This window comes from Novosphingobium sp. BL-S-32 (genome assembly GCF_056857055.1).
On the sequence record NZ_CM166476.1, the window covers coordinates 1980445 to 2036512 of the forward strand.

The 56068-nt window shown below is 65.2% G+C and carries 54 protein-coding genes (2 of these 54 running past the window's edge); 25 read left to right on the plus strand and 29 right to left on the minus strand.

Annotated features, from left to right (window positions below; genetic code table 11):
• Nucleotides 1-114, minus strand: the start of a protein-coding gene (locus AC1VVK_RS09090; protein WP_482902744.1) for an acetylornithine transaminase. Its footprint begins 1077 nt before the window's first position; only the first 114 of its 1191 coding nucleotides appear in the window; it begins with the start codon at nucleotides 112-114; its stop codon lies off the left edge, out of view.
• A gap of 146 nt (nucleotides 115-260) precedes the next feature.
• Nucleotides 261-1013 carry a cold-shock protein gene (locus AC1VVK_RS09095; RefSeq protein WP_132390546.1) on the minus strand — a complete coding sequence of 251 codons (753 nt, stop codon included), beginning with the start codon at nucleotides 1011-1013 and terminating at the stop codon, nucleotides 261-263.
• 296 nt (nucleotides 1014-1309) lie between these two features.
• Between AC1VVK_RS09095 and AC1VVK_RS09100 the strand changes: the two genes are divergently transcribed.
• Nucleotides 1310-1738, plus strand: a complete 429-nt coding sequence (locus AC1VVK_RS09100; protein WP_132390544.1) for a protein tyrosine phosphatase family protein — start codon at nucleotides 1310-1312, stop codon at nucleotides 1736-1738.
• A 21-nt stretch (nucleotides 1739-1759) separates the two neighbouring features.
• Here AC1VVK_RS09100 and AC1VVK_RS09105 read toward each other — a convergent pair whose 3' ends face one another.
• From AC1VVK_RS09105 to AC1VVK_RS09150, 10 genes are all read right to left on the minus strand, one after another.
• Nucleotides 1760-2098, minus strand: coding sequence for a P-II family nitrogen regulator (locus AC1VVK_RS09105; RefSeq protein WP_482902745.1), 339 nt, complete (start codon nucleotides 2096-2098; stop codon nucleotides 1760-1762).
• A 182-nt stretch (nucleotides 2099-2280) separates the two neighbouring features.
• Nucleotides 2281-3609 (minus strand): ammonium transporter, encoded by a 1329-nt coding sequence (locus AC1VVK_RS09110; protein WP_132389738.1) that lies wholly within the window; start codon nucleotides 3607-3609, stop codon nucleotides 2281-2283.
• Nucleotides 3610-3638: 29 nt separating this feature from the next.
• Nucleotides 3639-3977 carry a P-II family nitrogen regulator gene (locus AC1VVK_RS09115; RefSeq protein ID WP_132389736.1) on the minus strand — a complete coding sequence of 113 codons (339 nt, stop codon included), beginning with the start codon at nucleotides 3975-3977 and terminating at the stop codon, nucleotides 3639-3641.
• Between the two features lie 151 nt (nucleotides 3978-4128).
• Entirely contained in the window at nucleotides 4129-4833 is a 705-nt protein-coding gene (locus AC1VVK_RS09120) for an endonuclease/exonuclease/phosphatase family protein (RefSeq protein WP_132389734.1), read from the minus strand.
• 121 nt (nucleotides 4834-4954) lie between these two features.
• Nucleotides 4955-6505: a peptide chain release factor 3 gene (locus tag AC1VVK_RS09125; protein WP_132389732.1), complete on the minus strand. Its 1551-nt coding sequence runs from the start codon at nucleotides 6503-6505 to the stop codon at nucleotides 4955-4957.
• Nucleotides 6506-6567: 62 nt separating this feature from the next.
• Nucleotides 6568-7284 (minus strand): tRNA (guanine(46)-N(7))-methyltransferase TrmB, encoded by a 717-nt coding sequence (gene trmB / locus AC1VVK_RS09130; protein WP_132389730.1) that lies wholly within the window; start codon nucleotides 7282-7284, stop codon nucleotides 6568-6570.
• A 33-nt stretch (nucleotides 7285-7317) separates the two neighbouring features.
• Nucleotides 7318-8541 carry a PepSY-associated TM helix domain-containing protein gene (locus tag AC1VVK_RS09135; RefSeq protein ID WP_482902746.1) on the minus strand — a complete coding sequence of 408 codons (1224 nt, stop codon included), beginning with the start codon at nucleotides 8539-8541 and terminating at the stop codon, nucleotides 7318-7320.
• 205 nt (nucleotides 8542-8746) lie between these two features.
• Nucleotides 8747-9442, minus strand: coding sequence for a response regulator transcription factor CtrA (gene ctrA / locus AC1VVK_RS09140; protein WP_132389726.1), 696 nt, complete (start codon nucleotides 9440-9442; stop codon nucleotides 8747-8749).
• Between the two features lie 139 nt (nucleotides 9443-9581).
• On the minus strand, nucleotides 9582-10997 hold the full coding sequence (locus tag AC1VVK_RS09145; RefSeq protein WP_482902747.1) for a putative O-glycosylation ligase, exosortase A system-associated: 1416 nt from the start codon (nucleotides 10995-10997) through the stop codon (nucleotides 9582-9584).
• On the minus strand, nucleotides 10990-11196 hold the full coding sequence (locus AC1VVK_RS09150) for a hypothetical protein (RefSeq protein ID WP_482902748.1): 207 nt from the start codon (nucleotides 11194-11196) through the stop codon (nucleotides 10990-10992). The genes AC1VVK_RS09145 and AC1VVK_RS09150 overlap by 8 nt, the downstream gene beginning before the upstream one ends.
• A gap of 66 nt (nucleotides 11197-11262) precedes the next feature.
• On the opposite strand from AC1VVK_RS09150, the gene AC1VVK_RS09155 reads away from it, so the two are divergent.
• From AC1VVK_RS09155 to AC1VVK_RS09175, 5 genes are all read left to right on the plus strand, one after another.
• Nucleotides 11263-12504 carry a TIGR04063 family PEP-CTERM/XrtA system glycosyltransferase gene (locus AC1VVK_RS09155; protein ID WP_482902749.1) on the plus strand — a complete coding sequence of 414 codons (1242 nt, stop codon included), beginning with the start codon at nucleotides 11263-11265 and terminating at the stop codon, nucleotides 12502-12504.
• A 42-nt stretch (nucleotides 12505-12546) separates the two neighbouring features.
• A complete protein-coding gene (locus AC1VVK_RS09160) occupies nucleotides 12547-14607 on the plus strand; it encodes a hypothetical protein (RefSeq protein ID WP_482902750.1) in 2061 nt (686 codons plus the stop codon).
• Between the two features lie 471 nt (nucleotides 14608-15078).
• The gene (gene gltB, locus AC1VVK_RS09165; protein ID WP_482902751.1) at nucleotides 15079-19716 is read left to right on the plus strand and encodes a glutamate synthase large subunit; all 4638 of its coding nucleotides are present in this window, start codon (nucleotides 15079-15081) and stop codon (nucleotides 19714-19716) included.
• A 16-nt stretch (nucleotides 19717-19732) separates the two neighbouring features.
• Nucleotides 19733-21166: a glutamate synthase subunit beta gene (locus AC1VVK_RS09170; RefSeq protein ID WP_482902752.1), complete on the plus strand. Its 1434-nt coding sequence runs from the start codon at nucleotides 19733-19735 to the stop codon at nucleotides 21164-21166.
• A gap of 201 nt (nucleotides 21167-21367) precedes the next feature.
• Nucleotides 21368-21676: a putative quinol monooxygenase gene (locus tag AC1VVK_RS09175; protein WP_132389713.1), complete on the plus strand. Its 309-nt coding sequence runs from the start codon at nucleotides 21368-21370 to the stop codon at nucleotides 21674-21676.
• Between the two features lie 18 nt (nucleotides 21677-21694).
• On the opposite strand, the gene ung is transcribed toward AC1VVK_RS09175, so the two are convergent.
• The gene (ung, locus tag AC1VVK_RS09180) at nucleotides 21695-22384 is read right to left on the minus strand and encodes a uracil-DNA glycosylase (RefSeq protein ID WP_132389711.1); all 690 of its coding nucleotides are present in this window, start codon (nucleotides 22382-22384) and stop codon (nucleotides 21695-21697) included.
• A 93-nt stretch (nucleotides 22385-22477) separates the two neighbouring features.
• Between ung and AC1VVK_RS09185 the strand changes: the two genes are divergently transcribed.
• The 3 genes from AC1VVK_RS09185 to AC1VVK_RS09195 are packed head-to-tail and all read left to right on the plus strand — an operon-like array spanning nucleotide 22478 to nucleotide 24286.
• Complete coding sequence (locus AC1VVK_RS09185) at nucleotides 22478-23101, plus strand: ribonuclease D (RefSeq protein WP_132389709.1); 624 nt, start codon at nucleotides 22478-22480, stop codon at nucleotides 23099-23101.
• Between the two features lie 25 nt (nucleotides 23102-23126).
• Entirely contained in the window at nucleotides 23127-23774 is a 648-nt protein-coding gene (lptC, locus tag AC1VVK_RS09190; RefSeq protein ID WP_132389707.1) for an LPS export ABC transporter periplasmic protein LptC, read from the plus strand.
• Nucleotides 23771-24286 carry an LptA/OstA family protein gene (locus AC1VVK_RS09195; protein ID WP_132389705.1) on the plus strand — a complete coding sequence of 172 codons (516 nt, stop codon included), beginning with the start codon at nucleotides 23771-23773 and terminating at the stop codon, nucleotides 24284-24286. Before lptC ends, AC1VVK_RS09195 begins: the two co-directional genes overlap by 4 nt.
• A 106-nt stretch (nucleotides 24287-24392) precedes the next feature.
• Here AC1VVK_RS09195 and AC1VVK_RS09200 read toward each other — a convergent pair whose 3' ends face one another.
• The 5 genes from AC1VVK_RS09200 to AC1VVK_RS09220 all read right to left on the minus strand — a co-directional run bounded on the left by AC1VVK_RS09200 (nucleotide 24393) and on the right by AC1VVK_RS09220 (nucleotide 30613).
• Nucleotides 24393-25793 (minus strand): sugar transferase, encoded by a 1401-nt coding sequence (locus AC1VVK_RS09200; RefSeq protein ID WP_132389703.1) that lies wholly within the window; start codon nucleotides 25791-25793, stop codon nucleotides 24393-24395.
• Between the two features lie 138 nt (nucleotides 25794-25931).
• On the minus strand, nucleotides 25932-26996 hold the full coding sequence (holA, locus tag AC1VVK_RS09205) for a DNA polymerase III subunit delta (protein WP_132389701.1): 1065 nt from the start codon (nucleotides 26994-26996) through the stop codon (nucleotides 25932-25934).
• A gap of 37 nt (nucleotides 26997-27033) precedes the next feature.
• On the minus strand, nucleotides 27034-27531 hold the full coding sequence (gene lptE, locus AC1VVK_RS09210) for an LPS assembly lipoprotein LptE (RefSeq protein WP_132389699.1): 498 nt from the start codon (nucleotides 27529-27531) through the stop codon (nucleotides 27034-27036).
• Nucleotides 27528-30059, minus strand: coding sequence for a leucine--tRNA ligase (leuS, locus tag AC1VVK_RS09215; RefSeq protein WP_482902753.1), 2532 nt, complete (start codon nucleotides 30057-30059; stop codon nucleotides 27528-27530). The genes lptE and leuS overlap by 4 nt, the downstream gene beginning before the upstream one ends.
• A gap of 77 nt (nucleotides 30060-30136) precedes the next feature.
• Nucleotides 30137-30613 (minus strand): DUF3576 domain-containing protein, encoded by a 477-nt coding sequence (locus AC1VVK_RS09220; RefSeq protein ID WP_132390542.1) that lies wholly within the window; start codon nucleotides 30611-30613, stop codon nucleotides 30137-30139.
• A 326-nt stretch (nucleotides 30614-30939) separates the two neighbouring features.
• Here AC1VVK_RS09220 and AC1VVK_RS09225 point away from each other — a divergent pair, with 326 nt between their 5' ends.
• Together AC1VVK_RS09225 and phbB are read left to right on the plus strand one after the other, a co-directional pair.
• The gene (locus AC1VVK_RS09225; protein WP_132389695.1) at nucleotides 30940-31710 is read left to right on the plus strand and encodes a hypothetical protein; all 771 of its coding nucleotides are present in this window, start codon (nucleotides 30940-30942) and stop codon (nucleotides 31708-31710) included.
• A gap of 169 nt (nucleotides 31711-31879) precedes the next feature.
• Nucleotides 31880-32602: an acetoacetyl-CoA reductase gene (gene phbB / locus AC1VVK_RS09230; protein ID WP_132389693.1), complete on the plus strand. Its 723-nt coding sequence runs from the start codon at nucleotides 31880-31882 to the stop codon at nucleotides 32600-32602.
• A 55-nt stretch (nucleotides 32603-32657) separates the two neighbouring features.
• Here the strand turns inward: phbB and AC1VVK_RS09235 are convergent, their stop codons facing one another.
• From AC1VVK_RS09235 to AC1VVK_RS09245, 3 genes are read right to left on the minus strand one after another with little or no spacing between them, the layout of a single operon-like run.
• Entirely contained in the window at nucleotides 32658-32984 is a 327-nt protein-coding gene (locus AC1VVK_RS09235; RefSeq protein ID WP_482902754.1) for a YnfA family protein, read from the minus strand.
• Nucleotides 32981-33418 carry an HIT domain-containing protein gene (locus tag AC1VVK_RS09240; protein ID WP_482902755.1) on the minus strand — a complete coding sequence of 146 codons (438 nt, stop codon included), beginning with the start codon at nucleotides 33416-33418 and terminating at the stop codon, nucleotides 32981-32983. Before AC1VVK_RS09240 ends, AC1VVK_RS09235 begins: the two co-directional genes overlap by 4 nt.
• Before the next feature lie 25 nt (nucleotides 33419-33443).
• Entirely contained in the window at nucleotides 33444-34508 is a 1065-nt protein-coding gene (locus tag AC1VVK_RS09245) for a CDP-alcohol phosphatidyltransferase family protein (RefSeq protein WP_482902756.1), read from the minus strand.
• 298 nt (nucleotides 34509-34806) lie between these two features.
• Between AC1VVK_RS09245 and AC1VVK_RS09250 the strand changes: the two genes are divergently transcribed.
• From AC1VVK_RS09250 to AC1VVK_RS09260, 3 genes are all read left to right on the plus strand, one after another.
• Nucleotides 34807-35853 carry a diacylglycerol/lipid kinase family protein gene (locus AC1VVK_RS09250; RefSeq protein ID WP_132389685.1) on the plus strand — a complete coding sequence of 349 codons (1047 nt, stop codon included), beginning with the start codon at nucleotides 34807-34809 and terminating at the stop codon, nucleotides 35851-35853.
• 80 nt (nucleotides 35854-35933) lie between these two features.
• Entirely contained in the window at nucleotides 35934-36860 is a 927-nt protein-coding gene (locus tag AC1VVK_RS09255; RefSeq protein WP_482902757.1) for a hypothetical protein, read from the plus strand.
• Nucleotides 36857-37636, plus strand: coding sequence for a nucleotidyltransferase family protein (locus AC1VVK_RS09260; protein WP_482902758.1), 780 nt, complete (start codon nucleotides 36857-36859; stop codon nucleotides 37634-37636). Before AC1VVK_RS09255 ends, AC1VVK_RS09260 begins: the two co-directional genes overlap by 4 nt.
• A 41-nt stretch (nucleotides 37637-37677) precedes the next feature.
• Here the strand turns inward: AC1VVK_RS09260 and AC1VVK_RS09265 are convergent, their stop codons facing one another.
• Nucleotides 37678-38199 (minus strand): DUF2141 domain-containing protein, encoded by a 522-nt coding sequence (locus AC1VVK_RS09265; protein WP_482902759.1) that lies wholly within the window; start codon nucleotides 38197-38199, stop codon nucleotides 37678-37680.
• 259 nt (nucleotides 38200-38458) lie between these two features.
• Here AC1VVK_RS09265 and rpe point away from each other — a divergent pair, with 259 nt between their 5' ends.
• From rpe to AC1VVK_RS09295, 6 genes are all read left to right on the plus strand, one after another.
• Entirely contained in the window at nucleotides 38459-39121 is a 663-nt protein-coding gene (gene rpe / locus AC1VVK_RS09270) for a ribulose-phosphate 3-epimerase (RefSeq protein ID WP_132389677.1), read from the plus strand.
• A 4-nt stretch (nucleotides 39122-39125) separates the two neighbouring features.
• On the plus strand, nucleotides 39126-41078 hold the full coding sequence (locus AC1VVK_RS09275; protein ID WP_482902760.1) for a heparinase II/III family protein: 1953 nt from the start codon (nucleotides 39126-39128) through the stop codon (nucleotides 41076-41078).
• 136 nt (nucleotides 41079-41214) lie between these two features.
• A complete protein-coding gene (purH, locus tag AC1VVK_RS09280; protein ID WP_482902761.1) occupies nucleotides 41215-42807 on the plus strand; it encodes a bifunctional phosphoribosylaminoimidazolecarboxamide formyltransferase/IMP cyclohydrolase in 1593 nt (530 codons plus the stop codon).
• Nucleotides 42808-42829: 22 nt separating this feature from the next.
• Nucleotides 42830-43039, plus strand: coding sequence for a hypothetical protein (locus AC1VVK_RS09285; protein WP_482902762.1), 210 nt, complete (start codon nucleotides 42830-42832; stop codon nucleotides 43037-43039).
• Nucleotides 43040-43222: 183 nt separating this feature from the next.
• Complete coding sequence (locus AC1VVK_RS09290) at nucleotides 43223-43372, plus strand: hypothetical protein (protein ID WP_482902763.1); 150 nt, start codon at nucleotides 43223-43225, stop codon at nucleotides 43370-43372.
• A 63-nt stretch (nucleotides 43373-43435) separates the two neighbouring features.
• Nucleotides 43436-43906: a Fur family transcriptional regulator gene (locus tag AC1VVK_RS09295; protein ID WP_482902764.1), complete on the plus strand. Its 471-nt coding sequence runs from the start codon at nucleotides 43436-43438 to the stop codon at nucleotides 43904-43906.
• A 1-nt stretch (nucleotide 43907) separates the two neighbouring features.
• On the opposite strand, the gene AC1VVK_RS09300 is transcribed toward AC1VVK_RS09295, so the two are convergent.
• Together AC1VVK_RS09300 and AC1VVK_RS09305 are read right to left on the minus strand one after the other, a co-directional pair.
• Complete coding sequence (locus AC1VVK_RS09300) at nucleotides 43908-44471, minus strand: GNAT family N-acetyltransferase (RefSeq protein WP_482902765.1); 564 nt, start codon at nucleotides 44469-44471, stop codon at nucleotides 43908-43910.
• A gap of 38 nt (nucleotides 44472-44509) precedes the next feature.
• Entirely contained in the window at nucleotides 44510-44905 is a 396-nt protein-coding gene (locus AC1VVK_RS09305; RefSeq protein ID WP_482902766.1) for a VOC family protein, read from the minus strand.
• A 97-nt stretch (nucleotides 44906-45002) separates the two neighbouring features.
• On the opposite strand from AC1VVK_RS09305, the gene dxs reads away from it, so the two are divergent.
• The 3 genes from dxs to AC1VVK_RS09320 are packed head-to-tail and all read left to right on the plus strand — an operon-like array spanning nucleotide 45003 to nucleotide 49035.
• Nucleotides 45003-46925, plus strand: coding sequence for a 1-deoxy-D-xylulose-5-phosphate synthase (gene dxs / locus AC1VVK_RS09310; RefSeq protein WP_482902767.1), 1923 nt, complete (start codon nucleotides 45003-45005; stop codon nucleotides 46923-46925).
• Complete coding sequence (locus AC1VVK_RS09315) at nucleotides 46922-48244, plus strand: MFS transporter (protein ID WP_482905144.1); 1323 nt, start codon at nucleotides 46922-46924, stop codon at nucleotides 48242-48244. The genes dxs and AC1VVK_RS09315 overlap by 4 nt, the downstream gene beginning before the upstream one ends.
• A complete protein-coding gene (locus AC1VVK_RS09320) occupies nucleotides 48241-49035 on the plus strand; it encodes an alpha/beta hydrolase (RefSeq protein WP_482902768.1) in 795 nt (264 codons plus the stop codon). Before AC1VVK_RS09315 ends, AC1VVK_RS09320 begins: the two co-directional genes overlap by 4 nt.
• Here AC1VVK_RS09320 and AC1VVK_RS09325 read toward each other — a convergent pair.
• The 4 genes from AC1VVK_RS09325 to AC1VVK_RS09340 all read right to left on the minus strand — a co-directional run bounded on the left by AC1VVK_RS09325 (nucleotide 49032) and on the right by AC1VVK_RS09340 (nucleotide 53381).
• Nucleotides 49032-49730 (minus strand): phosphotransferase-like protein, encoded by a 699-nt coding sequence (locus tag AC1VVK_RS09325; RefSeq protein ID WP_482902769.1) that lies wholly within the window; start codon nucleotides 49728-49730, stop codon nucleotides 49032-49034. The two genes, AC1VVK_RS09320 and AC1VVK_RS09325, sit on opposite strands and share 4 nt — an antisense overlap.
• Complete coding sequence (locus tag AC1VVK_RS09330) at nucleotides 49727-50683, minus strand: hypothetical protein (RefSeq protein ID WP_482902770.1); 957 nt, start codon at nucleotides 50681-50683, stop codon at nucleotides 49727-49729. Before AC1VVK_RS09330 ends, AC1VVK_RS09325 begins: the two co-directional genes overlap by 4 nt.
• An 84-nt stretch (nucleotides 50684-50767) precedes the next feature.
• Nucleotides 50768-51985: a M20 metallopeptidase family protein gene (locus AC1VVK_RS09335; protein ID WP_482902771.1), complete on the minus strand. Its 1218-nt coding sequence runs from the start codon at nucleotides 51983-51985 to the stop codon at nucleotides 50768-50770.
• A 19-nt stretch (nucleotides 51986-52004) separates the two neighbouring features.
• Nucleotides 52005-53381, minus strand: coding sequence for a lipopolysaccharide biosynthesis protein (locus tag AC1VVK_RS09340; protein WP_482902772.1), 1377 nt, complete (start codon nucleotides 53379-53381; stop codon nucleotides 52005-52007).
• 185 nt (nucleotides 53382-53566) lie between these two features.
• Here AC1VVK_RS09340 and AC1VVK_RS09345 point away from each other — a divergent pair, with 185 nt between their 5' ends.
• Together AC1VVK_RS09345 and AC1VVK_RS09350 are read left to right on the plus strand one after the other, a co-directional pair.
• Nucleotides 53567-54325: a phosphocholine cytidylyltransferase family protein gene (locus AC1VVK_RS09345; protein WP_482902773.1), complete on the plus strand. Its 759-nt coding sequence runs from the start codon at nucleotides 53567-53569 to the stop codon at nucleotides 54323-54325.
• Nucleotides 54326-54539: 214 nt separating this feature from the next.
• Nucleotides 54540-54812 (plus strand): histidine kinase, encoded by a 273-nt coding sequence (locus AC1VVK_RS09350; protein WP_482902774.1) that lies wholly within the window; start codon nucleotides 54540-54542, stop codon nucleotides 54810-54812.
• A 6-nt stretch (nucleotides 54813-54818) separates the two neighbouring features.
• Here the strand turns inward: AC1VVK_RS09350 and hemN are convergent, their stop codons facing one another.
• Nucleotides 54819-56068, minus strand: partial view of an oxygen-independent coproporphyrinogen III oxidase gene (gene hemN / locus AC1VVK_RS09355; RefSeq protein ID WP_482905145.1) — the 3' portion only. 64 nt of this gene lie beyond the right edge of the window; 1250 of the gene's 1314 nt are visible here — the last part of the coding sequence; the start codon falls outside the window, past its right edge; it ends in the stop codon at nucleotides 54819-54821.

Below are 56068 nucleotides of genomic sequence, written 5' to 3' on the forward strand. Positions count from 1 at the left end.
GCTTGCGAAATCGAGGAATCGGCGACCGTCTTCACTGATGAGATGGCAGTGTTCGCCGCGAACGGGCCGAACGCCGCACCGGGGGTACACAGGCATCAGCGGAGTGATCGACATGACGTTATTCCTCGAAATAAATCAGTGAAGCGAAAAATATCTGGAATCGGCAAACGACAAATGGCGGCCCTATGCGGACCGCCATTTGAGCGCTGCGATACTTGTGCAGTCCTCCGATTAACCCACCGGAGGATTTGCAGGCTTGATCAGCCCTGGAGCGCCGCCAGGTTGACCGCCGAGTACTTGCCTCGTCGATCGACCTCGATGTCGAACTCCACGCGATCACCTTCGTTGAGGCCCGACAGGCCCGAACGCTCGACCGCGCTGATGTGCACAAAGGCATCAGGCTGGCCATCGTCGCGAGTGATGAAGCCGAAGCCCTTCATGGAGTTGAAGAACTTGACAGTGCCGCTGGCCTTCTCGCCGGTCAGCTGACGCTGCGGCGCGGGCTCGCGCTTCTCAACCGCAATCACGTCGCCAATGACCACGAGATCGCTTGCCGAGATCTTGCCACCACGGTCCACAAGCTGGAATTCCAGCTGCTGACCTTCAGCAAGACCTTCAAGGCCCGCGCGTTCGACTGCGCTGATGTGCACGAACACATCGTCGCCGCCTTCGTCACGCTGGATGAAGCCGAAGCCCTTGGCTCCGTTGAAGAACTTGACGACGCCCTTGCCCTGGCCAACGACCTGAGCCGGCATACCGCCGCCGCCGCGGGGACCACCGAAGCCACCACCGCCGCCGCCACGCGGGCCGCCGAAGCCGCCACCACGGGGACCACCACCAGCGTTATCACCGCCACCGAAACGGTCACCACCGCCGAAGCGATCGCCGCCGCCGCCGAAACGGTCACCGCCACCGAAACGATCTTGTCCGGCAAAGAACGGGTCGAACTCGTCCTCTCCAAACCGATCCCGCTTGTCGCGTCCCCTTCCGCGACGACCTCTGTCAAAACCCATGTCTACGAACGTACCTTCGCTGCGCCACAAAAAGCATTCAGCCGGGCACGTGGACGAACCGTACCGGCTGCCAGACGAGTGGAAGAGACGCAACTCTCCCTACACCCTGCAATGTCGGGTCATACACGAGTCGTATGCCCATGGCGAACACAATTACGCGCGAATTTGCCGACGTGTAACCGAAAGGCCGCATTTCGATTGTCGGCGCTTCGTATCTTGCCCGAAAGTATGTTCTTGACGCCGGGGAATTTCGGGCTCAGGCGCCTCCCGATCGCCTTCGCGAGGGAGAGTTCATGATGTTCCGCCAGGTCTCCGAAACCGTCTTTGCCAGCCCGCAAATCGGGATCGAAGCCATTGCCGAGGCCAAGGCCCTCGGAATCGTGCGAATCATCAACAATCGCCCCGAAGGCGAAAGCGACGATCAGGTTCCGGGGCCCGATATCGAAGCCGCTGCGCGGGACGCCGGCATCGACTACGTGGCGATCCCGGTTACACATGCCGGCTTCAGCCAGGCGCAAGTCGATGCCATGATCGAAGCGCTGGATGGCGTGGACGGTCCGGTGCTGGCTTATTGTCGTTCGGGCACCCGCTCGACCCTGCTGTGGGCTCTGGCCCGGGCAAAGGCGGGCGACAATCCTGCCGTAATCGCGTCGAAAGCCGCAGCCGCCGGCTACGATGTCACGCCCGTTCGCCAATTGATCGAAATGTTCGCCGCCGGCAGCTGACCCGCTTCCTGCCGGACGTGTCTACAGGGCGATATCGCCCTGCTCTCCTGTGCGCACGCGCAGGACCTCGGCCAGATCGAATACGAAGATCTTGCCATCGCCGATCTCGTCGGTGCTCGCGCATTTGCCGATGATTTCCACGACCGTATCGGCGAAAGCATCCGACACCGCGATCTCCAGCTTGATCTTGGGCACCAGGCTGGAGGAATACTCCGCGCCGCGATAGATCTCGGTCTGGCCCTTCTGCCGGCCGAAACCGCTCACCTCCGATACTGTTAGCCCAGAGACTCCGGCACTGGCCAGAGCGTCCTTCACTTCGGTGAACTTGAACGGCTTGATGATCGCGATGATGTATTTCACGTCCATCTCCCTGGCCGGGTGCATGCTGTGCGCACCATCACACAAAGCCATCCCGACGACAAAGAAAAATGGGCCGGAGCGGCTGGCTCCGGCCCTTGAGTTTGTGTTCGCAGGAGGAACACCGGGAGGCGGCAACGGGGAGGAGGAGAGAGGAAAGTTCCCGCTGCCGCCAAACTCTGAACTTAGTTGTAGGCGCGCTCGCCATGCTCGCCGATGTCGAGACCTTCCTGTTCGACTTCGGGGCTGACGCGCAGGCCGGTGACTGCCTTGGCGATGGTGATCGCGATCGCGGTGCCGATGGCGGCGACAACGATCGTGGTGCCGACGGTTTCAAGCTGGACGATGACCTGGTGAACCATGTCGAAGTCCGGCTTGCCGGGGCCGCCAAGAGCGGGCGAGTAGACGATGCCGGTGCCAATCGCACCGATCATGCCGCCAATGCCGTGCACACCGAAAGCGTCGAGCGCGTCGTCATAGCCAAGCGCGGGCTTGAGCTTGCTCACGGCGAAGAAGCAGACGACCGAAGCGACGGCGCCGAGCACGATCGCGCCGAACGGGCCCGAGTTGCCGGCTGCCGGAGTGACCGCGACGAGACCGGCGACGATGCCCGAGCAGAAGCCGAGGGCCGAACCCTTGTGGCCGCTGAGACGCTCGGCAAGCATCCAGAACAGGGCGGCAGAAGCGGTGGCGACGAAGGTGTTGATCATGGCCAGTGCGGCCGAACCGTTGGCTTCAAGCGCCGAACCGGCGTTGAACCCGAACCAGCCCACCCACAGCAGACCGGTACCGATCATGGTGAGGGTCAGCGAGTGCGGCGGCATCGGCTCGGTGGGATAGCCCTTGCGCTTGCCCAGGATCAGGGCCGCAACGAGAGCCGAAACACCGGCGTTGATGTGAACGACGGTACCGCCCGCAAAGTCGAGAGCGCCCTTGGCGAAGAAGTAGCCATTGCTGCCCCAGACCATGTGCGCAATCGGGAAGTAGACGATCGTCAGCCAGATGGCGCCGAACACCATCACGGCCGAGAACTTGATGCGCTCCACGGTCGAACCGAGCACGAGCGCGACCGTGATCGCCGCGAAGGTCATCTGGAAGCAGATGAACACGTATTCGGGGATCGCGACGCCGGCGGTGAAGGTTGCCGACACGCTGTCAGGCGTGACACCGGCAAGGAAAAGCTTGCCGAAGCCCGCGATGAAGGCGTTGCCGCCATCGCCGAAGGCCATCGTGTAGCCCCAGATCACCCAGATCAGCATGGCAAGGCTGGCCACGGCGCCGATCTGCGTCATGGTCGAAAGCATGTTCTTCGAGCGGGTCAGACCGCCGTAGAACAAGGCAAGGCCCGGCACGATCATCATCAGAACGAGCAGGGTCGAGGTCATCATCCAGGCGGTGTCGCCCTTGTTGACGGTCGGTGCCGCGGCGGCGGCAGCAGCCTGGGCCCAGGCAGGCATGGCGGCGAACAGCGACGCTCCCAGAGCGCCGGCGCCGCACAGAATCTTGCGGTTCATCGTGGAATCCCTCCTGTCGGAAGCGCCGGTCAAAGCGCGGTATCGCCGGATTCGCCGGTACGGATGCGCACCGCCGAAGCGAGATCGAGGACGAAAATCTTGCCGTCGCCAATGGCTTCGGTGCTGGCGACTTGCTGGATCGTTTCCACGATCTTCGGCGCCAGATCGTCCGGCGCGGCGACCTCGATCTTCACCTTCGGGAGCATGTTGGTCGAATACTCGGCCCCACGATAGATTTCCGTCTGGCCCTTCTGACGGCCGAAGCCCTTGACCTCGGTAACGGTCATGCCCGCGACGCCGATCGCGCCAAGCGCTTCCCGAACTTCGTCGAGCTTGAAGGGCTTGATGATGGCTATGACGAACTTCATGCCTATCCCCTGCTTGCCACCGGCCCCAGCACCGGCTGCCAATTAGCAAAGCAAGGGGTGTGCCAATTTACTCAAGGGCGGGAATCGGTGCGATTTTTAGCTACCGCTCGCAACTGCAGCATTGTGCACCGCCCGATTCCCGAGCAGCTGCCTATTTTTTAGGCAATCTCAGCGTGGCAAAAACCGGCAGATGGTCAGATCCTGTCGCCGAGAGCGGGCTGTGATGGACGTTTGTTCCCAGAACTGCCCATTCGCTGGACACGATGATGCGGTCCAGCTGCGCCAGCGGCCGCCGCGAAGGGAAGCTCCGGCCCGGCGAGAGAACGTGCCAGGGCCGCGCGAATTCGCGGAAACAGCCGCCGTGCATCGACCATTCGTTGAAATCGCCCATGAGCACGGTGGGGACATGCCCGTCGCACCCGCCGACATGCGCCAGCACGCTGCGCACCTGAAGCCGGCGCCGTAGCCCGGACAAGTCGAGGTGCATGCCGACCACGCGGAAGCGATGCCCCTCAAGCTCCAGATCGGCCCGTATTGCGCCGCGCGGTTCCAATACCGGCAGCGGTACCGGCGCAGCCTCACGCAGTTCGATTCCCTTGCGCACGAGAATCGCATTGCCATGCCAGCCGAGGCTGTCGGGCTTCATCGACAGCGGAACGGGCACATAGTCGGTGGCGGCATGGATGGCTTCGAGCGGCAGCGCCGCCATGCGCCGGCCAAAGCGGCGGTCCACTTCCTGCAACGCCACGACATCGGCATCGATTTCGCGCAGGACCGTCAGGATGCGCTCGGGATCGCGCCGTCGGTCCAGACCGACAGCCTTGTGAATGTTGTAGCTGGCGAATGTGATCTGCAAGGAACGGGCCCCACGGGTCTTCGAACGACTAGCTTACGCCGCCCACCTCGCCAAAGCCAAGGTGGCCAAAGACGAGGCTGGCGGAATAACCAATCCGCAGGACCCGGGAGTTGTTCCCCCCTCAGCGCTCCTTGGTGGCGCTGAAGGTCAGTTCCGGATTGCGTTCCTGCTGGTAACCCACGTCCCAGGCCGAACGCGCCATGAACACCGGATCGCCGTCACGGTCCTTCGCAAGGTTCATCATGTTGAAATCGGCGAACTCGCGCAGCGCCTGATCGCTGCCCTTGATCCAGCGGGCGGTATCGAAGGGCGAAGGTTCCAGCATCGCCTCGACCTTGTATTCGGCCTCAAGCCGGCTGATCAGCACGTCGAGCTGGAGCTGGCCGACCACGCCGACGATCCACTGCGAGCCGATCTCCGGATAGAAGACCTGGATCACACCTTCTTCCGAAAGGTCGTCCAGCGCCTTACGCAGCTGCTTGGTCTTGGTCGGATCCTTGAGCGCGACGCGGCGCAGGATTTCCGGCGCGAAGTTGGGCAGGCCGGTAAAGCGCACCACGTTCTTCTCGGACAGCGTATCGCCCACGCGCAAGGTGCCGTGATTCGGAATGCCGATGATGTCGCCGGGCTCGGCGCTGTCGGCAATCTCGCGGTCCTGCGCGAAGAACAGGATCGGCGAGTGCACCGCAATCGGCTTGCCGAGGCCCGAGGGCGTCAGCTTCATGCCGCGTTTGAAAGTGCCCGATACCAGCCGCATGAAGGCGATGCGGTCGCGGTGCATCGGGTCCATGTTGGCCTGCACCTTGAAGATGAAGCCGGTGACTTCCTTGTTCTCCGGCTCGATCGTGCCGGCTTCCGAAGGCTGCGGGCGCGGCGGGGGCGCGAACTTCGCAATCGCATCGATCAGCTCGGCAACGCCGAAGTTCTTGAGCGCCGAGCCAAAGTAGACCGGCGTCAGGTCGCCGCCACGATAGGCGTCGATATCGAATTCGGGATAGCCGGCCTGCGCCAGTTCCAGTTCTTCGGCCACCGCCTCGGGCAGGGTCGCGCCTTCGTCGACATGGCCGAGGAATTCCTTGCTCGGCCCCTGCGGGCGGCTGATCCGGCCGCTGGCAATGTCGAGAATACCCTCGAACAGACCGCCCATGCCGACCGGCCAGGACATCGGGCAGACGTCCAGCGCCAGCATGTCGGCCACTTCGTCGAGCAGGTCGAAACAGGGACGGCCCTCGCGGTCGACCTTGTTGATGAAGGTGATGATCGGCACCGACCGCAGGCGGCAGACTTCGAACAGCTTGCGCGTCTGCGGCTCGATACCCTTCGCCGCGTCGATGACCATGATCGCCGAATCGACCGCCGTCAGCGTGCGGTAGGTGTCTTCGGAGAAGTCTTCGTGGCCCGGCGTGTCGAGCAGGTTGAAGGTAATGACACTGCCGTCAGGGCTCGTCTTCTCGAACGTCATGACCGAGCTGGTGACCGAGATGCCGCGCTGTTGCTCGATTTTCATCCAGTCCGACCGCGCACGGCGCGCCTGGCCGCGCGCTTTCACTTCGCCGGCAAGGTGAATGGCGCCGCCCTGCAACAGCAGCTTTTCGGTCAGCGTGGTCTTACCGGCGTCCGGGTGCGAGATGATCGCGAAAGTACGCCGGGAGGAACTGGGAGAATTGGTCATCGGCGCGCTTTAGTGGCGCACGCGGCTGCCCGCAACTCCCGTGGGACCGAACCCGCGTTCCCTCACTTGCGTCGATAGCGGAAATACCAGACTTCATGGCCGTAAACCGCACGCGCCTTGGCTTCGTAGCGGGTCTCCGGCCAGCCGCTCGGGCGGTTCTGAAAGTCTGCGGGCTTGTCGCAGAGCCATTCGAACTGGTCGGTGTGGCGCTCCATCACCATCAGCGCATGGCGCAGATAGACCGCGTGGTCGGTGCCGAAGCGGAACTCTCCGCCCGGCTTGAGCTTGGCCGCGAACATGTCCACCGGGCCGTCGTTCATCATGCGCCGCTTGGCGTGGCGCGCCTTGGGCCAGGGGTCCGGGTGCAGCAGATAGAGGAACGAGAGCGAGCCGTCCGGAATGCGCGCCAGCACTTCCAACGCGTCGCCGTGATGGATGCGAACATTGCCGATCGGCGGATGCGCGCCATTGTCACCGGCCACATGCGTAAGTGCCTGGGCGACGCCGTTGACGAAGGGTTCGCAGCCGATGAAGCCGTGATCGGGCAGCATGTCGGCGCGCTGCGCCATGTGCTCGCCACCGCCGAAGCCGATCTCGAAATGCAGCGCGCAATCGCGCCCGAACAGGCCCTCGGCCGTGACCGGACCTTCGAGCGGGACCGCGATCCGCGGCAGCAGGTTGTCGACCAGCGCCTGCTGACCCGCGCGCAGGGGTTTGCCCTTGGCGCGGCCATAGAGGCGGTTGAGCGTGGTCGGATCGCCGGATTTGTGAGCCGTCATGGCGCGGCGCAGTGGCACCAACGCCGCGGAAGGTCAACGCTCGGCTTGGATGACCCGGCCGGTTCCCACCATCGCCGCAGCCCGTTTCGCCTGCGCCTTGCGGGCCGCCACGCGCGACTGGCGCTTCTTCCACCAGACATAGACGCCGGTCACGCAGAGCCCCGCCGTGGCCAGTCCCGAAAGGAAGACCAGCAGGATCGTCAGATTGCCGCCGACGCGGCCGCTGTGCAGCGGGTAGAGCAGGCGGTAACCGGCCAGTTCGCTATCGCCGTGATAGGGATCGAGCGTCTTGACGAGCACGCCGCTCTTCCGGTCGAAGTAGTAATAGATCGGGCCGAGCCCGTGGTAATTGAGCCGGCCATCGTCGGTCATGGTCACGCCGACCGTGCCCTCCTTCGGATCGGTCAGCACGGTTGCCGGCTGCCAGCTTACATGGGTTCGTAGCGCCTCGGCTCGGGCGGAGGCAACGGCATCGGCGAATGTCATGGGCGCCGTGCCCGTCCCCTGCGGCAGCGTCTTGGCCGCATCGGGCTTGTCTTTCGCGAAGAGCGCCTCCACCGCCGGAGCATAGGCTTCCGAGAAGAAGTTGAAGCCAATCGATGTCAGCGCCAGCACGGTAAGCGGCACGAAAAGCCAGAGCGCGCTCGCCTGATGCCAATCATGCATGAACTTGGGCAGCAGCGACCGGAAGCTGACTTTCCAGCTTTTCTTCCAGCCCTTCCAGAACGGCTTCCTGAGCGGAAACGACAGATAGAAGCCGATCAGATGGCCCACGAGCCAGGCAATCGCCACGAGCCCCATCAGCCAGCGCCCCCCTGTTCCCAGCACCAGCTTCGAATGGAAAGCGACCAGCCATTCGGCCATGCCGCGCCGATTGAAGGCTGCCTCGGTCGAGCGGCCACCGGCAATCGCCCCTGTCGCGCGATCGAGGAAGATCTGGTCCACCGCAGGCCCTTCCCCGCCCACCGCGCGGTCCACTTTCACCGGAATCCGCAAATCGCCCGGCACCGCAATCGGAAATCCGCGCACGATCCATTCCGGATGCGCCTGCGCGAAACGGTCCATCATCCCCACCACCTCAGGCGGGTGCGCAACCGCAACCGGCTGGCGAAACAGGTCCGCATTGAGCCAGGCGTCGATCGGACGGACGAAGCACAGCACCGAACCCGTAATGGCCGCGATGAACAGGAACGGGATCGCCGCCAATCCCAGATAGCGGTGCAGGACGATCCAGGGCGAACGCGGAACGGACTTCATGACGGACCTATAACCTTCCTGTCGGCACGGTCACCGATTTCCGACGGGAATTGGTCCTTTGAAAACGTCCAGAATTTCTCGAATCATGGGTCCAATTTCGCGAGGCGCCAAGACGACGAAAAACGGCCTGCCCCAAGAGGCAGGCCGTTTTCACTCATGCGAGGGGAACTCGCGTCTCAGCCCGACAGGATCGGGCCGGATAGGATCAGGCGACTTCGGCCAGTTCGTCCGGATCGCGCAGCACGTAGCCGCGGCCCCAGACGGTTTCGATATAGTTGGCGCCGCCGCAGGCATGGGCAAGCTTCTTGCGGAGCTTGCAGATGAAGACGTCGATGATCTTCAGCTCGGGCTCGTCCATGCCGCCGTAAAGGTGGTTGAGGAACATTTCCTTGGTCAGCGTGGTGCCCTTGCGCAGCGAGAGCAGCTCCAGCATCGCATATTCCTTGCCGGTCAGGTGCACGCGGGCGCCATCGACCTCAACGGTCTTGGCGTCGAGGTTCACGACCAGCTTGCCGGTACGGATGACCGACTGTGAATGGCCCTTCGAGCGGCGAACCACGGCGTGGATACGCGCAATCAGTTCTTCGCGGTGGAACGGCTTGGTCACATAGTCGTCGGCGCCGAAGCCGAACGAGCGAACCTTGGAATCCATCTCAGAAATGCCCGAGAGGATCAGAACCGGCGTCTGCACCTTGGCGACGCGCAGCTTCTTGAGCACATCGTACCCGTGCATGTCGGGCAGGTTCAGGTCGAGCAGGATGATGTCGTAATCGTAGAGCTTGCCGAGATCCAGGCCTTCTTCGCCCAGGTCGGTAGAGTAAACGTTGAACCCTTCGGCCGTGAGCATAAGCTCGATCGCCCGCGCCGTAGTTGGTTCATCCTCGATCAACAGCACTCGCATTGGGTTGCCCCCCTTTTGCCCCATATCCGCCGACGCTAACCCCGTCTAAACGGACATTGCCGTGTATTAACCATATGAGCAATGAAGGTTAAAGGTTAATTTGCCGTAAAAGACGAACCATGCTTCGATCCGCAATGGATCATAGGGATTTCGCCATATCGGAGGGGTGCGTAACCGGATTCGCAAGCCCGGTCCGGCCCGACTTTGCAGCCCGGATCGTTACTTTGCCTTGCCGTATCGTCGGGGCGCTTCGTTCGATCCGGCGCAAGTAGCTCCACAGCCCGCATTGCAGGCCCACCAGCATGAGGATGAAGGGCTGGAAAGCGATGCCCACGAACAGCGATCCGATCAGATAGACGATCTGGGAGAGTTGCAGCGCCACGGCCAGCGGCGCGGCCCATGCCTCTTCGGGTTCCTTACGATGCTTCCAGCGGCGGCGAATCAGTTCCATCTGCACGAGGCCAGTCAGTTGCAGCAGGATCCACAGCGCGAAGCCGGGGAAGCCCTGCTCGCCCAGCATCTCGAAGTAGCTGGAATGGAATGCGCGGCCTTCCTCCACCACGCGCGTCCGCGTGATCGTGGTATTGCCACCGTCCGTGTTGGTCGCGACGGTGTCGTAGGCCACCTTGCTGGCGATGTTGACCACGAAGCCGCCACCCATCGGATGCTGCTTCACATAGTCCCACGTCCATTTCCACACGCCGATTCGCGTGCTGGCGGACTGGTCGGCCTGATGGTTCTCGATCGTCCCCATCCGCGCGAGGAACGAGGACGGCAGGAACGGCACCGCCAGCGTGACGGCCAGTGCCATGCCGCCGGCAATCAACACTTTGTGTTTCGCCGTCCGCAGATAGAACAGGCACAGCACGCCGAGGCAGACAAGGCCGGTACGCGCCTGCGTGCCCACCGGAATCAGCGCGCAGGCAAAGATCAGCGCGGCGGCGAACAGCTTCACGCGCCAGTCGGACGGGAAGATCGTGCCGTGCTTCGCCAGCCACAGAATCAGCGGGATGATCGCGATGGCGACGCTCGACAGGATCGAGCCTTCGAACAGGCCGGTGTTGCTCTCCACGAAGATGCGCAGGGAGCCATAGCCACCGCCGCCCATCGCCGTCTTGATGCCGCCGTCGATAATCAACGCACTCGCCGAAAGCACCATGACCAGCGCCACTGCCTCGATCCGGAGCCGCGTGCGTAGGGTAAACGGCAGGAAGATCGCGAAGACTAAAGCCTTCCACACCCAGGCCCACTTCTCCTGTGCCGCCTCGGGATAGACCGCCGTCAACGTGCTGACCGCGCAGTAGATCAGCAGCGCCGTCAGCAGGCCTTGCCGGAAGGTAAAACGCGTGTCGCGCTTGTCGTCGAACAGCAGCCAGCCGCCGAACGCCGCCGCGAAAGCCATGAGCGAGATCGGAATGTGCGAAAGGATACCCCAGGAAATGAGCTGGGGCGCGACGATGTCGACATAGAGATAGCACAGCACCCAGAGGAACGGCCGCCGGAAGCCGAGCGCCAGAAAGCAGGCGAGGAAAGCCGTGAGGCCGAGATCAAGCATCGCCGTCCGCCTCTTCGGAACCGCGATGCCAGACCACCCTGCGCCGCACCGGACGGGTACCATCCTGCTTGCCGCTGTCGCGCTTAGCCGGCCGTTCTGCCTGCCCCGCCTCGACATCGAGGTCCGGACGCAGCAGCAGGCGCCAGGCGACCAGCGCCAGCAAGCCATGGCTCAGGGCAAGGGCGAAGATGTCGACCATGAACCGAAAGCGCTAGCAGCGCCGGGTTGACGGGGCGTTAAGCGTTCTTCGTTAGGCATTCCGGTCATGACCCGGGTTCTCCACGTCCTCGACCACTCGCTGCCGCTGCACAGTGGCTACACCTTCCGCACCCGCGCGATCCTGAAAGCGCAGGACGCAATGGGATGGGAAGTGCGCGGGGTGACCGGCCCGCGCTACCACGCCGGCGCAGAGGCCCGCGAGCGGTTCGACGACCTCACCTTCCACCGCAGCCCCGGCACGGCGAGTGGCCCACCGCTCTGGCGCGAATGGCGCGAAATCGCGCTGTTCGAGCGCGGGATCGAGGCTGCCGTGCGCGAATGGCGGCCCGACGTCATTCATGCCCATTCGCCCGCGCTCTGCGGCACTGCCGCGCTGCGCGTGGCGCGCCGCCATGGCATCCGCTGCGTCTACGAGATCCGCGCCTTCTGGGAAGATGCCGCCGTGGGCAACGGCACCGGCACCGAGGGCTCGCCCAAGTACCGCCTGATTCGCGCGCTGGAGAGCCGCGTCGTCGCCAAGGCCGACGCCGTAGTGACGATCTGCGAGGGACTGCGCGCCGATCTTGTCGCGCGCGGGACGCCGCCCGGAAAAATCACCGTGGTACCCAACGGAGTCGATCTCACGCTGTTCGGCGAACCGGCAGTGCGCGACGGATCGCTGGCCCGCGAACTGGGCTTCGAGGTGGATGGCCGCCCCTGCCCGGTGATCGGCTTCATCGGCAGCTTTTACGATTACGAAGGTCTCGACGACCTGATCGCCGCCATGCCGCTGCTGCTCGAACGTCAACCCGATGCGCGGCTACTGCTGGTCGGCGGCGGGCCCCGCGAGGCGGCACTGCGCGAACAGGCGGAGGCTTCCAGCGCCGCGCATGCAATCCGCTTCATCGGCCGCGTCCCGCACCATGAGGTCGAGCGGTATTATGCGCTCTGCGACGTCATGGCCTATCCTCGCAAACGCAGCCGACTCACCGATCTCGTCACACCGCTGAAGCCACTGGAGGCCATGTCGCAGGACAAACTGGTAGCGGCGAGCAGCGTCGGCGGGCACCGGGAACTGGTGGAGCACGGCGTGACCGCCACGCTCTTCGCACCCGACGATCCCGCCGCCTGCGCCAAGGCCTTGGCCGACTTGCTTGCCGATCGTGACGGCTGGGAACGCCTGCGCGCGGCCGGACACGACCATGTCGGCGCCCGCCACGACTGGGCGCGCAATGTGCGCCGTTATCGAGACGTTTACCAAATACTGCCAGTCGATAAGGTTCAAAACGGACTCGATGCCGCTGCCTGACCGGGCAGCGGCGTTCGACCGGGATCAGCAGAGGTGAAGAAGGTGGCGAAACAGGAACGCGGCCCGCAGCGGGACGGAAATGGCATGCAGCCGATCACGCGCCATCCGCTTTTCCCGGCGATTGTTGCCTTGTGGTTCGCGGCGCTGTGCGGGCTTGGCAGCATGGCGCTGGGCACGGCCGCAATCGAGCGGCTGGTGGAAGCGACCGGCCTTGCCAAGGCAATCCCGATGGCCGCGCCGCCGCTTGGCGTGACCGCCCGGCTACTGGTTGCCCTGGGAATGACCGGAATCGGCGGCCTTGTCGGCGTCGTGCTCGGACGGCGCCTTGCCGCACCCAAAGCCTCCCAGAGCGAGCCGATGCACGATCTGACCGGCGCGTTCGAGGAAACCGTCAAGGAAGCGCCTGCCGCCGCGCGCCTTCCCGGCCGTCGCCGCAGCTTCGTCGCACCTGTCGAAGTGCCCGAGGAACCCGAACCGGTCACCGCCGCGACGGCCATCCTCCAACTCTCCGATCTCGACGACTATGCGCCGCCCGCCCCCGTCGCGGCGCCGGCCGAGCCTGAAGCGATCGTCCATCCGGCTGACGAACACGAAAGCGCCGCGCAGGAGCACGACGATTTTGCGTCCCGTCTGGCGGCTTACGCCGCCGAGACAGCCACGCCGCCCTGCGCGGACGAGGAAGAAGCCCAGGCCTTTCCGCACCTTGCCGATGCGTTCTCGCCGGCGGCGTGGGCCGATCCCGAACATGCACAGGATGACGACGACGAAGAGGACGCGGAAGCGGAAGCTCCCGCAGCCAGCCTCTTCGAGGCCTATGCCCGCGCACGCGAATCGTTCGCGCCTTCGGCGTACGAAACCGAAACCCCGCAACAATCCGCCCCGATCGATGACGCCGTCCAGGACGACATCGAGGAAGCACCGCTGGCAGCCGAGACCACCGAGGCAGCCCCTGCCCCCGTCTCGGCAAGCGCCGACCGCATCATTGCCGCTCCTCTGGACGATCTCTCGCACGTAGAGCTGTTGGAGCGCCTCGCGCTGGCCATGGAAGAGCAGCGCCGCAAACGCGCGCTTGTCCAGGCGGCGCCGCTTTCGGTCGTGCCCTCCCCCGCCACGCAGGCTCCCGCGCAAGATGAGCCGGAAACCGCGTTCGAGGATCCGACGCCCCCTGCCGCGCCCATGCTCCCGCGCTTCGCGTCGCTTGCCTCGACTGCCCAGTTCGCGCCGCCCCCGCCTTTCGCACCGGCGCCCTTCGCTCCGCCGCCTTACGGCGTGCGCGCCGACTATGCAGCGGCGGCCGGAGCCGATGATGAACCGGTCCAGCCGATCGAGGACCTTTCTCCGCGCGATCTCGATGAATCCGAAATCCCCTTCGGCACCGGTCACTGGACACACGCCGACACGGCGCAAGTCACCGAGCCCGAGGTTGTCGAGCCCGAGGCCTCCGAGCCCAGGGCCTTCGCGCCCGTACGAATCCCCGCGGCGCTGCGTCCCGTTGGCATCACGGCTTTCGACGAGGATGACGCCGTGCCGGGCTATATCCCGCCGCGCCACATCGTCATGCCCGCCGCCCCCGAGGGGGCTGCTGACGAGAATCCGTCCGACCGCCCGATGGCCCGCCTCGCCAGCGGCCACGACTTCCTCCCCGGGACCGACGACGGGGACGAAGAGGACGAAGTCTGCGTGAACCTTGCCGAAGACGACGATTTCGCCGACGATGGCGCGGACATGGTCGAGGAAGGCGTCCTGGATGAAGGCTATTCCTCGCTCCTGAGCCTCCAGCGCCGGGCCGCGCCCCGCGAAGCGCTCATCAGCCTTGAAGACGAAAGCGCCGCCCTTTTGGATGGCGATCTTGCGGACGACGGAACGACCTTCGCCCGCTTCGATGAACACGCGCCCGCCGTGCTTTCCGAGGCACCCATCGTGGAGGATGGCTTCGCTGCCTCCCATGATCCCGCGCCCTATGATGCCGCGACGGCATTCGCTGCGCCGCAGCTCCCCGGCGCCCGCCTGTTCGATCCCCCCGGCCGCCCCGATCCCGCCGAGACCGAAAAGGCCCTGCGCGCCGCACTCGCCACGCTGCAACGGATGAGCGGGGCCGCCTGACGGGGCGTATTCCCGTTCGCCTCGACCCACGCGGGGCGCTCTGACAGCGCCCCGTCGATTTTGAACATTACCCGCAAGGCGGCCCCCTTCCCGGCGACGGAAGGGTTATCCGGGGCCGGATTCGTCCTCGAACCCCGGGCAAGCATGCGCATTCGCGGCCATCGCAGTGCAGCGCAAAGATCTGCCCGAGCCTCAAAAAGTCTTCTCGGCGATCATTTCCCGCGATCGGCGCGACATCGCACGCCCGTTTCCGCCTTCTGCGCATCCGAAACGGACAACAAAATTCCCATTTTTACCGTGTCAACGCACTAAATCTTCGCAGACTTGCGCCTTCGCGGTTGCAAATCGAGGCCGTAATCGTCATGGGGGCGCTAGGGGACACCATGGCGGATTTTGGCCGCGTGCGATTCGCGCGCGCCAGAGCGAGGCGCATGGTGCGAACCCCGGACAACGACAGGATGGGTTTTATCGATGGGATTTCCTAAGCCCCAGGGCCTTTATGATGCGCGTAATGAACACGATGCTTGTGGTGTGGGCTTTGTCGCTCATATCAAAGGTAACAAAAGCCACGCCATTATTACCCAGGCACTGGAAATCCTTAAAAATATTGACCACCGCGGTGCGGTGGGCGCCGATCCCTTGCTGGGTGACGGCGCGGGAATCCTGACTCAGCTTCCCGATGGGCTGTTCCGCAGCTGGGCGAAGAGCGCCGGCGTCGAACTGCCGCAGCCGGGCGACTATGCCGTTGCCATGTGCTTCCTGCCGCAGGACACCGCCTGCCGTGACCTGATCACGCAGACCTTCGAAAAGTTCGTGGCCAAGGAAGGCCAGTCGCTGATCGGCTGGCGCGACGTGCCGGTGACTCTTGACGGCCTTGGCAAGACCGTGCTCGAATCGATGCCGGTGATCCGCCAGTGCTTCGTCGGCCGCGGCGAGAACTGCGCCGATCAGGACGCGTTCGAGCGCAAGATCCTGGCGATCCGCAAGCAGACGCAGAACCCGCTGACGGCCATGGCCGAAAAGCACAACATGCCGGGGCTCACCGAGCTCTACATGCCCAGCTTCTCGACCCGCACGATCGTCTACAAGGGCCTGCTGCTGGCGACCCAGGTCGGCTCGTTCTACGACGATCTGCGCAATCCCGAGTTCGTCTCGGCGCTCGGCCTCGTCCACCAGCGGTTCTCGACCAACACCTTCCCCAGCTGGAAGCTGGCGCACCCGTTCCGCTTCATGGCGCACAACGGTGAGATCAACACGGTTCGCGGCAACGTGAACTGGATGAACGCCCGCCGCCGCACCATGGAATCGGAGCTGCTGGGCGCCGATCTCGACAAGATGTGGCCGCTGATCCCACACGGCCAGTCGGACACCGCGTGCCTCGACAACGCGCTGGAACTGCTGCTGGCCGGCGGTTACTCGCTGAGCCACGCGATGATGATGCTCATCCCCGAGGCATGGGCGGGCAACCCGCTGATGACCCCGGAACGCCGCGCGTTCTACGAGTATCACGCCGCGCTGATGGAGCCGTGGGACGGCCCGGCCGCCGTGGCCTTCACCGATGGCCGCCAAATCGGCGCCACGCTGGACCGCAACGGACTTCGCCCCGCGCGCTTCCTCGTCACCGACGATGATCTCTGCGTCATGGCGTCGGAATCGGGCGTGCTTCCGATCAAGGAAGACAACATCGTCCGCAAGTGGCGCCTCCAGCCCGGCCGCATGCTGCTGATCGACTTCGAAGAAGGTCGCATCATCGAGGACGAGGAAATCAAGAACCAGCTCGCAGGCGAAGAGCCTTACGAGAAGTGGCTTGAGATGGCGCAGTACAACCTCGCCGACCTCGACGTGATCGAACCCGAACTGGCCCAGCTTCCGGAACCGACCGGCACCTTGCTCGATCGCCAGCAGGCCTTCGGCTACACGCAGGAAGACACCTCGCGCTTCCTCGAACCGATGGCCGTGGACGCGGACGATCCGCTCGGCTCGATGGGCACCGACACGCCGATCCCGGTGCTGTCGAACCGTTCGCGCCTGCTCTACGACTACTTCAAGCAGAACTTCGCGCAGGTCACCAACCCGCCGATCGACCCGATCCGCGAGGAACTGGTCATGAGCCTCGTCTCGATGATCGGCCCGCGCCCGAACCTGCTGGGTCATGACGCCGGTTCGCACAAGCGTCTGGAAGTCAGCCAGCCGATCCTCACCGATGAGGATCTGGCCAAGATCCGCTCGGTCGAAGCCGCGCTCGACGGCGCCTTCCGCACCGAGACCATCGACATGACCTGGGACGCCTCTGCCGGCGCCACCGGTCTGGAGATGGCGATCAAGGAAATGTGCTGGGCGGCCACCGAGGCGGTGCTGGCGGACAAGAACATCCTGATTCTGTCCGACCGTGCACAGGGTCCGGACCGCATCCCGATGCCGGCGCTGCTGGCGACGGCTGCCGTCCACCATCACCTCGTCCGCCAGGGCCTGCGCATGCAGACCGGCCTTGTCGTGGAAACCGGCGAAGCGCGTGAAGTGCACCACTTCTGCGTGCTGGCAGGCTTCGGCGCGGAAGCGATCAACCCTTACGTCGCCTTCGAGACGATCGAGGAAATCCGCACTCGCAAGAACCTGCCGGTAACTGCCGAAAAGGCGCGCAAGAACTACATCTACGCGATCGGCAAGGGTATCCGTAAGGTCATGTCCAAGATGGGCATCTCGACCTACCAGTCGTACTGCGGCGCGCAGATCTTCGACGCAGTCGGCCTGTCGACCGCCTTCGTGGACAAGTACTTCACCGGCACCGCCACCACCATCGAAGGCGCCGGCCTGACCGAGATCGCGGAAGAGACCGTCCGCCGCCATGCCACGGCCTATGGCGACGATCCGATCTACGCGAACATGCTCGACGTGGGCGGCATCTACGGCTCGCGCGTGCGCGGTGAGGAACACGCCTGGTCTTCGGAGAACATCGGCGCGCTCCAGCACGCGGTGCGCGGCAATGTGCCCGAAAAGTACCGCGAGTTCGCGCAGTCGATCAACGACCAGTCCAGCCGCCTGCTGACCATCCGCGGGCTGATGGACTTCGTGCCCGGTGCTTCGGTGCCGCTCGAAGAGGTCGAATCGGCCGCCGATATCGTCAAGCGTTTCGCCACCGGCGCGATGAGCTACGGCTCGATTTCGTGGGAGGCGCACACCACGCTGGCGCTCGCCATGAACCGCATCGGCGGCAAGTCGAACACCGGTGAAGGCGGCGAGGATCCCAGCCGCTTCAAGCCGCTGCCGAACGGCGATTCGATGCGTTCGTCGATCAAGCAGGTTGCCTCGGGCCGCTTCGGCGTCACCACCGAGTACCTCGTCAACGCCGACGACATCCAGATCAAGATGGCCCAGGGCGCCAAGCCCGGCGAAGGCGGCCAGCTGCCCGGCGACAAGGTCGACAAGACGATCGGCGCGACGCGTCACTCGACGCCGGGCGTCGGCCTGATCTCGCCGCCGCCGCACCACGACATCTACTCGATCGAGGACATCGCGCAGCTCATCCACGACCTCAAGAACGTGAACCCCACGTCGCGAGTCTCGGTGAAGCTGGTGTCCGAGGTAGGTGTCGGCACGGTGGCTGCAGGTGTCTCCAAGGCGCGTGCCGACCACATCACGATCTCGGGCTACGAAGGCGGCACCGGCGCTTCGCCGCTGACCTCGCTGACGCACGCGGGTTCGCCTTGGGAAATCGGCCTTGCCGAAACTCAGCAGACGCTGCTGCTCAACAACCTGCGCAGCCGCGTTGTGGTTCAGGCCGACGGCGGTCTGCGCACCGGGCGTGACGTGGCCATCGCGGCGCTGCTCGGCGCCGACGAGTTCGGCTTCGCCACTGCCCCGCTGATCGCGGCCGGCTGCATCATGATGCGCAAGTGTCACCTAAACACCTGCCCGGTCGGCGTCGCCACCCAGAACCCGGTGCTGCGCGCGCGCTTCACCGGCCAGCCGGAACACGTGATCAATTACTTCTTCTTCGTGGCCGAAGAGCTGCGCGCGATCATGGCGGAGCTGGGCTTCCGCACGATCGCGGAGATGGTCGGCCGCGTCGACCGTCTCGACATGAAGAAGGCGATCACCCACTGGAAGGCCAAGGGCGTCGATCTGTCCAAGGTGCTCTATCAGGCCCCGCTGGGCGACAGCCCCTCGCTCAACTGGAGCCAGACGCAGGACCACGGTCTGGAGCATGCGCTGGACAACGTGCTGATCGAAGCCGCCGCCGACGCGCTGGACAAGCGTGAGCCGGTTCGGATCGAAAAGCCGGTGATCAACGTCAACCGCACCGTCGGCGCCATGCTTTCGGGTGAAGTCGCCCGTCGCTACGGCCATGCCGGCCTGCCGGACAACACGATCAACGTGAAGCTCACCGGCGTTGCCGGCCAGAGCTTCGGCGCCTGGCTTGCCCACGGCGTCACGCTCGACCTGACCGGCGACGGCAACGACTATGTCGGCAAGGGTCTGTCGGGTGGCCGCGTGATCGTCCGCCAGCCGGGCCACGTGAACCGCGATCCGCTGCAGAACATCATCGTCGGCAATACCGTGCTTTACGGCGCGATCTCGGGCGAGGCGTTCTTCAACGGCGTCGCCGGCGAACGCTTCGCGGTGCGCAACTCGGGCGCCGTCACGGTGGTCGAAGGCTGCGGCGATCATGGCTGCGAGTACATGACCGGCGGCGTGGTGACCGTCCTCGGCAAGACCGGCCGCAACTTCGCGGCGGGCATGTCGGGCGGCGTTGCCTACGTCTATGACGAGGACGGCCAGTTCGAAAAGCTGTGCAATCCCGCCATGGTCGATCTCGTGAAGTTCTCGGCCGAAGCCGACGAGGAAGACGGTGCCGGCCGTCCGCAGCAGCGGACCAACGGCGTCACCGACCTCGGCATGGGCGACATGCTGCGCCACGACGCGGAACGCCTGCGCGTACTGCTCGAACGGCACCACCTGCACACCGGCTCCAAGCGGGCCCGTGCGCTGCTCGACGACTGGGCGACGACCGTCTCCAAGTTCGTCAAGGTGATGCCGCGCGACTACGCCAAGGCACTCCGCCAACTCGAGGCCGAGCGGCTTGAAGCCGCTTCGGTGGCCGCAGAATAATTCGAAGGTAATAGAAATGGGCAAGGAAACCGGCTTCCTCGAACTGGACCGCCAGGACCGCACGTACGGCGACAAGGCCGAGCGACTGAAGAACTACAAGGAGTTCGTCGTTCCGCTCCCGGCCGAGACGCTGAAGGCTCAGGCATCGCGCTGCATGAACTGCGGCGTGCCGCACTGCCACACCGGCTGTCCGGTCAACAACATCATCCCGGACTGGAACCACCTGGTCTACGAGGATGACTTCCGCAACGCGCTGGAAGTCCTCCACTCGACCAACAACTTCCCCGAGTTCACCGGCCGCATCTGCCCCGCCCCGTGCGAGGCGGCCTGCACGCTGAACATCATCGACCAGCCGGTCACCATCAAGTCGATCGAATGCGCGATCGTCGACAAGGGCTGGGCCGAAGGCTGGATCACGCCGAAGGTCGCCGCCAAGCGCACCGGCAAGTCAGTGGCGGTCGTGGGTTCGGGCCCGGCAGGTCTGGCCGCTGCCCAGCAGCTGGCCCGCGCCGGCCACTCGGTGACGGTGTTCGAAAAGAACGACCGCGTCGGCGGGCTGATGCGGTACGGCATTCCCGACTTCAAGATGGAGAAGCACCTCATCAACCGCCGCATGGTGCAGATGATGGCCGAAGGCGTGGAGTTCCGCACCTCGGTCGAAGTCGGCGTGACGGTTTCGGTGGCTTCGCTGAAGGAAAACTTCGACGCCGTGGTCTTCGCGGGCGGCGCCGAAGATCCCCGTCCGCTGAACATCCCCGGCTTCGAACTGCCCGGCGTGCGCTTCGCGATGGAATTCCTGACCCAGCAGAACAAGCGCAACGCGGGTGATGACGAACTGCGCGCCGCGCCGCGCGGCACGCTCTCGGCCACCGGCAAGCACGTCATCGTCATCGGCGGCGGCGATACCGGTTCGGACTGCGTCGGCACCTCCAACCGCCAGGGCGCGGCTTCGGTCACGCAGCTGGAAATCATGCCCAAGCCGCCGGTTCACGAGAACAAGGCGATGTCCTGGCCGAACTGGCCGCTCAAGCTGCGCACCTCCTCGAGCCACGAGGAAGGCTGCGAGCGTGACTGGGCCGTGCTGACCAAGCGCGTCGTCGGCGAGAATGACGTCACCGGCCTCGAATGCGTCCGCGTCGAGTGGAAGGACGGCAAGATGCAGGAAGTGGAAGGCAGCGAGTTCACGCTCCAGGCCGACCTGATCTTCCTCGCCATGGGCTTCGTCGGCCCGCGCAAGGCCGGCATGCTCGATCAGTCGGGCGTCGAACTGGACCCGCGCGGCAACGTCAAGGCGACGATGGCCGATTACCGCACCAGCGACCCGGCCATCTGGTCCTGCGGCGACATGCGGCGCGGTCAGTCGCTGGTGGTCTGGGCCATCCGCGAAGGCCGCCAGTGCGCCCGCGCGGTGGACGAAGCGCTGATGGGCGTTTCCGACCTGCCACGCTAAGCGGACGCGGCATCGCAATCAGGAAAGGGCGCCCCTCACCGGGCGCCCTTTTCGTTTCCATCGTTCTCGGTCAATGACCCGGAAAATGCGGGATCAATGACCAGTGCGTCGTCGCTTAATGTGAAGACGCTCTGGCGATAGGCCAATGCTTGACCTGCACGATGCCCGCGCCGAAATTCCGGCGATTACGGGAGAGACAAGATGTTGCTGGAAATCGCCGAAATCGACGTTCGCCCCGGAGCGGAAGATACCTTCGCCAAGGCCATGCGTGAAACCGGCGTTCCCGAACTCGCTGCCTGCGAAGGCGTGGTGTCCATTCGCTTCGGGCGCGGCGTGGAAAATCCCTCGCGCTTCACCTTCAATGTAGTCTGGACTTCGATGGACGCGCATATCGCCGCGCGCAAGCTGGACAGTTTTGGCCGCTTCCGCGCCGCTTTCGGCGATGTGACCACCGGCGGCTCCATGCACCACTACGAGATGGATGAGGCGGTCGCTGGCCTATCCGCCTGACCATCCCCCCATCAGCGTTTACCAGTCGATCCGCCCACGCCCCTGGGCTTCGAGGAATTCATTGGCGCGGCTGAAGTGGCGGCAGCCGAAGAAGCCGGCATAGGCCGACAACGGGCTCGGGTGCGGGGCAGTCAGCACCAGATGGTGGCTGGAGGATAACCCGGGTACGCGCATCGCCTTTTTCTTGGCGTGGCTGCCCCAGAGCAGGAACACACACGGTTCCGACTTGGCGGCAACGGCCGCCACCGCCGCATCGGTGATCGCCTCCCAGCCACGATTCTGGTGCGAACCGGCCTGCGCGGCTTCGACCGTCAGCGCATTGTTGAGCAGCAACACGCCCTGCCGCGCCCAATGCTCCAGATTGCCATGGCCCGGCGCCGTGACGCCGCAGTCGGTTGCCAGTTCCTTGTAGATATTCACCAGCGAGGGCGGCACTTTCACGCCCTCCATCACTGAAAACGCCAGCCCATGCGCCTGCCCCGGACCGTGATAAGGGTCCTGCCCCAGGATCACCACGCGCACTTCGTCCAGCGGCGTCAGTTCCAGCGCGCGCAGACGTGATCCGCGCGGGGGATAGATGATTTTGCCCGCCGTTTCCTCGGCTTTCAGCCAGCCGCCCAGTCGCCGCGACTCGGGCGTCTCCAGCACCGGCGTGAGCGCGGCTTGCCAGGATGGGGGTACGCCCTGCATGGCTTCTGCTGCTTCCATCGCTGCGCTACTCCCGAATTGTTCGCTATCGGGGCCCGCAAGGGCATCCGACCATTGCGAAAACCTGGCCCAGTCCCTAAGCATTTCCGGACCATGGCTGTCTATCTCCACGAAGAAGATCTCCCCGAAGGCGTGCTTGCGCCGGGACCCGTTGCCGTCGACACCGAGACGATGGGCTTGATCACCCCGCGCGACCGCCTTTGCGTGGTCCAGATTTCCGACGGCAAGGGAGACGAGCACCTCGTCCGCTTTGCGCCGGGCAGCGCTTTTGACGCGCCGAATCTGAAAGCGGTGCTGGCCGATCCGGCCCGGCTCAAGCTCTATCACTTCGCGCGATTCGATCTTGCCGCGATCGAGCACTACCTCGGCGTCACTGCCGCGCCGGTGTTCTGCACCAAGATCGCCAGCAAGCTGACCCGCACTTACACCGATCGCCACGGCCTCAAGGACCTCGTGCGCGAACTGCTGGGCAAGGAAGTCTCCAAGCAGCAGCAGTCGAGCGACTGGGGCGCGGCCGAACTGACCGACGCGCAGAAGGACTATGCGGCGTCGGACGTGCGCTATCTCCACGCCATGCACGAGATTCTCGTCGTGCGTCTTGCACGGGAGAACCGCACCGAAATCGCGCAGGCCTGCTTCGACTTCCTGCCCGCCCGCGCGCGGCTCGATCTGGCCGGGTGGCCCGATCACGACATCTTCAGCCACGAAGCCGCCTGACCCTTAAGCCGGAGAGCACGCGCGCATGTCCGAAGAAGCCATCCAGATCCTCAATCGCCGCCGGCACTTCGCCGCGCCCGGCGGTTCGCATGATCGCCTGGTTGGCTTCCTCGCCAAGGCGCTGCCCACCGGCATCGGCGTCGTCGCGGCCGTGATGATCCTGGTGCCGCTCTCGCCGCGCGGCGAGATCAGCTTCCTGCTGGACCGCAACAAGGTCGCCGTGACCACCCAGCGCATCGCCGTGGCCAATGCCGCCTATCGCGGACAGGATAATGCGGGCCGGGAATTTCTCGTCACGGCGGGCACCGCCGTGCAGCATTCACCCGATGTCCCGGTTGTCGAAATGCTCGACCTTAATGCGAAGATGAACATGAAGGACGGGCCGGCCACGATCGCTGCACCGCGCGGGGCTTACAATTTCGAAGAAGACACCATGAAAGTCTCTGGCCCGGTGAACTTCAACGGCGCCGGCGGCTACAACATGACCACCAAGCAGGTGGACATCGACATCAAGCAGAAGACCGCAGTCGCCTCGGGCGGCGTTTCCGGTGCCGGTCCCAGCGGCACCTTCAGCGCCAATTCGATGCATGCCGATCTGGACAACCGTACCGTAACGCTCGAAGGCAATGCGCGCATGCGAATCACGCCCGGCCAGCTGAGGATCCCCCAATGACCGTTCGCCCCGGCCTCCTGCGTACCGCCGTCGCCTTGCCCGTCGTCGGCCTCGCCATCTTTGCCGCTTCCCAGCAGCTTGGTGCGCAGTCCCTGACCGGCGGGCACGACAGCAACGCGCCCGTCAATTTCGGTGCCGACCGCATCGAGATGCAGGACAGGCAGAATCGCGTCGTCCTCACCGGCAATGTCGACATTACCCAGACGGACCTGCGCATTCGCTCGGCCCGTACGGTGATCGATCTGGCCAATGCGAGCCAGATGAAGGTCAATCGCATGACTGCCAGCGGCAACGTCATCGTCACCCGGCAGGACCAGACCGCAACGGGCGACACCGCGATCTACGACGTCAACCAGCGCATCATCACCATGGTCGGCAATGCCACGCTGAAGCGCGGCACGGGCGATACCCTGCGCAGCGGCCGCTTCGTGATCGACCTTAACAGCGGCGTGTCGTCAGCGTCAGGCGGCCGGGTTACCGGCACCTTCAACGTGCCGAGGCAGCAGAACTAAGCCCCTAACACAGGGATTATCCTGCCGAACACGCGGCCCTGCCGGCCGCGTGTTCCCTTGTCGTGTCAGAATGATTTCCAGCAGCACGCCGACGTGGCGGGGGCGATCAGAACGCCCGGTCGTGGACCAGAACGCGCAAGGTCAGGAATACGATCTGGATGTCGCGCATGATCGTCCAGCCTTCGAGATATTCGAGGTCGGACTGAAGCCTGTTCACCAGATCGGATTCGCAATCGGTAGCGCCGCGATAGCCGCGTACCTGAGCAAGACCCGAAAGGCCGGGTTTAAGCGAATGGCGCTGCCAGTAGCGCAGGTCGACTTCCCAGAACAGCTTGTTTCCGGCGAGCGAACCCGTCGCATGCGGACGCGGCCCGACGATGCTCATATCTCCCAGCAGCACATTGAAGAGCTGCGGCAGTTCATCGATGCTGGTCCCGCGGATGAAGCGGCCGACCGCAGTGATGCGCTGGTCATCCTTGGATGCAGACTGGTTGCCGTCCACATCGCACAGCGCCTGCGTCATCGACCGGAACTTGTACATGTTGAAGAAGCGGTTTCCGCGTCCCATCCGGCGCTGGGCAAAGAAGACCGGACCGCCGTCCTGAAGCTTCACGGCCACGGCCACAGCGATCATCAGCGGCGTCAGCGCAACGATCGCAACCCCCGCGAACATCACATCGAACAGCCGCTTTATGGCCCGCTCGCGCAAGCCAAGCGGACCAGCCGAGACCAACAGCAGACCGTGATTGGCGATTACGCGGGCACCTTGTGCACCCAGCCGCGCGACCTCGTCATCAAGCACTTCACCGTCGACGTTGGCCCCCTTGAGGATCATCGCCCAACTCATCCGGCGATCTGCCGGACAGCTGATGACGACACGATCGATGTTCCGCAGAACAAGGCCAAGCCTGTCGAGCGAATGGGGATCCGTCAGATCCGGATGCAGCCCCATCGCGGCGGCCGACACGCGGATCGCACCGGGCAGACGAAGCTGCGGCCCGCCATCGTCAATGACAAGCTCGTTGATCACATTGGCACCGCAGCGCCAGTACACGAAACTGCGAAGCTGCAACCGGGCCCAGCCCATCAGAGCCATGGCCAGCAGAACACCGCCACTGAAGGCTCCGCGCGAGGATTCGCTGGATGACTTCATCAGGAATTGGACAAAGACAACCACGGCCACGGCCACGATGATCGCCGCCTGCGCACGCAACACGCCGCGCCACCCCTGCCGCAGCGAACACGTGGAATAAGAGCCGTTGTAGAGGGCAAGCGTCAGGAAAATCGGCAAAAGAACCTGGGCATAGACCAGCGAGCGCGCAGCCCCGTCCGCGATGTCGTAAAGCCATCCCGCGATGGCGAACCCAGCCAGCAGTGCAACGATATCGCCCAGAATGAGCACGAGATAGCATTGGAGACGGCGGCGCTCCAGCGACGGAGCGACCAGAAGCTCGTCGGCTTCGGCTTTCTGTCGTGCCTGTTGTGATATCGCGAATGGTGCGTTCACTCGCTCAACACTCCCCATTGCCGAACTCACGTTAATACCGGTGTTGTCCAGACTGCTCGCAACTCCCAGCACCGGATTCATGCTGCGTTGCGAATACGTATACAACTCTATGGACGTAGCAGATAATGGGGAAAGGGGTTAGGGGTAACCCGTTCTATTTGTCCGATGTTCAACATCGAGACATGCAGTTCGCGCAATTTCCAGCAAGCCCTGGGATAATAACAGTTCCGAATCCTGACTATTGCCAAGCAACGATTGATGCATTGCAACAAGGCGCGCCACCAGACGTTCGAGTCGAGGTCCTCGCCAGATTCGGAGCTGGGCAGACAGTGCCGGCTTGTCCTTCCAGAAAACACGGCGGGCTGCCGCTTCTGCCTCCAACAGTGCGCCGACATCGCCGCCGCGCCCCAGCCGCGCGTTCAACGCGGCCAGTTGCGCAGCGCGGCGCTCGAAAGCCAGCAGAAGGCCAACCGGATTGATCCCAAGATCGCGCAGGCGTTTCAGCTCCGGGCCGATCTGCGGCCGCTTCCCACCCAGAACGGCATCCACCAGTGGTGCGAAGTCGTCGTCCTCGGTCGAGGCACCAATGGCGTCGAGATCGGCAGCCGAAACCGGGCGCGGCGTTTCGGGCGTGGCATCGAGATAGAGCGCCAGCTTGCTGACTTCCGAGCGTGCCAGCCGCGTATCGAGCCCGGCCGCGCGGGCAATGCGCTCGGCCAGTTCGCTGCCGAGTTTCAGCCCGGCACCGTTGGCCAGCGTGCGCACGGCGCCCGTAACGGTTCCAAGATCCGGCGGATGGAACATCGCCACAAGCGCATCGCTTCGCGTCGCCAGCAGCTTGGCCGTGCGTGACTTGTCAGTGGCGCCGGTGGCCACAATCAGCACCGGGCACGAATCGACCGGATTCTCGATCAGGATCTGCACCGCGTCGTGCGCCTCGTCGCCCTGCGCTCGCACCCATATATGGCGCGCCGTGCCGCCGAACAGCGAGTTCGAGCGCGCCTCGTCGCCCAGTCGGACCGGGTCCTTGCGCAAGTCGCCGCCCGCCATCTCGACCCGCTCGCCCGGCTCGGTGAGCAGCGAGACGATCTTCTCGGCAGCGTCGGTGCAACCGGCCTCGTCAGGTCCGCAGAAGAAGAAGACCCGGGCCTGCTGCGCGGCACGCGCGGCTGTGCCCGCAAAATCCTTGCGCGTTGCCTTCACGGATTCCGGGCCATTGTCCGCGCGTTACCGGCGCACGTCACTGGTGCGTATCGCCCCGCAGCCGCAGCGCGACCCCGGTGACGATGCGCGAGGCGACATCCTTGGAGAGGTTTTCGAGCGCGGTCTGCTCGGCCGCGAGCGTCGCATAGTCCGAAGAGACGACGTCAATGCCCGCATCCGATCCGGCAGTGGCGTCGAGGACGATCTCACCGCTCGAAATGTCCACAAGCTGGTAGCGCGCGCGCAAGGTGCGGCGCTCACGTGCGATCGTATCGTCGGACAGCAGCGCCAGGCCTTCAAGCTTGTCGTCGAGGCGGATATCGAGCCGATACTTCGGCGCGACGCCCGCCTTGCCCGAGCCGATCTGATCGACGATGGCATTGCGCACCAGCCAGCCGGCGCGTCCTTCGATCGTCGAGACCTGCACATCGGCAAGCCCGCGCGCAACAGCGCCGTTGCCTCCCCCCGCATACATCGGGGTGAGGCCGCAGCCAGAGAGCAGCACGGCTCCGAGAAGGACGCTCAGGCGCTTCACGCGACGAGATTCACCAGTCGGTCGGGAACGACGATCACTTTTCTCACCTCGGCGCCATCCAGTGCACGCTGCACTTTCTCGCTGGCAAGGGCAAGCGCTTCAAGCTCTTCCTTCGAAGTGCCCTTGGCGACGGTCAGCGTATCGCGCAGCTTGCCCTTCACTTGGACAGCCACGGTCACTTCGTCCTCGACCAGCAGCGCCGGATCGACTTCGGGCCATGTCGCCTGCGCCACGAGGCCTTCGCCGAACGTGGCGAACGCTTCTTCGGCGAGGTGCGGCATCATCGGCGAGACGAGCAGCAGAACCGTGCGGATCGCGTTCGAACGGCTGGCCGACGGGGCCGCCTTTTCGACTGCGCCGGTCAGTTCGTAGATGCGCGCCACGGCCTTGTTGAAGCCCAGCGATTCGATATCCGAAGCCACCGCCGCCACCGTCTGGTGCGCCTTACGGTCGATCGCCTTGTCCTCGCCCTCTGCCGCAGCATCGTACTGGGCGAACAGACGCCACAGGCGCTGGACGAAGCGGCCGCAGCCTTCGATACCGGCTTCCGACCAAGGCAGGTCGCGCTCCGGCGGGCTGTCGGACAGCATGAACCAGCGGATCGCGTCGGCGCCGTAAGTCGCGACGATCTCATCGGGATCGACGACGTTCTTCTTCGACTTCGACATCTTGATGACGCGGCCGATCTCGACCGGGGCGCCATCGGCCTTCAGCGTTGCACTTTCGCTGCCGCGCTCGATCTCGCCGGGCGAGAAGTAGACCGGCTGGCCATTGGCATCGTTGATGCGGAAGTAGGTCTCGTGCGTGACCATGCCCTGCGTGAACAGGCTGGCGAAGGGCTCCTTCACCTCGACCTTGCCGATGCGGGCCAGCGCGCGCGTCCAGAAGCGGGCGTAGAGCAAGTGCAGGATCGCATGCTCGATGCCGCCGATGTACTGTTCCACTGGAAGCCATTCGGCGATCTTGGCCGGATCGAACGGGCGATCCTCGGGCTGGCTGGCGAAGCGCAGGAAGTACCACGAAGAGTCGACGAAAGTGTCGAGCGTGTCGGTCTCGCGGCGGGCGGCGTGGCCGCACTGCGGGCAATCGACATGCTTCCAGGTCGGGTGGCGGACCAGCGGGTTGCCGGGGGTCGAGAAATCGACATCCTCGGGCAGCGTGACCGGCAGGTGCTTCTTGGGCACCGGCACCACGCCGCAAACCTCGCAGTGGATGAACGGGATCGGCGTGCCCCAATAGCGCTGGCGCGAAACGCCCCAGTCGCGCAGGCGCCACACGGTTTTGCCCTCACCCCAGCCTTCGGCCTCGGCGCGCGCGATGACGGCGGCCTTGGCGTCCTTCACGGCCATGCCGTTGAGGAAGTCGGAATGGACGCAAACGCCGTCACCAGCCTCGGACTCACCGTCGAACGGCTTGTCGGCATCGGCCTCGCTCGCCGCGACGACGCGCAAGATCGGCAAGCCGTACTTGGTGGCGAATTCGAAGTCGCGCTGGTCGTGGCCCGGAACGGCCATGACCGCGCCGGTGCCGTAGTCCATCAGCACGAAGTTGGCGATGTAGACCGGCAGATCGGCGCCCGTGAACGGGTGCCTGGCCTTGATGCCGGTATCGAAGCCCAGCTTCTCCGCGGTTTCCAGTTCGGCCGCAGTGGTGCCGCCCTGCTTGCACAGCGCGATGAATTCCTCGACCTCGGGGCGGCCGACGGCAGCGGCCTGCGCGATCGGGTGATCGGCGGCGACGGCCACGAAGCTGGCGCCGAAGATGGTGTCGGGACGGGTGGAGTAGACTTCCACCGAACCGATGCCGCCGATTTCGGCGGTCAGGTTGAACTTGAACTGCAGGCCCTGCGACTTGCCAATCCAGTTCTCCTGCATCGTGCGGACCTTCTCGGGCCACTTGTCGAGCGTGGAGAGACCTTCCAGCAGCTCGTCCGCGAAGTCGGTGATCTTGAGGAACCACTGGGAGAGCTTGCGCTTCTCCACCAGCGCGCCCGAGCGCCAGCCGCGCCCGTCGATCACCTGCTCGTTGGCGAGCACGGTCTGGTCGACCGGATCCCAGTTGACCGCCGATTCCTTGCGGTAGACCAGGCCGTTCTCATAGAGATCGATGAACAGCGCCTGCTCGTGGCCGTAGTAGTCCGGCTCGCAGGTCGCGATTTCGCGGCTCCAGTCGAGCGCGAAACCGAGGCGCTTCAGCTGCGCCTTCATGTTGGCGATGTTCTCGCGCGTCCAGCCGCCGGGGTGAACGCCCTTTTCCATCGCCGCATTCTCGGCAGGCATGCCGAACGCGTCCCAGCCCATCGGGTGGAGCACTTCGTGCCCGGTCATGCGCTTGTACCGCGCCAGCACGTCGCCCATCGTGTAGTTGCGCACGTGGCCGATATGGATGCGCCCCGAAGGATAGGGGAACATCTCAAGCACGAAGCTGCGGGGCTTCGACGAAGTGTCGTCAGCCTTGAAGCACTGGGCTTCGTCCCACGCAGCCTGCCAGCGCGTGTCCGCCTGAGCCGGATCGAACCGCTCGGTCATCTTAATCGAGTCTCCTGCGGGCACACGATCGCCCGCGAAATTGGGTCTGCGGACACATATTCGCCCGCAGACGGGGATCAGTTGCCCATCGAGTTGCGGCGAAGGTCGCGGGCGCGGGTGAGGATGATGTCCTCAAGCTTCTGCACCGTCGCGGCCTGAACCGGCGCCGCCGTCCAGCCGCCGTTCGCGGCCACTTCGCGCTGCGCGGTAACGCGCAGGGCATCGGCGCGCAGATCCTTGTCGAGGATCATCACGGTAACCTTGACGCGCTCGGTCGGGCTCTTGGGATTGGTGTACCAGTCGGTGACGATCACGCCGCCGGCGCTGTCCGACTGGAGAAGCGGCATGAACGACAGCGAATCGAGGCTTGCGCGCCACAGGTAGCTGTTGACGCCGATCGTGGTCACCATCGAAGGTGCCACGGCTGCCGACTTCACCTGCTTTTCCTTACGGCCGCCACCGCAGCCTGCCAGCGCAAGCGCCGCAACGGCACAAAAACCCGCAGTTGCCAGCGATCGAGCGGAGAAGAGGCCCTTGTCGGTGCTGCCTGTCATGTCGTTTCCAGTTCCTGTCTCGGCGTCGATCCGCCGGAACATCCGGTGGTAGCCATCCATCGCCTCTATAACCGCCGTTGCCCGGGCGGCAAGTGCGCCCGCATCGGCAAGCCGGCTAAACGGCAAGAGTGCTAAACGCCACATGAACGCGTTGCTTATCCGGGATCTGCGCTTATCCGATATCTGCCATGTCTCGCACCGATGACCTCTCCCGCGCGCGATCATCCTGTGTTAAGGTGCCGGAGCGAGGATGGCCGCGCATGCCGACCGGGCCGAAGCTGGCCCAGCGGCAAAAACAGGGTGGAAGGACCTTCAGGGACGTTACGATGGAAAAGGACCGCGCACGCACGTCGAAAGGCGGCATGAAGGCGAGCCTGATGCTTGCCGGCTGCGTGACCGTGCTCGCCCTGCCGAGCGCCGTACTCGCCTTTTCGACCAGCTTGCGTGCGGTACAGCCGCATGCGGACTCGGCCGTCGATTCGCTCGATCCCGACACCACGAACGAGAACCTGCTGCGCGTGATCGCGATGCGCTCGCTGAGCAAAGGCCAGCCGTTTCCGTTTACTCCGGCCGGCACCCCCAATCGTCCGGATCGCGCCTTGACCGTGGCGGTCCGCGTCGATTCAGAGGCGGCCAAGTCGATCATTGTCGTCCACAATCGCATTCAGGTCGCGCGTGACGATACCAATGTCGGCACGCTGCGCATCGCCCCGGCGGCCTTCAACCTGGGCGTTGCGCGCGGGTACCAGAACTTCTCGCCCGACACGGCGGCGGCGCAACCGGCACCGACGGCCCACACGCTGACCGACGCGCCCGAACTGCGCAAGTTCAGCCTTACCGCAGGCACGGCCGAACCGGCCGAATCGCGCTTTGCCCCGCGCATCTCTATCGACGAGAAGCGCCCCTCGGGCCGCGCGCCGCATACGTTCGCGGGCGAATCCGGTGAAGTCGACGTGGGCGGTGCTTATCGCCTGACCAAGAACCTCGATGTCACGGCGGGCGTGCGCTATTCGCAAGACCGCGAGCGCCTGATGCCGCTGACCGACGGCAAGCTGGATTCGCAGGCAATCTACCTGGGCACCCAGTTCCGCTTCTGACGGGTCCGCCATGGCAGGCGGCAGTTTACATCCATGCAATTTCGATTGCGCTTGTCGCAATCATTTCGGCGCAAAATTGCTGGCTCCGGAATGGGGTTACGCTTGCCCTCCTCCCGCGCATTTCCTAGCCTGCCTGCCGGTGGATGTGCACTGAAGCGAAAGGCTTGATATGGCGCGTGTTGCGATCGTTACCGGCGGAACCAGGGGCATTGGCGAGGCTATCTCGCTGGCGCTCAAGGAACGCGGTCATACCGTTGTTGCAAATTACGCAGGCAATGAGGAGAAGGCGCGGGCCTTCACCGAAAAGACCGGCATCCCCGCTGTCCGGTGGGATGTGGGCGACCATGAAGCCACGCTCAAGGGCGTTGCCGATGTGGTCGAGAAGTTCGGACAGGTCGATATCGTCATCAACAACGCCGGCATCACCCGCGATGGCGTGCTGCACAAGATGACGTTCGACGATTGGAACGATGTCATGCGCATCAACCTCGGCGGCTGTTTCAACATGGCCAAGGCCACCTTCCAGGGCATGCGCGATCGCGGTTGGGGCCGCATCGTCAATATCGGCTCGATCAACGGTCAGGCCGGACAGTACGGGCAGGTCAACTATGCCGCCGCCAAGTCCGGCATCCATGGCTTCACCAAGGCACTGGCGCAGGAAGGCGCCAAGTTCGGCGTCACCGTCAACGCCATCGCGCCGGGCTATATCGATACCGACATGGTGGCCGCAGTGCCGCCCCCGGTGCTGGAAAAGATCGTCGCCAAGATCCCCGTCGGACGCCTTGGCAGCGCTTACGAGATCGCGCGCGGGTGCGCTTTCCTCTGCTCGGAGAATGCCGCGTTCGTCACCGGATCGACCCTGTCGATCAATGGCGGGCAGCACATGTACTAAAATTTCGGATCACCCGCTTTCCTCACGGGAAGCGGGTGATCGCTTTCGTAGCGCGTCAGGCGCGATGCGGTCCCAACAGGATCACCGCCGCGCCGGCAAGACACAAAGCCGCACCGCCCAGATCCCAGCGATCGGGCCTGACGCCCTCCACGGCCCACAGCCACAGAAGCGCGGAGGTGATGTAGATCCCGCCATAGGCCGCATAGGCGCGCCCGGCATTGTCGCTATCGACGAGCGTCAGCAATCCCGCGAAAGTGGCCAGAAGCAGTCCACCGGGGACCAGCCACAGCGTTGACTTGCCCAGTCGCAGCCATGCCCAGAAAGCGTAGCAGCCCCCGATTTCCGCCAGAGCCGCGCCGAAATAGACGATGAAGGACTTCACGCGGGCAGGTTGAAATAGCCCTTGAGCCACGCGACGAGCGCCGCAAGGTCTTCCCCTTCCAGAGCGACCGCATGGCCCAGATCGGGCACTTTGGGCCAGCCGCAATCGACGAATTCGCGCCCCTGCCATTCACGCGTGCCCTCATAGCGGGGGATCACGTGGAAATGGACATGAGGGTCCACCATCATCAACATCAGGTAATTGAGCTTGGCATAGTCGACCGCTCCGGCCAGCGCCGCTTCGATGGCGGCGCTCGCCTGCTTGAGTTCGGCATGGGCCTCGGTGGGAAGATCGCCGAAGGCCGTGGCCTCGTTCTTCGCCGCCAGCACCAGCGAGCCCAGCGTCGGCTGCGCCGGACGCGCAAGCACGACCCAATGGTCGAATTCAGCGACAAGGCTCGCCGGAAAGCCGAATTTTTCCATCGTCGCGTTCATCGCCAATTCTCCTTCGGCAGGTTGCTCAAGCGTCCGCCAGCCAGGACGTGATCTTGCCGCCCTTCGCGCGCACGGTCCACGCTTGCACCAGTCGCACCGCGTGGACGAGGCAGGAAATCGCGGTCCACCAGGCCACGGCGATCAGGCCAAGGTCCGGACGCGAAAACAGCATCGAGACGAACAGGATCACCATGTTCGGATTGCGGCGCGCGGTGATCAGGCGGAACCGGCTATCGAACGGGCGCCACACGTGGATGTGCATCATGCCGTTCTGACGCATGAACACGCCCTCGATCAGGCGCTGCACAAGATAACCGCCCTGAATCACGGCCTGCACCAGCCAGAACGTCGTGCTGTCGTAGCCGAGGCCCCAATAGGCAAGTCCGGTCGCCCAGAACCACCACCAGAAGGGCGGGTGGACGAGATCCATGCCGTGATCGAAGACATTGCCCCAGGCCGACGAAGTGATCGTGCAGCGGGCCAGCTTGCCGTCCACGGTATCGAGCACCATGAACACGAGGCCCAGCGCCATGCCCAGCCAATAGTGGCCAAAGGCGAACAGCACCGTGGCGATCACGCAAAACACCGCGCCGACGGTGGTGACCATGTTCGGCGTGATGTGCAGCTTGGCGCAAATGCGCGTCAGCACCAGCGCCCATTCGGGCCACAGGTACTTGGTAAGCAGGTCGGTGACGCCCTTGTAGGCGCCGAAGTAACTGGCCCGCTCGATCGGCCGCACGCTCTCGCGCGTCAGCGCCATCAGGAACGGGGTTTCGCGCTTGCGGAGCTGCTTGTTCTCGATCGTCGGCCCGCTCTCGTAGGCGACAACATCCATTCCGGACGAATCGGTGAGCGGTGCGCCGGCCTTCATGGCCTGGGCGATTCGCGCCGATTGGGCGGAATCGGCAGCATGGGCGAGCGCGGGAACGCCGCCCAGCGTCAGCACCATGCCCGGCCGCTCTGCAACATGGCGGAACCATGCCGGATCCCATGCAAAAGTCGCGTTCGAGAGGATCGCGGCGCCCGCGCCGGGGGATTCGCCGTTCTCGCAGCCATTCGCCCGCGCAATCCGCGCGGTGCGTTGGGTCATTGTAAGACCCCATAGTTTCATGGGGTTATCGCCAATGGTGACGACGACAGGACGGGATTGGGGGGAGTTTTCCGTATCGGCCATGGCCTTGGCCGTAATCTGTCGGGACCGATTTGGAAATCCGGCAAAGCGACCATCATTTCGGCAGCTTGCGCCGCGTGCATTTTCAGCTTGCAGTAAATGCGCAATTTGTTGCCGGAATTTCAACGCCCGAAAAACCGCCATAGAACTGTAACTTGAATGTGTCAGGGAATGTTTCTTGGTGATTTCCGGGGCGGGTGCCATTACATAGACGCCCGTGTACGGAACGATTTACGAATTCGAAACGCTGCCGACCATCGGTGAGCAGGCCCCTCAAAGGGTCGCGCGTCCGGCGCGCCAAGCGCGTCGGGGCCGTGCGGTTCCGCTCGTCGGCATCATTCGCAATCCGCGCAGCCATCGCAACAAGGGCAATGCGCCCGAGATGGCCGATTGCTCCAACATCCTGACGGAAACGCCGCGCACCCGCACCGATCTCTATCGCGTGCTGGAAGGCTTTGCGCAACGCGGGATCGACTACCTTGTGGTCGACGGCGGCGACGGCACCGTGCGCGATGTGCTGACTTGCGGCGCCGATGTGTTCGGCGATCAGTGGCCGACGTTCATGGTCCTGCCCAAGGGCAAGACCAATGCACTGGCAATCGACCTTGGCCTGCCGACCCACTGGTCGCTGGCCGAAGCGCTCGCGGCGGCGCATCGCGGCAACACGCTGGTGCGCAGCCCGCTGCGCGTCTCTTCGAAGGACGGCAGCGCGGGCTGCATCCAGGGCTTCATCCTGGGCACCGGCGCATTCGCGCTGGCGACTGAGGCCGGCCAGGAAGCACACCGTCGCGGTGCCTTCAACAGCTTCGCCGTGGGCCTGACCGTGCTCTGGGGCATCATCCAGACGCTGTTCGGCCGCGCCGGTAATCCCTGGCGCTCCAGCACGCCGACGCGCCTGATCGACCATCGCAGCGGACGTGACCTGCCGTATGACGGCCGGGGCAATCCCGACGAGCGCTTCATGGCGGTCGCCACCACGTTCGAGAAGTTCCCGCTGGGCGCGAAGCCGTTCGGCCGCAATGTCGCAGCCGGCATGAAGCTGGCGGTGATCGACTGGCCGGTGCGCTGGATCGTCGCGCTGTTGCCGCTGATCATGATGTTCGGCCTTGGCGGCAAGTTCCTCGACCGTCGCGGCGCCCACCGCTTCGCGACCCGGGCGATCGACCTCGACATCGGCGGGTCGTTCATCCTCGATGGCGAGGTTTTCCCGGCCGGCGACTACGTGCTTGAAGAAGGCCCGCAAATCACGTTCGTGGTGCCCTGAACCCGCCAAAGCGCCGGCCTCGATACCGTCCGATCTGCGGTGCTTGATTTCGGGGCAGGCATGCCCGAGAGCATGACGTCATGACTGAAGTCTACGGCCAGCCACTTGAAGCGCGGGTGCGGGCGGCGCTGGACCGCCCCGTGGTGGCGGAAGTGCGCGCCTTTGCCGAGCGGCTCGCGCGCGCCACGCCGGGAACGGCGGCAGTGCTGTTCTACGGATCCAATCTGCGCACCGGCTCACTGGAAGGCGTGCTTGATTTCTACGTGCTGACCGAAGGCCCGCAGGTCGAGAAGATCTGGCCGCGCGTCAGCTATCATGAATGGGAGCGCGAGGGAGTCACCCTGCGCGCCAAATTCGCGACAATGGCGCTGGAGACGTTCCGCGCCGCTGCGGCGGGCGAACTGGTCGATACCACGATCTGGGCCCGCTTCGTCCAGCCGAGCGGCCTTGCCTGGCAGCGTGACGCGGATGCCGCCCTGCGTGTCGCCCAAGCGGTATCGGGCGCGGCGCGCACGGCCAGCCGTCTTGCGGTGGCGCTCGGGCCCGCGAAAGGCACCGCAGAGGATTACTGGCGCGCCTTGTTTCGCGCGACTTACGCGGCCGAATTCCGTGTCGAGAAGGCGGGCCGCGAGGATTCCATCCTCTCGGTGAATCGCGAACATTTCGACGGACTTTTGCCGCTCGCACTGGCGGCGGACGGAATCGCTTTCGCCCGCGAATCCGAGGGTATGATCTGCCCGCAGCTCCCCGAAAACGAGCGGCAGAAGATACTCGGCTGGTGGGCGCATCGCCGCCGGCTCGGCAAGCCGTACAACGTGCTCCGCCTGCTCAAGGCCTCGACCACCTTCGAAGGAGCCGCACGCTATGCCGCCTGGAAAATCGAGCGCCACACCGGGATTCCCGTGCGCCTGACGCCTTGGCGGGAACGTCATCCGGTGCTCGCGGCACCGGGCGTGCTCTGGCAGGTCTGGCGCGCGAAGAAGGCGCGCGAGCGCAGCGCGGCATGACTCCGGAGCATCGTCCCCACGCCGCGCTCGTGCTGGCCGGATCGCGCCCCGGCGCCCCCGATCCCGTCGCCGCAAGCGAGGGCACCAGCCACAAGGCGCTGGTCGAAATCGCCGGCAAGCCGATGCTTGCACATGTGGTGGATGCCCTGAAGGGGAGCCGGGTCGAGCGCATTGCCGTGGTCGCCAACGACCCGGCCGTGGTGGCTCTGGCGCAGCAACTGGGCTGCGAAGTCATTCCCGCCGAAGCGGGGCCCAGCGCCAGCGTTGCCGCCGGTCTGGCCCGGCTTGGCGCGCCGATGCTGGTGACGACATCGGACCATGCCCTTTTGCGCAGCGAGTGGGTCGACAATTTCATTGCCGACACCCCGGAAGACGCCGATGTCGCGGTATTGCTGGCCCGGCGCGAGGCGATCGAGCTGGCCATGCCGGGATCGAAGCGCACCTATCTGCGCTTTGCCGATGGCCACTGGTCCGGCTGCAACCTGTTCCTGCTGAACACCCCCCGGGCTGAAACGGCGATCGACACCTGGAAGCTTGTCGAGGCCGATCGCAAGCGCCCCTGGCGCATTGCCGCGCGGCTCGGGCCCGGCATTCTGATCGGCTATGCGCTGGGCCGCCTGACGCTGGCCTCTGCACTGGCGCGGCTGGGCAGCAAGATCGGCGTGACCGCGCGGCTCGTGGCCGCGCGCGACGGATTGGCGGCGGTCGATGTCGACAAACCGTCGGATCTGGCCGACGCCCGCGCGATCCTTTCAGAGCGACCCGAACGGCACTGAACCATACATGGGCCGGTCCTTAACGGCACCGGCCCGAAAAATCACATGTAGCGCATCTGGATGCGGATCGACTTCACTTCGTTACCCACCGCGACCCCGACCTTCGAGTAGCTCGGCTTGCCGAGATTGAAGATGTTGATCGAGGGGTTGTTCGACATCGCGCCGCCGTCGGTGCCGATGTCGGTCTTGCCATTGCCGTCAACGTCATGGCGGACGGCGATCCCGAACGTCCCGGTTGCCGGGAGCGGCACGCAGAACGTCATCGACCCGGCCCGCGCCGGAGTCTCGATGCGCGAGATCCACCGGCCCGCCTGCAACCAGTCGTCGGGCGTGGCGCGGTAGCTCTGGACCCGGATCGTGCCCGAGGAGGACTTGATGCCGTCCACCGTCACCATCAGCGCCGGCCCGCGGTCGGCCCGGCACTGGCTCAGGTCGTTGCGGATTTCCTCATGGCCGCGCACGGCCGCGCCGGCCGATGCCGCGAGTCCCAGCATGCCCAGCCCCGCCAGAACGGCAACCGTGCGCCGGGCGCCACGCGAATGATGCGAAAGTGTCGTCTTCATCGGTCCTGTGACCTCGTCCATCTAACCCAATCGGCGTTCGCAGACCTTGGAAACCGCCTGCGCGCGCTTTCATTTCAGGGGGGCGAATTGGCAGCAAGGCCGTGAATGCACTCTGAATTGAGAATTCACAATGGGACATCCCCGCGCGACCACGGCATAGGGCGCGCCGCGCCATATCGCGTGTGGAAAAGACCGGGGTGCCGCTTGTCCCCACTACATATGGTGTCTTATTCTTGCACATGAGGAGTATCGAATTTCCATGACCGTCCCCCTGATCTCGCCGTCGATCCTTTCCGCCGACTTTGCCCGCCTGGGCGAGGAAGTGCGCGCGGTCGATGAAGCGGGTGCCGACTGGATCCATGTCGACGTGATGGACGGCCACTTCGTTCCCAACATCACCATCGGCCCCGCCGTGGTGAAGGCGCTGCGCCCGCATTCGGCCAAAGTGTTCGACGTGCACCTGATGATCTCCCCGGTCGATTCCTTCCTTGAGGATTTCGCCGCTGCCGGGGCCGACATCATCACCGTGCACCCCGAAGCCGGCCCGCACGTCCATCGCACCGTCCAGAAGATCAAGTCGCTGGGCAAGAAGGCGGGCATCTCGCTGAACCCGGCCACGCCCGCCAAGATGCTGGACTACCTGATCGACGAGATCGACCTTGTCCTCATCATGAGCGTCAACCCCGGTTTCGGCGGCCAGAGCTTCATCTCCAGCCAGCTTCGCAAGATCGAGGCGGTGCGCAAGATGATCGACAAGTCGGGCCGCGAGATCCTGATCGAGGTCGATGGCGGCGTCGATGCCAAGACCGCGCCGCTCTGCGTTTCCGCCGGTGCCGACGTGCTGGTGGCGGGATCCGCCACATTCCGGGGCGGCCCATCGCAATATGCCGCCAATATCCGGGCACTCAAGGGACTGGACTGAGACTTTGGCCACAACCGCCCATCCGCGCTTCAGAACCGGCTATCCGGTCGCGGATCGGGCGGGCAACCCGGGCCCGCTGACGGCCGCCGAGGAGAGTGCGTTGCACGGTGCATTGGAACAGGGCCTGACCACAGAGCCCGACATCACCGAATTCTCCCCGGAGACGCGGCCGGATCGTCATAACGATCTCTCGCCCGGTCTTTCAGGCGATCCCCAGATCGACGTGCGGATCGAAACCGGCCGCAACCTTGCGCTTGCCGATTTCTCGCCGCCCGCCACCGGCGCGGCGGATCGCTTCATCCGTTTCGCCTATCGCCTGGGCATTCCGGCAACGATGCTGACGTCGCCGCTGGGCCGCAAGCCGCGCACGCGCCTGCTTGCCACCGTCAACAATACCCTGCCCGGCAATGGCGCCGCCGGCACCGCGCTGCGCGCCGGGCACTTCCTTGTCCACGGCGCCAGGACGCCGATCGCGCAAGTCGACTATGCGGGCGCGGCGCGCGTCACGCCGCCGCTCGAACGCGTGGTGCACAGCTTCTCGTGGCTGACCGACCTCGAAGTCTGCGCCCCGCGTGAGCAGTGCATCCCGGTTGCCGAGCGCCTGCTCACCTCCTGGCTTCAGGCCAATCCGGTGCCGCCGTCCAAGCCTGGCAAGGGGCCTGCCTGGTCGGTCGGCCACACCGGCATGCGGCTGATGAACTGGCTGGCCCATGCCCCGCTGATCCTGTCCGGCGACAAGGCGCTGCGCAACCGCACGCTGGCGCATATCGCCGCGACCGCGCGCTGGCTGGACCGCCGCGTCCACAATGCCGAGGACGGGCTGGCCGAAGTGGCCGGATGGTGCGCGATCATCGCCGCCGGCCTGCTGCTGCCCGATGGCCGCCCGCGCCGCCTTTACGGCGAAGCCGGCCTGATCAAGGCGCTGGGCGACCTGATGGGCGACGATGGCGGCCTGCTTTCGCGCAGTCCGCTGGCGCAGATGGAAGCCATCGCGCTGCTCGTCCGCCTGCGCAATTGCTATCAGGCCACCCGCCGCGATGCGCCGCAGACGATCGAGCGCGTGATCGAGATGCTGGTGCCGCCGCTGCTGGCGCTGACTCACAGCGATGGCTCGCTGGGTTCGTGGCAGGGCGCATGGGCCGTCAGCGCCGCCGATCTCGACCAGCTCATCAAGGCCAGCGGCGTGCGCACCCGCCCGCTGCGCGAAGTGCGTCAATGGGGATACCAGCGCGTGGTCGCGCAGAAGTCGATCCTTCAGTTCGACACCGCGCCGCCGCCACTGCCCGCCCATGCGCGTTATGGTTGCGCCTCGACGCTGGCGTTCGAACTGTCGCACGGCAAGCACCGCCTGATCGTCAATTGCGGCGGGGCCGCCAGCGGCGGCGGGCTTGTCCCGGTCCGGCTGGAACAAGCTCTGCGCGCGACGGCCGCCCATTCGACGATGACGCTGGACGATGCCAATTCCACCGCCGTGCTGATCAACGGCGCGATCGGTTCGGGCGTCAGCGAGGTCGATGTCGATCGCAAGACGCTGGCGCAGGAAAACGGCGGCCAGGCCACCCGGCTTGAGGCCAGCCACAACGGCTATGCCGCGCGCCACGGCCTGACTCACCGCCGCATCCTGATCCTGCGCGATGACGGCACCGAGCTGCGCGGCGAAGACCTGCTGCTGCCGTCCGGCCGCAAGGGCAAGCGCGGCAAAGTCGGCTTCGCGATCCGCTTCCACCTTGGCCCCGACGTCGAAGTATCGCCCACCGTGGACGGTCAGGGCGCGGGCCTTGCCCTGCCCGATGGCAGCTATTGGCAGTTCCGCAGCGCCGCCGGCGAAGTGACCTTGGAGGATTCGCTCTGGGTCGACGGACTCGGCCGCCCGCAGGCCACGCAGCAGCTGGTGATTCAGGGCATGGTTTCGCGCGGCGGCGGAAACTTCGGCTGGCTTCTCAAGAAAATGGGGTGATTTGGGCTGAGGTACGCCACCGGTTGTGCCTTACCCGACTTGCAGCCTTGGCCTTGCCGACTTAGGGGGGCCGACTTAGGGGGCCGACGTAACACGGCGCAACTCCCTGCCCGATCCCATTTGCAAGAGGCCCCTCATGACCGACATCGTCCCGATCCGCCGCGCATTGCTTTCGGTTTCCGACAAGACCGGCCTTGCCGATCTGGGCAAGGCGCTGGCCGCGCGCGGTGTCGAGCTGGTCTCCACCGGCGGCACGGCCAAGGCGCTGCGCGACGCCGGTCTTGAGGTGAAGGACATTTCGGACCTCACCAATTTCCCCGAAATGATGGACGGCCGCGTCAAGACGCTGCACCCCAAGGTTCACGGCGGGTTGCTGGCCGTGCGCGACAATCCGGAACACGCCAAGGCCATGGCCGATCACGAGATCGGCGCGATCGACCTCGTCGTCGTCAATCTCTACCCCTTCGAAGCGACCGTCGCCAAGGGCGCCGACCGTGACGAGATCATCGAGAACATCGACATCGGCGGCCCGTCGATGGTGCGTTCGGCCGCGAAGAACCATGCCTTCGTTGCCATCGTCACCGATCCCAAGGACTATGCCGGCCTGCTGACCGAGCTGGAAACCACCGACGGCGGCACCACCCTTTCGTTCCGCAAGCTGCTGGCCGCGCGCGCCTATGCCCAGACCGCCGCTTACGATTCGATGATCAGCCAGTGGTTCGCCTTCGCCGATCAGGGCCTTGAGTTCCCCGAGATGCTCAGCGTCAACGGCCGTCTGGCCACCACGCTGCGCTATGGCGAGAACCCGCACCAGAAGGCCGCGCTCTACACGCCGGTCGGCCCGTTCACCAAGGGCCTCGCCCAGGGCGAGCAGGTGCAGGGCAAGGAACTGTCCTACAACAACTACAACGACGCCGATGCCGCCTTCGAACTCGCTGCCGAGTTCAAGGGTCAGGATCCGGCCGTGGTCATCGTCAAGCACGCCAACCCTTGCGGCGTGGCGCAGGGCTCCAGCCTGCTGGAAGCCTGGCAGGGCGCGCTGGCCTGTGACGACGTTTCGGCCTTCGGCGGCATCGTTGCGGTGAACACCACGCTCGACGGTCCGACCGCCGAAGCGATCTGCCAGATCTTCACCGAAGTCGTCGTCGCCCCCGACGCCGACGAGGAAGCCCGCGCCTTCTTCGCCAAGAAGAAGAACCTGCGCCTGCTGCTGACCGGTGGCCTGCCCGATCCGCGCCGCCCCGGCCTGACCGTGAAGCCGATCACCGGCGGTCTGCTGGTGCAGGGCCGCGACGCCGGCGCCATCGGCGTGGGCGATCTGAAGGTGGTGACCAAGCGCGCGCCGACCGAGCAGGAACTGAAGGACTGCCTGTTCGCCTGGACCGTGGCCCGCCACGTCAAGTCCAACGCGATCGTCTATGCCAAGGACGGCGTTACCGCCGGCATCGGCGCAGGCCAGATGAACCGCCGCGATTCCTCGCGCATCGCCGCGATGAAGGCAGCGGAAGCGGCCGAGAAGTTCGGCTGGGCGCAGGCGCGCACGGTCGGCTCGGCCGTCGCTTCGGACGCGTTCTTCCCCTTCGCCGACGGTCTGCTGGCCGCCGCCGAGGCGGGCGCCACCGCCGTGATCCAGCCGGGCGGCTCGATCCGTGACGACGAAGTGATCGCCGCTGCCGACGAGGCCGGTCTGGCGATGGTCTTCACCGGCATGCGCCACTTCAAGCACTGAGGATACGGGGAGGAAGGCGCTTATGAGGGTAGACTGGCTCGGACCGCTGGTCGCCCTTGCCTTCCTTGTCGGCATGGCCGCATCGGCAGTGCTGGTGCGGCTGGGCCGGATCCGGCACCGCGGTACCATTGCCGGTGCCCTTGCCCTGCCCTTCGGCTGCGCCGTGGTTCCGCTGGCGCTGCTGGTGCTGGCATCGCTTGCCCATGGCGCACTGGGCTCGCTCTTCCCTTAGGCGAATCGGCTGCATTCGCCCATTTGCATGACGGTCGCGCGACTGTTCCCGCCATTCATCGCGTCACATTAACCATTCATCGCATAACCCGGGCGGAATACCCCACGTTCACTGGACGGCAAGGCGAATCGGCTCAAGGGGGCCGCACGCAAATTCGTGAACCACTGGATAGCTGCACCGATCATGGGACTCTTCAAGGCCGACTTCTACCGCTTCTTCGCCCTCGGCTTCGGCGGCGGTGCATTGCTGGTGTTCGGCGTGATGGGCCTTGGCCATCACACGCTGTCCGAAAACATCGTGCCGCCCGCGCACGCCGCATCGGTCCAGCGCTGAGAGACCTTCGGGCCGAGCGTTCGGCCCGACCTTTGGATTGCGCCTGCGCCGCCAAGCCCCCATATGGGGAGCATGGCTAGTGCGCACCATCATCACGAACATTCCGGCAAAGGCTTGATCGAAGCCGCTCGCGCGGCTCTTCTCGAAGCGGGCGAGCAGTGGACCGAAATGCGCGCGGACGTGTTCGGCGCGCTGGTCGAGCGGGAACGCCCCGCCTCCGCCTATGACCTTGCCGAAAGCGTTTCGGCGCTGCGCGGCAAGCGGGTCGCACCCAACAGCGTCTATCGCATCCTCGACCTCTTCGTGCGCACCAACCTCGCGCGCCGCGTCGAAAGCGCGAACGCCTATCTGGCCAACAGCCACCCGGGCTGCCAGCACGACTGCATTTTCCTGATCTGCGACGTCTGCGGCCAGGCCGTGCACATCGATGACGACAAGCTGACCGGCGCGCTGGTCGCAGCGGCCCGGCAGGCCGGTTTCGCCGATGTGCGCCCGGTGGTGGAACTGCGCGGCACTTGCGCCGCCTGTAGCTGATCTAAATAGCCTTGCGCATCCGGGCCAGCGGCACCGGGGCACCGCCGGTGGCATCCTCGATCCGCTCGATCACTTCATAGCCCGCAACGCGGTAGAGGGGCTCGCCCGAGCGCGTGCCCATCAGTTCGCAGGTGGTGAATCCCTCGGCACGGGCGCGTTCCTCGCAGTGCGCCAGCAGCGCCCGGCCGACGCCGCGCCGCGCGAAACCCGGATGAGTGTACATCGCCCGCACCCGCGCCGCCTCGCTGGCGGGATCGAGCAGGCGCGGCTCCCGCAGGCCAGCACTGTGATCGCCGCCGTAGAGCGTCGCGCGGCGGCTCCAGCCGCCGCATCCGGCGATCTCGCCATCGATTTCCGCCACGAAATAAGTCCCGTCCTCGACCAACTGGCGGTCGAGCCCCATCACCGCGCGGCTCGATGCGATCTGTTCGGGATCGAGGAAACCCTGCTGCAATTCGCCGATGGCGGCGTCCATCACGGTGGAAAGCTGCGGAAGATCGTCAACGGTGGCGGGACGGATGGAAAGCGACAAGGATAGCTCCTCGGTTGGGGGGAGCCGGTTCATGTCACGATCGCGCCAGCCGCACCAGCCTGACCGCACGCTCAGAATTGCGTGAGACTGAGCACGTTACCATCGGGATCGGGAAACCAGCAGACCCGCGCACCGCCCGGCGCCTTCCAGATACCGTCGGCATCCTGCCCCAGCCCTTCGTAGACATTGAAAACCACGCCCTTGCCCCGAAGCACGGCAACCGTGGCGCGAATATCGTCCACCGCCCAGCCGAGCACCGTATGCGGCAGCGGCTGGTGGCCGGGAACGGCCGTCAGCCGCATGGTCGTGCCCCCTTCTCCCATCCGGAACGTCACGGCGAAATCGTCCTCCGCCAACACCGGAAGGTCCAGCGTCTCGGCATAGAAAGCCCGCGCACGATCGCGGTCGGCGGTGGCCACGAAAGCGATGGGATTCGATCGGCTCAGCGGATTCGAAGGGAGGTTCATCGGGACCTCCTGCGGGAATCTCTGTATCTTGGACTATTCGCGGCCTATGCGCAGCGGAAAATTCGACACCAGACCAACTCGTGTGTAAACCAAGACCATGACAGCCAATCCGGCAACTCCGCTTCTCGATACCGTCGATACGCCTGACGACCTGCGCAAGCTCAAGCCCGCGCAGCTGCGCCAGTTGGCCGACGAGCTTCGCGCCGAAATGATTTCCGCCGTCGGCCAGACGGGCGGTCATCTCGGCTCCGGCCTTGGCGTGGTCGAACTGACCGTGGCCATCCACTACGTGTTCGACACGCCGGTGGACCGTCTGATCTGGGACGTGGGCCACCAGGCCTATCCGCACAAGATCCTGACAGGCCGCCGCGACCGCATCCGCACGCTGCGCCAGGGTGGCGGCCTTTCGGGCTTCACCAAGCGTTCGGAAAGCGAATACGATCCGTTCGGCACCGCGCACAGCTCCACCTCGATCTCGGCCGCGCTCGGCTTTGCCGTCGCCAACAAGATTCAGGGCAGGCCCGGCCGCGGCATCGCCGTGATCGGCGACGGCGCGATGAGCGCGGGCATGGCCTATGAGGCGATGAACAACGCCGAACAAGCCGGCAATCGTCTGGTCGTGATCCTGAACGACAACGACATGTCGATCGCGCCGCCGGTGGGCGGGCTCTCGGCCTATCTCGCGCGCCTCGTCTCCTCGGGCCGGTTCCTTGGCCTGCGCGAACTGGCGCGCAAGTTCGCCCGCCGCCTGCCGCGCCCGCTGCATCTGGCCGCGAAGAAGACCGATGAATTCGCCCGCGGCATGGCCATGGGCGGCACCCTGTTCGAAGAACTGGGCTTCTATTACGTGGGCCCGATCGACGGCCACGATCTCGACGCGCTGATTCCGGTTCTGGAAAACGTGCGCGACGCGGGCGAAGGCCCGATCCTCGTCCATGTCGTCACGCAGAAGGGCAAGGGCTACGCCCCGGCCGAGGAAGCGGCCGACAAGTATCACGGCGTGCAGAAGTTCAACGTCGTCACCGGCGAACAGGCCAAGTCGCCCGCCGGTCCGCCCAGCTATACCGGCGTCTTCGCCAAGGCGCTGGTCGTCGAGGCCGAACGCGACCCGACGATCTGCGCGATCACCGCCGCCATGCCCTCGGGCACCGGGCTCGACAAGTTCGTGCAGCAGTTCCCGGACCGCAGCTTCGATGTCGGCATTGCCGAACAGCACGCGGTGACCTTCGCCGCCGGGCTGGCCGCCGAAGGCATGCGCCCGTTCTGCGCGATCTATTCGACGTTCCTGCAGCGCGCCTTCGACCAGGTGGTGCACGATGTCGCCATCCAGAACCTGCCGGTGCGCTTCGCGATCGACCGCGCCGGTCTGGTCGGTGCCGACGGCGCCACCCACGCAGGCTCGTTCGACATTACCTATCTGGCGACGCTGCCGAACATGGTGGTCATGGCCGCCGCCGACGAGGCGGAGCTGGTCCACATGACGCACACCGCGGCGCTCCACGATTCCGGCCCGATTGCCTTCCGCTATCCGCGCGGCAACGGCACCGGCGTGGCGCTGCCCGACGTTCCGCAGCAGCTGGAAATCGGCAAGGGCCGGATCGTGCGCGAAGGGTCCAAGGTTGCCCTGCTCTCGCTCGGCACCCGCCTTGGCGAGGCGCTCAAGGCTGCCGACCTGCTGGAGGCCAAGGGGCTTTCCGCCACGGTTGCCGACCTTCGCTTTGCCAAGCCGCTCGACACCGAACTCATCCGCAAGCTGATGCTCAGCCACGAAGTGGTCGTCACGGTGGAGGAAGGTTCCATCGGCGGTCTCGGCGCGCATGTGCTGACCATGGCGAGCGACGAAGGGCTGACCGATGCGGGCCTGAAGATCCGCACCATGCGCCTGCCCGACATTTTCCAGGATCAGGACAAGCCCGAGGCGCAGTATGACGAAGCGGGCCTCAATGCCCCGCAGATCGTCGATACCGTGCTGAAGGCGCTGCGGCACAACAGTGCCGGCGTGAACGAAGCGCGCGCCTGACGGTGGATGCCGTCGCTGCGGACTCCCCGGTAAAGCCGGGCAGCATCAGCGACGCGGTGCGGTTGCGCGCGATCCTTGCCGGATCGGCGGGCAACCTCATCGAATGGTACGATTTTTACATTTACGCCTTCACCGCGCTCTACTTCTCTCCCGCCTTCTTCCCGAAGAGCGACCAGCTGGTTCAGCTGATGGCGACCAGCGCGATCTTCGCTGTCGGTTTCCTGCTGCGCCCCATCGGCGGCTGGTACTTCGGCCGCTATGCCGACCGCCACGGGCGGCAGAGCGCGATGGTGCTCTCGGTCATGATGATGGGCGGCGGCGCGCTGCTGATCGCGGTACTGCCGACATTCGCGCAAGTGGGCATCATCGCGCCGCTGCTGCTGCTGATCGGCCGCATGGTGCAAGGTTTTTCCACCGGCGGACAATACGGCACGGCCGCCACATACCTCAGCGAGATCGCCGGACGGCGGCGGCGCGGCTTCTGGTCCTCGTTCCAATACGTCACCTTGGTCGGCGGGCAGCTCTGCGCGACGCTGGTGATCGTGCTTCTCCAGCAAGTGCTGACCGAGGCCGAATTTGCCGCATGGGGCTGGCGCGTGGGCTTCCTGATCGGCGCGGCGGGAGCGCTCGGCATCGTGCTGTTCCGCCATCACATGCACGAGACCTCCAGCGCCGCGGACCGCGCCGGTGAGGCGGCGGGCAGCCTTACCGAACTGTTCCGCGTGGCGACACGCCCGTTCCTGATCGTCGTTGCGCTGACGGCGGGCGGCAGTCTCTCATTCTACGCATTCACGACCTACATGCAGAAGTACCTCGTGCTCACCGTGGGCCTGAGCAAGGAAGCGGCGACCATGCTGATGCTGGGCGAACTGGCGCTGTTCATGCTGCTTCAGCCGCTGATGGGGCTGCTGTCCGACCGGATCGGGCGCCGCAACAACATCATCCTGTTCGCCGCGCTGGCGACGGTATTCACCGTGCCGATCTTCACCGCGCTGGCCGGAGCCAGAGCAATCGGCCCCGCTTTTGCGCTAGTGCTGGCGGGGCTGGTCATCAACAGCCTCTACACCTCGATCAGCGGCCTGTTCAAAGCCGAGATGTTCCCGACCCATGTGCGCGCGCTGGGCGTTGGCCTTGCCTATGGCGTCGGCAATGCGCTGTTCGGCGGGACCGCCGAAAACGTCGCGCTGGCGTTCAAGGCGGCCGGGCACGAGAGCGGGTTCTACTGGTACGTCTCGGCGCTCTGCGCGGTCTCGCTGGTGGCGGCCTTGCTGCTCAAGGATACCCGCCGCGACAACGTGCTCGACCGGTTAGCCGTGTGAGACGGCTGCTGCTGACGGCGATCGTCGCCATCGGCGGCCTCTACCTCGCCGCCGTGCTGCTGCTGTTTCTGACCCAGCGCTCCATCGTCTATCCGGCCCACCCCCACGCCGCGCCTACCCCCTCCGGTTTCGAGCGAGTCACGCTCCACACCGATGACGGACTGGCGCTCACGGCGGCATGGCGCCCGGCGGCGCCCGGCAAGCGCACCGTGCTGTTCTTTCACGGCAATGGCGACAATCTGCCCGGCGCGGCCAAGGCCACGCAGCAGCTGGCCGACGCCGGATATGGCGTGCTGCTCGCCGATTATCGCGGCTATTCCGGCAATCCCGGCAAACCGACCGAGACCGGCCTGATCCGCGACGGAGAGGCAGCACGCGCGTTTCTGGAAGCGAAAGGCGTGACGGCCCCAAGCCTGATCCTGATGGGCGCCTCGCTGGGCACGGGCGTCGCCACGAGGCTGGCGCACGACCATGCGCCGGCAGCACTGGTTCTCGTCTCGCCCTTCACCAGCTTGCCCGATGTGGCCGCCAGGATGTTCCGATGGCTTCCTGTGCGCCTGCTGCTGCTCGACCGCTTCGAGAGTCTGGACGCCATGCCGGGCGTTGCGGCGCCGGTCCTCGTGCTGCATGCCCGCGACGACCGGTTGATCCCTTTCGCGCAGGGCGAAGCTCTGGCGAAAGCGGCGCGCGACGGCCACTTTGTGGCCTTCAACCGTTTCGGCCACCAACTCCAGTTCGCGCCCGAGGCGCAGGAGGCCATCGTCGCGTGGCTCAAAGAGCGGGGTTTCTAGGCCGCGCGTTGAGCTTCCCGGCGGCGCAATTCCTCGAACGCGGTGCCCGGCCCTTCGGCCAGTCGCGCCGCGATCGCGGCGCAGACCTCGTCCGGGGACTGGACCGAAGTGTCGATGACCAGATCGGACACCGTGTTCCGGTAGACTTCCTCGAAGAACCACGGCCGCAGGCGCGAGAGGCGGTCGACGATCTTGTTCACCGCATCCTCGCCCAGCAGATCGGTGGGCATGCGCTTGGTCATGGCCCGCTCGGCCACGCGGCGTTCGAGCACTTCGAACGGGGGCTTTAGAGTCACCAGCAGCACCGGCAGCCCCTCGGTCCGGCGGACGAGATCTTGCAGGACCGGCGGATCGCTCATCAACAGGTGGTCGAAGATCACGTTGGCACCCTGCCGGGAGGTCGCCGCCATCCATTCATGCATCGCGGAAAAGGCAGCCATCGCCTGCGGGGCGAAGCGCCAGCGCAGCGGGCCCTGCGGATCGGCGGGATCGATCGGCACCGCCTCGATCCCTTCGGCCGCGCGCGGTCCGTGGTGGCCGAACTGCGCGGGCAGTGTCTGGGCCATGAAATGGTCGATGCCGTAGAGCAACCAGTAGTCCTGCCGGCGCTTCTGGAACAGCTCGCAGGCGGTCGACTTGCCCGACCCCGAAGTGCCGTTGACGACGATGATCTGGCCGGGGGTGATAGCGCTCATGCCGGATCTCCCGGTGCGATTTCACCGCGCGCGATGGCGCGGAAGCGGGCGGCGGGGCAGAACTCCTGATTGTCTCCCCACAGTTCCACGCCGTCCCAGTCCCAGCGCGTCAGCGACCAGACGACGGTGTGGTCGGTATAGCCGGTGAAGATCAGGCCCGGGTCGATCTCGGCATGGGCGCGCAGGGTGCGGCCGAGCCCGTCGGTCGCCTCGAACAGCGTGCGCGCGGGGCCGTGTTCGCCCCATTCCAGCACTTCGCGGCGGCCCGAGACAAGGCTGGAGAGCCGGCCGTCCTTCCAGATGAATCCGCCAATGGAGCGGCCTTCGGTCCCCTCCCCCATGGCGATGGCGTGGAAGGCGCGGTCCTCGGCAATACCCCAGAAATAGCCGCCGCATGCCAGCGATTCGTAGTCGCGCTTGCCATAGGAGCAATCGCGCATGGAGAGGCAGTCGACCGCGAATTCCTCGCCACCGCAACGCAAGGTCCCGGTCATCCGGCCCGGCTGTTCGATATGGAATCCAGCCGTCGCGCTCTGGCCCGCATCGCCCGTCTTCAGCTGGTGGACGGGGCCGATCGCGGTCCAGGTGAGGTCGAGGAACAGGCCGTCCTTGTCATAGTCGAGCTTGTACTTCGCGAGTGGCTCGATCATCCGGCAGGACAGCGAGTTGCGCGCCGTCATGTCGAACTTGGCGGCTTCCGAAGGCGCGGCCTGCAAGTGCGCCCAGTCGTAGTGGAGGCAGTTCCACTGGAACCGGCCGCTCGGATCCCACAGCACCGGGCCGCCGTTGAGCATGCCCATGTTCGGCCGGAAATAGTACTGGATGAGGCCATGGATGTGCCGGGAAGGCACCGAGAGCGAAAACCACACGCTCTCGTTCCAGTAGGGGTTGCCGTCGCGCTGTGCGGCGAAGAAATCGGCGAATGCCAGATCGGTTTCCAGGTCCATGATCATGGTGGCTCTCCTTGCCGCCTAGGCAGCAAGGAGCCGGTGTCATGGCAATGACCGCAGCGGCAATGCCGCCTGCCCGAAGGTCTCCTAGTCGAAACCGCGTTGGAGCCAGCCCTGCGCAAGGCCGGCCAGGAAAGCCGATCCGCGCGGCAGCACCGATTCGTCGACCATCATCCGTGTCGAATGGATGCCGCAGCAATGGGCCCAGTCCGCCCCCTCTGGCGCCACGCCGAGGAAGAACATCGCGCCGGGCACTTTCTCCAGCACATAGGCGAAGTCTTCCGCGCCCATGATCGGGTCCGGCAGGCGGCGGAAAGCCTCCTGCCCGAACAGGTCCCGAGCCACGCCTTCCCCGAAAGCGACCGCGCGCGGATCGCAGACGGTTACCGGGAAGCCTTCAAGGATCGTCACTTCGCCGGTCAACCCGTGGGCCCCGGCGATTCCGGCGACCAGTCTCGGCAGTTCGTCCTTCAGGCGCGCGCGGTTCTCGGCCGAGAGCGTGCGCATCGTGCCGGTCAGCTTTGCCGCATCGGGAATCACGTTGTGGGCGCTGCCCGCCTCGATCTTGGCGATGGTGACGACGACCGGGTCGAACACGCTGAAGCGCCGCGCGACCATGGTCTGGATGGCCATGACGATCTCGCAGGCGACCGGCACCGGATCGACCGTGTCATGCGGCATCGAGGCATGACCGCCGCGCCCGGTGACCGTAATGCGCAGTTCGTCCGCCGCCGCCATCAGCGGCCCAGCGCGACCGCCGATGACGCCGTGCGGGGCATTGGGCATGATGTGGAGCGCAAACGCGGCATCGGGCAGCGGCCGGTCGAAGCCTTCGCCCCCCAGCAGTCCGTCATCGAGCATGAAGCGAGCGCCGTGATGGCCCTCCTCGCCCGGCTGGAACATGAAGCGCACTTCGCCCTTCAGCCTGTCCGCCTGACCCGCCAGAATCTCCGCCGCGCCCGCGAGCATGGCGACATGGGTGTCGTGCCCGCAGGCATGCATGACACCGGGAATGGTCGAGGCGAAATCCAGCCCGGTCTCCTCGGGCATCGGCAGGGCATCGGTATCGCCGCGCAGCAATACGCAGCCACCGTCCCCGGCCCCGCCTTTCAAGGTTGCCATCAGCCCGGTGGTCGATGGCCCTTCGCGCCATTCCAGCGGCAGGTGGGCCAGCGCGGCGCGGATCTTGTCGCGCGTTTTCGGATTGTGCAGGCCGATCTCGGGCTCAGCGTGGACCGCGCGTCGCAAGGCGACAATGCGGTCGGAAAGGCGGGCGGCTTCGCGGGTCAGCAGGTCTGTGGACATGCCCCCATGATACCGACCGTCACTCGACTGTCGAGCCGGGTTCGTCCGGTTCCGGCTCGGCGTCGATCACCCGGATCGCGTCGCTCTCGATCAGCGAGAGTGTGCGCCAGGCCATCGCCCCCATCGCCAGATAGGACACGGCGCCGGCCAGCGCGACTGCCCAGGCTGCGCCGCTGGGGCCCATCGGGATGAAATAGAACATGCCCACGGCCAGCGCGACCACCGAGATCAGGCGCGCCACCAGCGAATGCTGCGCGCGCCCGGTCGAGTGGAGCACCGGCTCGAACGCGACACTGGCAAGATCGAAGCAGGCCGCGACCGTGAGCGGCACGAGAATCGCCTCGCCGCTCTCGAACGCATCGCCGCCGATCAGGGCCAGCAGCTCCTTGCCCAGCAGGATCGCCACCGTAACCACGACGATGCCGCCAAGCCCTGCAATCTTGCTGGTCTGGAACGCCAGCTTGCGGAACTCGGCCGCCTGCGAGGTCACGCGCACGCGCGCCACTTCGGCATAGACCGAGCGCGTCAGCAGCGAGGACAGCTTGGTAAGCGCCTGCGAAAGCTGCGAGGCAAGGCGGTAGAGACCCGCCGCCTTGGTGCCGACCCAGGCGCCGACGACCAGCAGCGGGCCGTTCTTCACCGCCGCATCGAGCGTGGAGCCCACGTAGGTCACCATGAAGAAGCGCGTGACGCCGGGATTTTCGGCAATAGCCTGACGCCATTCGAAGAAGTGCTTCAAGCGCACCGCCGTTGGCGCAAGCCGGCGCGCCATGATCCAGTAGAGCGTCGCTTCGATGATATCGATGGCGGCCCAGGCGAACAGGAAGCGGCCCACCGACGGGCCGGTCAGCCAGATCGCCACCGCCGCGACAAGGCGGCCGATCGGCACCACGGCCTCGACATAGACCGCCATGTCGAACCGGTGCAGCGCGCGCACAATGCCGGTGGGCGCCGAAACCAGCGCCCAGAGCGATGCACAGCAAAACCAGAACGCCACGTTCATGTACTGCGGATTGAGTTCCAGCTTATGGGCGAAACCGTAGATCAAGACGGCGGCGATGCCGCAGCCCATGATCGCGCCCACTGCGTCCAGCACGCCGCAGAGCATGCCGAGACGCCCGAACTTGCTCCAGTCCTTGTTGTGCACGTGTTCGCTGCCATAGCGCACGACAACGCGCCAGGTCTGGAACCCGGCGATGGCGACAAGCGCCTGCGCCGTGCCGAAAATCAGCGAAAAGTGGCCGAAGTCCTTGAGCCCCAGCGTGCGCGTGAGGATCGCGAGGTAGCCGATCCCGCAAACCGCGCCCACGCCCTTGCCGCCCAGCAGCCAGGCGGTGTTCTGGAGAATCCGGCCCAGCGGAGACTGGCTCTCTTGACGGTAGCGTTTGGGGGACATCAAATCTGCATGTGAACGAGGGGAGCACGAGTTGCAAGCCAGTCGCGAAATCGCGATTGCCGCAGCGTGAACGGCGCCGCATTTGCAGGCTCCATTGCGGCCTCCTTATCGCGCCGCACCTTTTCCTTTTACGCCGCAATCCCTAGATGCGAACCATCCCCCCCGCGAACATGAATGTGAAACCCATGATCGAACACGCCATTCTTCTCAGCGCCGGCCAGGGCTCACGCCTCCTTCCGCTCACGGCCGAGCGTCCCAAGTGCATGATCGACTTTTCCGGCCGGTCGCTGATCGAATGGCAGATCGAGATGCTGGCGCGCGGCGGCGTCAAACGGATCGACGTGGTCACCGGTTTCATGACCGACATGCTGGAAGAGCACCTCCAGTCGATCAAGGATCCCCGCGTCGACGTGACGGTGCGCTTCAACCCGTTCTTCAAGGTGGCGGACAATCTGGGCTCGTGCTGGATCGTGCGCGAGACGATGCGCGACGATTTCCTGATCCTCAACGGCGACACGCTGGTTTCGGAGGAGATCGTCCACAAGGTGCAGCAGGGCGCGACCGACAAGGACGGCAATCTCTGGCCGATCACCGTCACCGTCGACGTCAAGCAGGACGGCTATGACAGCGACGACATGAAAGTCGAGCGCGCGGCCGATGGCCGTCTGGTCCACATCGGCAAGACGCTGAACGCCGTCCAGTCTAACGCCGAATCGATCGGCTTCCTGGCCTTCCGGGGCGAAGGCGCCGACTTGTTCCGCGAGACCGTGCGACAGGCCATGCGCACGCCCGAAGGCGTGCAGCACTGGTACCTCAAGGTGATCGATTCGATCGCGCCCACCGGCAAAGTCGGCACCAATTCGATCGAGGGCCTGAACTGGGCCGAAGTCGATTTCCTCAACGACATCGAGATCGCCACCAAGCTGACCGATACCTGGGGCTGAGCACGGGTTTCACCGGTCTTATAAAACAAAAAAGGGCGGTCCCGAGGGGCCGCCCTTTGAGTTGGGGGAGAAGCGGTTTCACCGACCGCGAGTGGAGCGCGGTGAGAGACCGGCGGGCATGTCTTCGCAGAGAGGGGCGCGGTTGCCATTGATCCGGCTCAAAACCGGATAGCCGCGCTTAACTTTTCCCGATTCCGGCCGTTCTCCCGCTGATATGGACGCGCACCGCTTCAAGCCCACGCCTACCCCCCGCGAACGCCGCCGCGCGCACCTGGCCCATTTCGTGCTCACCGATGCGACGGGCAGGTCGATCGAGATCATGATCCGCGACATATCCTCGCACGGCCTCAGCGCCGCCGCCGTGGGCGAGCCGCCGGCGCTTAACGAAGCGGTGCGGGCAAGGCTGGACGATGGGCGCGAAGTCTGGGGACTCGTACGCTGGACCGAGGGGAAACTGTTCGGGTTGGAATTCGAGGCAGGAGGGTGAAAAGCGTCACACCGCCGAACTGAACCGCCGCAGAGAATCCTTGCGATAGGGATCGAAGCGCGCGGCAATCGAACGGGCATAGGGCAGGCCGCCCGGCGCGATGACGAGATCCTCGCCGTCCGCCTCGCACAGTCCGGCGGCGAAGTAGGGCTGGAGCAAGGGCCATCCCTCCTCCCGCAAGTCCGCGTCGATCGCGGCGCGGCTCCGGCACAGCAGGTCCTCGATCACTTTTCCGCGCCTGCGATCGTCGGCCGAGCGCACAATGCCGCGCCCGGCGGCGAGTTGTTCCTGCGCAAGCATCGCGCGGTAACGCCCGGTGTTCTTCTCGTTCTGCACGAGCAGCAAAGGAAAACGGCTGATCGCCGAAGCGCCCAGCCCGATCAGAACCGGCGCGTGGTCCTCGGTGAAGCCCTGAAAATTGCGACGCAGCCGCCCCGCCTCCGCCGCTTGCGCAAGGCTGTCCTCCGGTCTGGCGAAGTGGTCGAACCCGATCGGCGCATAGCCTTCCGCCACAAGGAACGCATGACCGAAAGCCGCCATGGCAAAGCGCGCCTCGGCATCGGGCAGCGCGGCGGCGTCGATTTTCCGCTGCCGCGCGATGAGGTGCGGCACGTGGGCATAACCGAACAGCGCGATGCGATCGGCCCCAAGTGCGACCGTCCGCGCCAGCGAATCGCGCAAGTCCTCCAGTGTCTGTTCGGGCAGGCCGTACATGAGGTCGAAGTTGAGCGAGGTCACGCCCGCGCGGCGCAGCCTTTCGGTGGTCTCTGCAATCATCCGCGTCGGCTGAACGCGGCCGATGGCCTTCTGCAACGCGGGCGAGAACGTCTGTACGCCAAGGCTGGCGCGGCTTATGCCGACCGAGGCAATCACCGCCGCCCAGTCGGCGCCGAACGTGCGCGGATCGAGCTCAATCGACATGATCGGGCTGGACGCGGCGAAATGGAGCGTCAGCCTGTCGACAAGCCGCACGAAGTCGACCGGTGAAATGCCGTTCGGGCTGCCGCCGCCGAAAGCAATCCGCGCGATCCGGGTGGTCGAAGGCACGCGCTCGGAAACCAGCACGATCTCGCGGCAGATTGCGTCGAGATAGCCCGCCACGCGATCGGTGCGGTTGGCGACGCTGGTGTTGCAACCGCAGTACCAACAGATCTTCTGGCAAAAGGGGATGTGGACATAGAGCGAAACCTCGCCCCGCGTCTCCTCCAGCGCGGTGACGAAGTCGGGCACGCCCACGTCTTCGCCGAACTCCGCCG

Excerpts from the sequence above, each read along its gene's own strand:
- AC1VVK_RS09225 (WP_132389695.1), top strand. The coding sequence starts at position 30,940 with ATGGAAAAGGACCGCGCACGCACGTCGAAAGGCGGCATGAAGGCGAGC.
- rpe (WP_132389677.1), top strand. The coding sequence starts at position 38,459 with ATGACCGTCCCCCTGATCTCGCCGTCGATCCTTTCCGCCGACTTTGCC.
- AC1VVK_RS09265 (WP_482902759.1), bottom strand. The coding sequence starts at position 38,199 with ATGAAGACGACACTTTCGCATCATTCGCGTGGCGCCCGGCGCACGGTT.
- purH (WP_482902761.1), top strand. The coding sequence starts at position 41,215 with ATGACCGACATCGTCCCGATCCGCCGCGCATTGCTTTCGGTTTCCGAC.
- AC1VVK_RS09325 (WP_482902769.1), bottom strand. The coding sequence starts at position 49,730 with ATGAGCGCTATCACCCCCGGCCAGATCATCGTCGTCAACGGCACTTCG.
- lptC (WP_132389707.1), top strand. The coding sequence starts at position 23,127 with ATGTCCGAAGAAGCCATCCAGATCCTCAATCGCCGCCGGCACTTCGCC.
- AC1VVK_RS09305 (WP_482902766.1), bottom strand. The coding sequence starts at position 44,905 with ATGAACCTCCCTTCGAATCCGCTGAGCCGATCGAATCCCATCGCTTTC.
- AC1VVK_RS09125 (WP_132389732.1), bottom strand. The coding sequence starts at position 6,505 with ATGACCAATTCTCCCAGTTCCTCCCGGCGTACTTTCGCGATCATCTCG.
- AC1VVK_RS09345 (WP_482902773.1), top strand. The coding sequence starts at position 53,567 with ATGATCGAACACGCCATTCTTCTCAGCGCCGGCCAGGGCTCACGCCTC.
- AC1VVK_RS09135 (WP_482902746.1), bottom strand. The coding sequence starts at position 8,541 with ATGAAGTCCGTTCCGCGTTCGCCCTGGATCGTCCTGCACCGCTATCTG.
- AC1VVK_RS09335 (WP_482902771.1), bottom strand. The coding sequence starts at position 51,985 with ATGTCCACAGACCTGCTGACCCGCGAAGCCGCCCGCCTTTCCGACCGC.
- AC1VVK_RS09295 (WP_482902764.1), top strand. The coding sequence starts at position 43,436 with ATGGGGAGCATGGCTAGTGCGCACCATCATCACGAACATTCCGGCAAA.
- AC1VVK_RS09115 (WP_132389736.1), bottom strand. The coding sequence starts at position 3,977 with ATGAAGTTCGTCATAGCCATCATCAAGCCCTTCAAGCTCGACGAAGTT.
- AC1VVK_RS09155 (WP_482902749.1), top strand. The coding sequence starts at position 11,263 with ATGACCCGGGTTCTCCACGTCCTCGACCACTCGCTGCCGCTGCACAGT.
- ctrA (WP_132389726.1), bottom strand. The coding sequence starts at position 9,442 with ATGCGAGTGCTGTTGATCGAGGATGAACCAACTACGGCGCGGGCGATC.
- AC1VVK_RS09100 (WP_132390544.1), top strand. The coding sequence starts at position 1,310 with ATGTTCCGCCAGGTCTCCGAAACCGTCTTTGCCAGCCCGCAAATCGGG.
- AC1VVK_RS09330 (WP_482902770.1), bottom strand. The coding sequence starts at position 50,683 with ATGATCATGGACCTGGAAACCGATCTGGCATTCGCCGATTTCTTCGCC.
- trmB (WP_132389730.1), bottom strand. The coding sequence starts at position 7,284 with ATGACGGCTCACAAATCCGGCGATCCGACCACGCTCAACCGCCTCTAT.
- AC1VVK_RS09145 (WP_482902747.1), bottom strand. The coding sequence starts at position 10,997 with ATGCTTGATCTCGGCCTCACGGCTTTCCTCGCCTGCTTTCTGGCGCTC.
- AC1VVK_RS09150 (WP_482902748.1), bottom strand. The coding sequence starts at position 11,196 with ATGGTCGACATCTTCGCCCTTGCCCTGAGCCATGGCTTGCTGGCGCTG.
- AC1VVK_RS09255 (WP_482902757.1), top strand. The coding sequence starts at position 35,934 with ATGACTGAAGTCTACGGCCAGCCACTTGAAGCGCGGGTGCGGGCGGCG.
- AC1VVK_RS09175 (WP_132389713.1), top strand. The coding sequence starts at position 21,368 with ATGTTGCTGGAAATCGCCGAAATCGACGTTCGCCCCGGAGCGGAAGAT.
- AC1VVK_RS09260 (WP_482902758.1), top strand. The coding sequence starts at position 36,857 with ATGACTCCGGAGCATCGTCCCCACGCCGCGCTCGTGCTGGCCGGATCG.
- AC1VVK_RS09195 (WP_132389705.1), top strand. The coding sequence starts at position 23,771 with ATGACCGTTCGCCCCGGCCTCCTGCGTACCGCCGTCGCCTTGCCCGTC.
- AC1VVK_RS09300 (WP_482902765.1), bottom strand. The coding sequence starts at position 44,471 with ATGAACCGGCTCCCCCCAACCGAGGAGCTATCCTTGTCGCTTTCCATC.
- ung (WP_132389711.1), bottom strand. The coding sequence starts at position 22,384 with ATGGAAGCAGCAGAAGCCATGCAGGGCGTACCCCCATCCTGGCAAGCC.
- AC1VVK_RS09185 (WP_132389709.1), top strand. The coding sequence starts at position 22,478 with ATGGCTGTCTATCTCCACGAAGAAGATCTCCCCGAAGGCGTGCTTGCG.
- AC1VVK_RS09095 (WP_132390546.1), bottom strand. The coding sequence starts at position 1,013 with ATGGGTTTTGACAGAGGTCGTCGCGGAAGGGGACGCGACAAGCGGGAT.
- AC1VVK_RS09170 (WP_482902752.1), top strand. The coding sequence starts at position 19,733 with ATGGGCAAGGAAACCGGCTTCCTCGAACTGGACCGCCAGGACCGCACG.
- AC1VVK_RS09285 (WP_482902762.1), top strand. The coding sequence starts at position 42,830 with ATGAGGGTAGACTGGCTCGGACCGCTGGTCGCCCTTGCCTTCCTTGTC.
- AC1VVK_RS09110 (WP_132389738.1), bottom strand. The coding sequence starts at position 3,609 with ATGAACCGCAAGATTCTGTGCGGCGCCGGCGCTCTGGGAGCGTCGCTG.
- phbB (WP_132389693.1), top strand. The coding sequence starts at position 31,880 with ATGGCGCGTGTTGCGATCGTTACCGGCGGAACCAGGGGCATTGGCGAG.
- dxs (WP_482902767.1), top strand. The coding sequence starts at position 45,003 with ATGACAGCCAATCCGGCAACTCCGCTTCTCGATACCGTCGATACGCCT.
- AC1VVK_RS09245 (WP_482902756.1), bottom strand. The coding sequence starts at position 34,508 with ATGACCCAACGCACCGCGCGGATTGCGCGGGCGAATGGCTGCGAGAAC.
- AC1VVK_RS09290 (WP_482902763.1), top strand. The coding sequence starts at position 43,223 with ATGGGACTCTTCAAGGCCGACTTCTACCGCTTCTTCGCCCTCGGCTTC.
- AC1VVK_RS09220 (WP_132390542.1), bottom strand. The coding sequence starts at position 30,613 with ATGACAGGCAGCACCGACAAGGGCCTCTTCTCCGCTCGATCGCTGGCA.
- AC1VVK_RS09240 (WP_482902755.1), bottom strand. The coding sequence starts at position 33,418 with ATGAACGCGACGATGGAAAAATTCGGCTTTCCGGCGAGCCTTGTCGCT.
- AC1VVK_RS09340 (WP_482902772.1), bottom strand. The coding sequence starts at position 53,381 with ATGTCCCCCAAACGCTACCGTCAAGAGAGCCAGTCTCCGCTGGGCCGG.
- gltB (WP_482902751.1), top strand. The coding sequence starts at position 15,079 with ATGGGATTTCCTAAGCCCCAGGGCCTTTATGATGCGCGTAATGAACAC.
- leuS (WP_482902753.1), bottom strand. The coding sequence starts at position 30,059 with ATGACCGAGCGGTTCGATCCGGCTCAGGCGGACACGCGCTGGCAGGCT.
- AC1VVK_RS09350 (WP_482902774.1), top strand. The coding sequence starts at position 54,540 with ATGGACGCGCACCGCTTCAAGCCCACGCCTACCCCCCGCGAACGCCGC.